Below are 57,671 nucleotides of genomic sequence, written 5' to 3'. Positions count from 1 at the left end.
TCTTGGCGCACTCGTGCCAGCCGATCAGATCCCGCAGCTCGCTGCGGTGCCGCTTGGCCGCGCGGGAGGTGAAGTCGTAGAAGGCCAGCTCGGACGCGGCGACGCCGACCTGCTTGGCGACGGGCTCGACCGCGTCGGGCGGCAGCTCCAGGCGCATCCGGGGAAACCGGCCGCGCCAGGTCAAGAACTTAAGCTGAACGGCGAAGCCCAGCCTCGTGGCGCCGGTTTTGTTCCGTAACCAGCCCGACTCGTCACCGTTCAGAGTGAAGTGGTCCACCACCCCGTCCAGACCCAGATCCCGCCCCACTGCACAGCCCCTTCCGTCACTCCCGTACCCGGTATCCGGGCTGGACAGTAGAGGCGACGCCATACGGGGGCGCGGGTATCGGTGAAGCGCCCTGGCACTTCGGACGGGCCTGGTAGAAGCGCGGTCGGCGGCGCTGGCCGGGGCGGCCGGGGACGCGACAGTCCCCCCCGCCCACCAGTGACCTTCCCCGACAATGAGCCAAGACCGGTCACTGCACCTCATCGTCGGCAGCGGGTTGCAGCCAGTCGCTGTCGGGGCGCGCAAGCAACCGGGCGTTGTTGTATGCCATCGCAGTGGTGAGGACGGTGTGGCCCCGGTAAAACTCCCCTTGCCGGGAGACCACCAGGGCAAGGTCCACCACGCCGGCGTCGAGGAGGGAGAGCGGGAGCAGGAGCTGGACCGTGTCCTGCGCCGGGTACCACGTGGGGACTGCCGCCTTGTAGTTGCGGAGGACCCGCCCCTCCGCTCCGTCGATGGCCCCCTTCAAGGCCATGCGCGCAAGGTGGGGACTGCTCTGGAGAGATGTGGGGAACCGGGCAAGGTTTCCCTGGTCGTCGAGGATGTGGTCCACACTCACGACGAGTTCCCGACGCCAGTCGTAGATGTAGTCCGCCGGGCTCTCGGTGTACGTCACGAAACCGGGGCGCAGGGAGGGCGGAAAGTGTTCCATGAAGTCACGCTTGCTCTCCAAGCGCCAGTCGACGAAGGCCCATGGCTGGCTGTCGGGACGGTCGTTGCGCCGGAAGAGCCCGTAGATCGTCTCCTGCCGATGAGTCGCCAGTCCCGTGTTGAAAGCGGAATAGGAGCCATCGGCGCTTGTCGAGATTTTGCCCTGCTGGTGTGCACGCTCGAAAGTCCACCGGATGTAGTTACGCAGGATGCGGTTGCCGCCCGGCGGCTCCCCCTCCCGCCCATCCCAGTTCTCGGGCTCTGCCATGTCGGCCAACCGGTCGAAGATGTCGGGGTCACCGATGCCGTCGCGGAGACTGGCTCCCGATCTCACGTACCCCATGTGCGCGTACTCGAAGAGCGCGTTGCCAGACAGGCCCGATACACGGGGAGGCCGTGCCCCGGACGATGGCGTCGATTGACGGGCGAGGTCTGCCGGTGAGGGGAAAGAGTGCGTCTCGCTGGTAGTCATAAAACCTCTCTAACGTGTATCGCATGGAGTTGCCCCGGTTCTCCCCATACCGTTGGAGCGGCTCGGGGCGGCCGGGGCTTCGGTTCTTCCTGCTGGATGGCGTTGGGCGAGCCGACGATCAGGATGATCGAGGCTCAGCCGCAGTCCGGGGCGTCCAGGCCCTGCGGGCGACGTCGCGGCGGCTGCACACATCGCGCCGCCGCACCAGGCATCAGAGCTGAATGGTCTCCGCGGGCGAAGGCAGACGGCTCTGGATGAGCAGGCTCAGCCGCCGCCTGCCGGCGTCCCCGCTGAATCCGGAAGCGACCGAGCCCACCCTCCAGAAGTCGGCGCCAGAGCGGGTCGACAGCTGGCCGTCGTTGTCAACGGACTCGCCCTCAAGGGTGGGCAGATCCTTCATGACCTTGGCGTACTCGGAGGGCTGGCCGAGCCCCCCTCCGTTGCTGCGGACCACTTCGATCACCTGCGGCAGCACTCGGTGGAGTGCGACGGCCCCGCTGCCCTTCTGGAGGACGAAGTCCTGAGCTTCGTCGAAGGGCTCGGGCATGACCTGCTTGATCCCAGACCAGTAGGCGTTGAGGACGGCTGCCACGATCGAGGCTTCGGCACGCTTGAACGACGGCATATCGAGCACCGGCTTCAGGGACCGGGCGAACTGTGGTTTGGGAATCGTTACACCGTCACCCCTGGTCTTGCGACGGTTGGCCTCCTGGAAGCGCCCCTGCCAGGGGCCGGTCAGCTTTTCCAGCTCGTCAACAACTGCGTAGGCGCGGGTGATCCAGTCCCGGTCCTCGGCCGCGAGCATCTCCCGAAGCTCCGGGTCTTCCTCTGCCATCTTGGTCAGAAGCTGCCAGGCAAGGTCGGTCTTGACGCTGGCCGCGTTGGTGTTCACCTCGTAGAACTCCCGCATCTCCTCTCCCGGGTCGAGCCCCAAGGTGAGACTGATCGGAACGGGGAAGTCCTCGAAGGCTTCCTGCTCACTGAGCAGCTGGTTCAGGCCGCCCGCCCGGTGCTGGCCGTCGTAGATCCACAGCGACACGTCGTTGGTGAACTCGATGCGGCCGGTGCCGATCCAGTTGCCGCCTTCGAGTACAGCGTTCTCGTATCCCTCCTGATCGTCGTCCACAACGACAACCACTCGCTCTTCGTCCATGTCGATCTTGCGGATGTTGACGAGCAGGGGGTTCGGCATTCGCCCCTTCTTCTCGTCGTAGTAGCGGGCGGCCTTGCGCACTCGGGCGGTGACAGGCGCCCGCTGGTAACCCTCGCTGGTGTCCGGGTCGAAGATGTCGACCTCTTGGTGCTCCGACACCGTGAAGGCGTCGGCGAACGCCTGAAGCATGCGGGTCCCCCGCTGCACACACAGCGCGCCTGCGATCTGGATCGTCGCCAAAGCCTGCTTGCTCATACCTCTCCCATCCCACATGGGCGCCCACGCCGAGTACCAATCAGATCTAAATATTGGATCTGACTGACAGGATCTGTCAAGTAGATCTGATTTTGCGAATCTGAACGTCAGATCTGGCGACGCCGACCTCTTCGCTCATCTCTCACAATCGATCCTTTGCCGGAGCAAGATCGGAAACGGGCCGCCGGAACCGCACTGAACCGGGATCGGCTCTCAGAACACGTTCTCACGCAGGGACGGGTCGGAACCCCTTTTGAGAACTGCATTGTGCGAAGATCCCGGGTATGACGGACCCTCACGACCTCCCGCCGGCGGACGCCGACGACATCGAGCGCCACCCCTGCCCGCGCTGTGGCGTCCAGCCCGGCTCGCCGTGCCGCTCCCGCGGCGGCGCAGTCGCCGGCGCCTACCACACCGGCCGCTTCACGAAGGTGGCCCGACTGGCGAAGCTGCTGCGCGTGCCCACCCCGGCCGACCGGGGACCGGGCCAGCCGTGGCGGCCCGGCACCCCTCCCCCGGCCCCGGCCGTCGAGGACACCCCGAGCGCCGACATCCGCATCGGCTACGCCCGCTGCTCCACCTTCGGTCAGGAACTCGACTCCCAACTGGATGCGCTCACCGCGCACGGCGTCCCCCGCGACAAGGTCTTCGCCGAGAAGATCAGCACCCGGGTGCGGGTCCGCCCCCAGTTCGAGGAAGCGCTGCGCACCGCCCGGGAGATCAAGGCCCACGCCCCGCACTGCCGGGTCATCATCACGGTCTACGAGATGAAGCGCCTCGGCCGGGACGCCGCCGAACTCACTGCGCTTGCCGACCATCTCACCGCGCACGGCCTGGTCCTGGAGATGCTCGCCGGTCCCCTGCCTGGCATCTACGACCCCACCGGCCCCGGCCGGCTGCTGTTCGCGTTCTTCGCCGCGATGGCGGAGACCGAGCGGGAGAACATCCGCGAGTCCACGCTGGAGGGACTCGACATCGCGGCCCGCAAGGGCAAGCACGGCGGCCGGCCACCCGTCATCGCCGACGACATGCTGCACACCGTGCTGCGGCGCCGCGCGGGCGGCGAGTCCGTCGAGCAGATCCAGCCCGATCTGATCATCCCCACTGGCAAGCGCAAGGGACAGAACCCTTCCGTCGCGAGCGTCTACCGGGCACTCGCCGAGCACGCCAAGCGTGAGGCGTACCCCGAAGCGGTCAAGGCGGCGCACGCCGACTTCGCCGCCCTCCAGGCCAGCGGTCTCCCCAGCCCGCGTAAAGTGCAGCCGGAGACCGGCGATCCGGTCTTCTGACCGTCAGCCGGAGCCATCTTGCCCCGAGATCGCCGCTGGGATTCCGAAGCTCTGAGCTCCTGTCAGAAGCGCGCCGTAGAGTGCCTTGGTGATCCGCTCTGGCAACACAATCGAACGCGACGGCGAACCGGGCACAGGGCCCTGTGAGGGATGCGGCAACCCGCTCCCCACAGGCAAACGCTCTGACGCCCGCTACTGCAACAAGGACTGCTACTGGCTCCGTCGGCGCGAGGAGCGCGCGTCGAGCAAGGAGTCGCGCGAGTGCGTCGCCGGCGACTGCCGCAACATGTTCTTCCCCCGCAGGACAGATCAGGTCTACTGCTCGAAGACCTGCGCGAACAGAGTAGGTTCCCGTCGCGCTCCATCAACGGCCCGACGTGTGGAACGAGAAAAGCAGGAACGCCGCCAGCGCCGCAAAGGACGCACCTGCGAGGGCTGCGGTGGGTCTCTCCCCGAATCCCTCAAGGCCGACGCTCGGTTCTGCGGCTACAGGTGCCGCACCGGGCACGGTCTCACCGAGCCTCTCGAAGACTGCGTGTGGTGCGGGGGTGCCATCGCTGCGGAGCGCGCAGCGAACGCGATCTTCTGCTCGGACGGCTGCAACGACGAGTCCCGCAGCGCCGCCCGTCTCCACCTTTCTCGTACTGACTACCACGCCCTGATCAAGAACCGACGTTGCCCGGAGTGCAACGAGCCAATACCCGAGAGCTCGTCCATCCGCGCCCGCTTCTGTCCAGGCCGTCACTGCCTACAGCGGTTCAACACACGTCGATGGGCGAGCGCCAACCGGGAGCGCGTGAGGGAACACGGCCGCGCTAGTTCCCAGCGTCGACGCGCACGCCTAGCGATGACCGTCGTCGAGAGGTTCAGCACCAAGGAGATATTCGAACGCGACGGCTGGACATGCCAGATCTGCCGCGACCCGGTTGAACCGGCCGCGCAGTGGCCCAACCCCTGGAGCGCCAGTCTGGACCACATCGTTCCCTTGTCGAAGCACGGCCATCACACCCGTGCCAACGTCCAGCTCACCCATCTGCTGTGCAACCTACGCAAGGCAGCCAGGATCGTCGGTGGCGATACCGCGATCCTTCGTACCAACGAACAGCTCGCTGCGCAGCACCGAGAAGGACCGCTTGAGCAAGCAGATCCCGTAACCAGCGGCCAGATCAATCTCACGGATAGCCGCTGCATCGATGTTCCTGCTGACGCTGACCGCATCCGATGCGAATACGTGCGTCCTTCGGTCCGAAGACTACTGGAGGGTTACTTGTTAGCTGGTTCGTCGCTCGTTAACCGCGATCTTGCATGACGGTTCGTCGGTTTCTTGGGCGGGCCGTTTCTCTGTTGTGGGCTGGTTGTGAGAATGGTGGTGGCCCGGCTGTCGGGTCGGGTAGGCGCCGGGTTCCACTGCTCCGGTGGGGTGATGCTGTCCGCGGGGACTCGAGGGCGCTGGTCAGCCGGGATTCGGCAGGGCGTGGAGCCGGTCGGCCGCTGCGGTGATCACGTGGGTCCAGGGCCAGTGCGCCGCGAGGCGGAGGTAGCGGCGGCGGCCGGTGGTGACGAGTTGTGCGGCGGCTGAGAACAGGCGGAAGCGAAGCTTCTTGGGTTCCCAGCGGCGGGTCTTGCCGGTCAGGGCGAGCATCGGCATCCAGGCCAGCAGGTCCAGAGCGAGTTGGACGATCTCCAGCCAGATCTGGTTCTGTGCGAAGCCGTGGGGCGGGAGGTTGCGCAGGCCGGTGGAGCGGGCGTCTCGGATGCGGTCCTCGCAGCGGGCGCGCTGGCGGTGGCGCAATTCGAGCCCGGCGATCGCCTCGCCGGGAGTGTTGGTGGCGAAGCAGGTCAAGCGCATGCCGTCGGCGTCGGTGAAGCGGAGCTGGGCGCCGGGGTGCGGGCGCTCCTTGCGGACGATCAGCCGCATCCCCTTCGGCCACCCCTTCAGGCAGTCCCCGCCGATCTCGGCCACCCAGGCGCCGTCGCGGACCTCGCCGCCGGGCTCGACGGCCGGGGTCCAGGCCGAGTCCGGGGCCTGGAGCACAGCAGCGTGGATGGCGTCGGTGATGGTCATGCCGACCGAGTACGACAGCCGCCGGCCCCGCGCCGTCAGCCAGTTGACGAAGTCGTGGGTGCCGCCGCCGGAATCGGTGCGGACCAGGGTGGCCCGCCCGCGCCGGAACCTCTTCGGGAGCTGAGCCAAGGCCATTTGGGTGGCGGTGATGTGGTCGGCGGCGGTGTTGCTGCCCGCGTTCCCCGCTCGCAGCAGGCCCGCCACCGGCTCACCGGCGCCGCCCGCCCCGTGGTCGACGAACCCCATGATCGGATGGTGGCCGAACGTCCGCTTCCAGGTCGCCGCGGCGTCCTGCTTGTCCGAGTGCGCGATCACCAGCACCCCGTCCAGGTCCACGATCACCTGTCCGCCCTGCTCGGGGGCGGTGTCCCCGGCCAACGCCCAGACATGTTCACGGACGTGGGCGCGAGCCTGGCGGATCGCGGCCAGCGCGCGCTTCCCACTGCCGGCAAGCGTGTCGACCAGGCGGGAGACGGTCGGGTCGGAGGCCACCGGCCCGAACACCGCCGGCTCGGCCCGCAGCATGGCGACATCGGACAGGCAGTCCCCGCCCAACGCCACCGCGAGCCCCACATCGAGCAGGATCTTGCCCGGACCGTGCACCGACCGCTGCTTTCGCCACGGCGCCAACGCCGCTGATATCGCACTGTCCAGCCCGGTCTTGCGGACCGTCTCCGCCAGCAGCACGGCCCCAGCCTGGGAAACCACTCCCCGGCCACCGCCCTCGACCCGGACACGCGGGTACGACCCGGTACTCTTCTTCACCTGAGGAGTGCAGCTTCCCTGACGACGACATGGACCCTGGACAAGTCCCATCGTCCCAGGTCAGATGCGCTCCTCGCTTATTTGATCAAGCATCGGACACCCGCAGTCGCGAAAGCGCGAGGTTAACGGCACCCCTTCGTGGGCGCCCCGTGGTGGGTGGTCGCCATCGCCGTGGTGCTCGCGATCGTGACGCCTGGCACGATCCTCTTCGTCCAGGCCGTGGTCCCCCAGGACTCCGAGCACAAGCGCGACCTCTGGCTGGCCATCATCCGGTTCCTGGAACGCCGCCGGAGGCGCAGGTGGACCAGCCGGAACCGCCAGTGCGCAGCCGCCGACGCCACCGGGGCGTCACAGCACCGACGAAGGGCCCTCCGGTCGCGACGACCTGGGGCTCCTTCGGCGGTCGCCGTGCTGGAGCCCGGCGGCGCCCTCCAGTGACCTCTCTCGCCACAACCCGGGGGTATGAGCTGACCTCAAAGCCGGCTCGACGTGACCTCCCGCGCCGCCGTGGCGGCCCGCCCGCGCTGGAGGCGTTACTGGCCTCCGATGCGGTCCGCGCAGTGGATCTTGCCCTGCGACCTCAGTCCCGGATGTCCGTCCCGGACCTTGCGGGCGAGGATGCTCATAAGTGATCATCTGCCTTTCAAGTACCAAGTATTGGGGGCGGGTTGTGAGGGGATCGGAGTATGGCTGGCTCACGGAGGCGGTGTCGGACTTCGGGAAGGCATGTAAGGACAGGCTGAGTGGTCCCGGCAGTCCGGAGGCAGTGATACGTCGCCCAATCGAAGACCTCCTGCAGACGGCTGGTCGCCGTTACGGGCTGAAGAAGGTCCTGTGGCATGACGAAACCCGGCTTGATGAGCTCGGCGTACGCCCGGACTACGCGGTGGAGGTTGACGGGGCGATCATCGGCTACATTGAGGTGAAGAAGCCCGGGCTGAACATCGACCCGGAGTCTTTCACGGGGCAGAACAAGCGCCAGTGGGAGCGGCTGCGTGATCTGCCGAACCTTCTCTACACCAACGGGACCAGTTGGCGGCTCTTCCGCGGGGGCAGGGAAGCCCGGGAGCCGGTTCACTTTGAGGGGTCCCTCAAGAGCGCGGGCAGCAAGTTGTCCCTGCCAGTGCCCGCCGACCTGGACGGTCTGCTGCGCACTTTCCTTGGTTGGGGGCCGGAGCCCATCCGGTCCGTGTCGGCTCTCGTTCAGCGGATCGCGCCGTTGTGTCGGCTGCTGCGCGCCGCGGTCCTGGAACAGCTTGCCGCCGAAAAGAAGGCTATGAAGGCGGGCGCCAGTCCGAGCAAGCTGCCGTTCACCGGTCTGGCTAGGGACTGGCGCAGACTGCTGTTCCCCACAGCGGACGACGCCACCTTCGCCGACGGGTACGCGCAGGCTGTCACGTTCGCGCTCCTGCTCGCCCGTACCGAAGACATCACCCTGACTGGCACCTCGCTCCACGAGGTCGGCAGGCAGCTGCATGCCGGGCACTCCCTGATGGGCAAGGCTCTCCAGCTGTTCACCGACAACGTCAACGATCGGTTCGAGGTGACGCTCGACCTCCTTGTCCGGGTCGTGGCCGCCGTCCAGTGGGACCCGATCCGCAAGGGCCGCAAAGACGCCTACATGTACTTGTACGAGTCGTTTCTGGAGGTATACGACGACCAGCTGCGGCAGAAGAGCGGCTCGTACTACACGCCGCGCGAAGTGGTGGAGGAGATGGTCCGCCTCACTGACGACGTGCTGCGTACCCGGCTGGGCAAGGAGGAGGGCTTCGCCGACCAGAGCGTCTTCACCGTCGACCCGGCCATGGGGACAGGGACGTACCTGCACGCGGTCATCGAGCGCGTGGCCCAGCGAGCTGCCGAGCGGTACGGCCCCGGCATACAGGCCGAAGCCATCGGCGACCTCGCGGCCCGCCTGGTCGGTTTCGAACTGCAGATGGGCCCTTCCGCAGTCGCCGAACTGCGGACATCGGACCTGCTGAAGAAGTACGGCGCGTCCCTGCCTGAGGACGGGGCGAATCTCTACGTGACCGACACTCTGGACAACCCCTACGTCAAGGAGGAGGCGATCGCCTCCACCTACGGGGCGATCTCGGAGTCCCGGGACCGTGCCAACAAGGTCAAAGCCCGTGTGCCCGTCAACGCCGTCATCGGGAACCCGCCCTACGGCGAGAAGGCCGAAGGCCGGGGTGGCTGGGTCGAGCGGGGCGCGGAGGGCAAGGGCAAGCCGCTGCTGGACGACTTCCGCCTCACGGGCAACGGCCGCTACGAGCACGTGCTGAAGAACCTGTACTACTACTTCTGGCGCTGGGCCACCTGGAAAGTCTTCGACGCGCATCCCGAGGACCAGCACGGAGTGGTCTGCTTCATCACCCCCAGCGGCTTCGTCAGCGGACCCGGAGGCCGGGGCATGCGCGCCTACCTGCGCGAAACCTGCGACGAGGGCTGGATCATCAACGTCTCTCCAGAGGGCCACCGCCCGGACGTTGCGACCCGCATCTTCCCCGGTGTCGCCCAGCCCCTGGCGATCTGCATCTTTTTACGCCGTGCGGGCACCGACCACACCCGGCCGGCGGTCATCCACTACCGGGAGGTGCACGGCCGGCGCACCGAGAAGTACCAGCAGCTCAAGGACATCCGTCTGGACGACGACACCTGGCAGGTGGCCCGCACCGACAGCAGTGCCCCTTTCACTCCGGCGCAGTTGGACTGGGACGCATATCCGCTGCTCAATGATCTCTTCCCCTGGGGGAGCCTCGGTGTCACAACGAACCGGGGCTGGGTACTGTCGCCCGGGCGGCAGATCCTCCAGCAGCGCTGGAGCACACTGATCGGCGAGGAGGATCCCGAGCGGAAGGCGGAACTGTTCAAGGAAACCCGCGACCGGACCCTGGGCAAGAAGGTCGACGCTCTGCCGGCCCGCAGCCCCCACGCCGTGCCGATCGGACTGGAGGCGGCTCGACGTCCTGAGCTGACGCGCGTCGGTCGGCGGAGTTTTGACCGGCAGTGGCTGATCGCGGACCGACGGGTGATCGACTTCCCACGTTCCGAGTTGTGGGAGGCGCTGCTTCCAGGGCAGGTCTTCCTCAACCAGCAGTCTTCTCATCCGATCGAGTCCGGTCCGGCCGTCGTCGCCACCGCCTTCCTGCCGGACACTGACCACTTCAACGGGCGCGGGGGCCGGGTACTGCCGATGCTCCACCCAGACGGCACCGGCAACGTACCTACCGGACTGCTTGCCGTCCTGGCCTCCCGGCTGGGGCTCGCCAGGGTGACCGTCCAGGATCTGGCCGCGTACGTCATAGCCGTGACCGGCCACCCAGGATTCACGAAGCGCTTCAAGGAGGAACTCCTCACCCCCGGAGTACGGGTGCCGCTGACCAGTGATCCCATTGCGTGGGAAGAAGCGGTGCGGCTCGGCGAAGAGGTCCTGTGGGCCTCCACGTACGGCGAAGCGTTCGCCGACCCGGAAGCCGGACGTACGCCTGGTTCCATCACCTATGTGCCCGGTGACCCTCGGCAGATCCGATACCTGACTCCCATCGGCAGCGCAGTCCCGCATGAGATGCGCTACGAGGCCGCTACGCAGACCCTCCACCTTGGCGCCGGATCCTTCGGACCCGTGCCCGAAGAAGTGTGGACCTACGACGTGGGCGGGATGGGCATCCTAAAGAAGTGGTTCGGCTACCGCAAGGCGCGTCCGGACAGCAAGAGGTCGAGCCCTCTTGACGACATCCCCGCGGGGCAGTGGCCGAGCGAGTGGAGCACCGAGCTCATCGAGCTGCTCACGGTGTTGCGCCGCCTGGTCGAGCTGGCTTCTGTGCAGAAGTCTCTGCTGGAACGGATCCTCGCCGCGCCTCTGATTACAGAGGAAGTCCTCAAAACCACGGGGGTCCTACCAGTCGCCGACAAGGCCCGCAAACCACGCCGCTCAGTCACCTTCGACAACTTCGAAACGACGGGCGACGTCGGCGGCCAAAGCGACACCGCCGGAGAGTGACGGTGCCGGCGGCCAGGGCCGCCGGCACGTCCCCGTCACACCCTCCCCTGCCTGTCCCGGGTCAGGTCGGGTCGAGGTGAGCGAGCGCCTGGTCCAAGGACCAGGCGCCTTGCGCGAGCTGGCGCAGGCTGTGCGGCACCGCACTGACCGGGTCTCGGCGTCGTAGCTCGTCGGCAAGCGCAGATACGTCGACCAAGGTCGCTGCGAGCTCGTCTCGCTCGGCGGCCAGGTACGCGACCACCCCGAGCTCAGTGATCGACAGGTGTCCCTCGGCTACCGTCACCTGCCTGGTGTTGCATAGTTCCTCGATATCCGCACGCAGTCGGCACTCATCCAGACCGCGCGCGGCAGCCGACGCGGGCTCGGCGTCCGGGTGCGGGAAGTCCGCGAGAGCAAGATGCCCAAGCAGCTGTTTCTGGGAGGACGTGAGCGGGGGGATGTATACGGGCATGGCGGCGGTCCTCGGCCTTGGGGAACATCGGTACCTCGTCGAGCACGCCGAGGTCTACCAGGAGGACCAGGACGACGGTGACGCCCTGGTCCGTCTGTCCGCAGCGCAACCGAACGGCCGCCCAGGGAGCCGCGACCCAGCCCGGAGAACGCCGCGTCATCTCATCACCCGCGAACCACCATTTCGGCGCCCTTCGAACTGGTGGGCGAGGGCGAAGGTCTGCTCCACTACGTAGCGGATCCGCTCAGGCCCGGAAATCGGACTGCCCCTTGCGGGAGATGACCGGCAGCATCCCACGCTGGCGCATCTCTTGGCGCTTGGAGTTGTGAGTGGGGAGCGCAGAGCAGGTCTTGATCACCTGCTCATCCCGCCGACTGGGCCCTCACAGACAGGCATTGATGGCGGCGGCGAGGTTGGCGAAGCGGGTGTCGGTTTGGACGCCGTGGCTCAGGCGGTTCATGACGTATCCGACGGTGATGCCGGTGGGCGGGTGGGCGCAGCCGATGGACCCCCCGCGACCGCCGTGGCCGAAGGAGCCGGGACCGAACAGGGGGAACGCCTGCGACGGCAGCGCGTAGCCGAGGGCGAAACGTGTGGGGAAGCCCAGGGTGAGGTCCGGCCCGTCGGAGTGGGGGCGAAGGGCTGCGGTGAGGGTGGCAGGGGTGAGGAGGCGGATGGTGTCGACTTCGCCGATGAGGGCGGCGTACAGCCGGGCGATGGCGCGAGCGGTGCCGATGCCGTTTGAGGAGGGGATCTGTGCGGCGTGGACGTTGGCGTCGTTGGGATCGATGGGAGGGATGGTGACGCCGCTGGCCCGGCGCAGTGTGGGGGCGTCGTCCGGGGTTGTGGTGGGCGGGGGAAGGATGAGCCGGCCGACGCGGGGCTCATGGCTGGCGGGTAGGCCGATATGGAAGTCGAGCCCCAGGGGCTCGGCGACCTCGGCGGCGAGGAAGGCGCCGACCGTGCGACCGGTGACGCGGCGGACTACTTCTCCGACAAGCCAGCCGAAGGTCTGAGCGTGGTAGCCATGAGCGGTGCCGGGCGTCCAGGCGGGCCGTTGGGCGGCCAGGGCAGTGATCATGGGATGCCAGTCCAGCGCCGCGGCCAGGGGGACGGGGGTATCCAGAGCTGCCAGCCCGGCGCGGTGGGAGAGCAGTGAGCGTACGGGGATCTCGGCTTTCGACTCGGCGGCGAATTCTGGCCAGTACTCCGCGACCGGGGCGTCCAGGTCAAGCAGACCACGCTGCACGAGCAGGTGCGCGCAGGTGGCCGTGATGCCTTTGGTGGTGGAGAAGACGTAACTCAGGGTGTCGCCTTGCCAGGCCGCGCCGGAGTCGACGTCTGCAATGCCGCCCCACAAGTCGAGCACTGGCCGGCCATGCTGATAGACACACAGGGCTGCACCGACTTCACGTTGATGGGTGAAATTGGCGGCGAAGGCATCGCGTACCGGTTCGAAACGTGGCTCTACCTGGCCATGGAGAGGGGTCACGCTGTCTCCTTGAGGTGGAATGCCGCTGGGAGCGGCGTACCGTGAAATCGGGCTACCCGCACCAGGAAGTCGATCTCCTCCCGGAAGCTGGACTCGCTAGGCCAGGGGGAGGCGCAGACTGTGTCGCAGGGGGCTGAACTGGAAAGCTTGGCGCGCCGTGCGAACTCCAGCCAGCAGGCGCTGGCCGCCGCCTCGTGGTTTCCTTCAGCTACACCCTGGATTGCGACGAACTGGCGGGCCGCGCTGATCACTGCGGGAGTGGTGTAGGCGCGAAGTGCCAGAACCGCGTCCTGGATCTCAATGATCAGCCGGTAGTGCTGCCACCGCACTGCGGTAGTGAACGTCCAACGAGAGGTCCGACCTGGCAACGCGACAGTGGGAACTGCCTCGGTGAGTGCCTGCCACAGCGGCCGCAGTCGCCAGAGAACCCAGCATCGTTGCAGGTGCTGTCCAGCGCTCACAAGGCCTGGTAGGAGCACGCTGCCGGCCTGCAGAAGCAGTTCCGCCCCGGTGAGGGGCGGGACGTAGGACAACAGGGCGGCGTCACGAGTGAAGAGATACGCCGCGAACAGGCACCACAGCACACAGCCGAGAGACTGGCTCATGCCGAAGACGCGTAAGCTCCAGCGCAGCATGCTCCGATCGGCCTCGTCGCTGTGCCGCCAGCACACCGCCGCCGAAATCCCACCCACAAGCAGGTAGAAGCCGAAGGGCAGAAGCCAGTACAGGAGCGGCAGTTCCGGAGTGGAGATCGTACTCCGGGCGTGCGGAGGCGCAGTGCCGTAGAACCACACGGTTGATGCCATCACCAGCGTGACAACGCAGATCAGCAGGGTGGTGTGACGCTGTCGGCCTGTAGCGACGAGCACGAAGTAGAGCATTACGCCTGCCGAGGCGGTGTGCGTGAGGCTCCGTGTCAGGTCGATCAGGTTGAGATCGCTGATCAGCGTTCCCAATAACGTCACAACTGGGTCCTGGTAGAGCGTGCTGGTGGCAGCGATGAGGCAGACACCGAGCCAAAGTGGGCGGTGCCGGGGATTGCGGACCGCACCCGGTGCGCGAGTGACCGCTACCACCCATAAACTGATCAGCCCAGTGGTTTCTGACCAGGAGTACATGAGCTATCGGAACCCCCATGCCGACTCCAGGCCGCCGAGTACGCCCGATGCGGCGGGTGTCGCGGAGGTATCGTTGATCAGGTTGGCCGCGAGCAGGCTACCGGTGATTTCAGCCTCCTCCTCTTGGGCGTCCGAATAGCCGGTGCGTTGCAGGAGTTCGCGGACGAGGTCCGGAGCGAGGTCCGGGAACAGCAAGCTCACGCTGCGATCGTCGGGTTGGACGACGCCGTGGTGACAGCAGATCATGTGGCCGAGTTCGTGGGCGATGATGTGCTCTTGATGATGACGGCTGGTACTGGCCTGGTATCCGATCAGGTCCACCTCGGCGGTGGCGATCCACAGGCCGGAGGGATCGCAGGTCCGTACGGTGATGGGCATCAGGACGATAGGCCGGCCACGTCGGTCGCTGATGCGTTCGACAAGTTTGGTGATATCGAGCTCGACTGGAAGGTCCAGTTCGTCGAGCCGCTTTTTGCAGGCACGCAGCAGGCCGGCCGACCGCTTTCGCTGGTGGCGCCGATCGCTTCGGTAGTTCCCTACCATGACTCAGTTCATTCCCCTGGGCGTACCCTGCTGTCGCTGCTCTGGGTCGGTTGGTTCACCAGACCGAGCGGTATACACCTGCATGACTTCCTGAACGATCCGGGCGACTGACTGCCGACTTGTGTCGTCCATGCGCATCATCCGCAGGGCCACATCGCGCACTTCGGAGTCACGGAGCGCGGTAGCCAGCGCCAGTTGGGAGTCGACCCGGGTCGCCACGCTGTCGTCGAAGAAGTACGCGGGCGGGACACCGAAGAAGGTGGCGAGCGCTTCCAGGTGCCGTTTGGTGGGGTTCTCTCGCTGCCCGGTGCGCAACTGCCAGACGTACGTCTTGGAGAAGGTGCCCTGGCCGGCTTCCGTGCAGCCGCGAGCGACCTCCTCGTACGTGAACTCGCGTCGGAGAGGCTGCACCGTTTTGAACAGGGTGTCCAGCTGCTGCGCCAGCGTCCGGCGTTTGCCTTGCTCGTCCATATCCCACCTGCTGTCCGCTGACGTTGGCTGGACCGTCACTGTCCGCACAGTATCAGTTGACACTGAGTCACGACGATGCAAAGCTTTGGGAACTGACGTGAACAAGTTTGTAGATCGAACATCCACCTCAGCGAATCAGTGTGGAGTACGCATGGCTGATGAGCCTTGCGGCCGGTCGCAGCGCGTTGCGGGAGTCCCGAGGGAAGTCGTTGCCTGGATTGACCATGAGCGGTATCCCAACCTCCTCCTTATCAATGCTGACTGCTTCACGGAGCAAGAAGAAGCGGCGATGACTACAGCCCTGGCAAGGCGGCAGTGCAGCGCCCAGCAGCTCATGAACGCCTTGGCCAAGACAAAACGGTGAGCGCACATGGCATACGCGGAGAAACGAACCGCCAGGGGGAAGACGTACTTCCGGGCGTGCTACCAGCGGCCGGATCGCACGGCACAGGACTACGTCAAGGACCAGGACGGCCGCGCCGTCCGCTACCCGACCAAGACGACCGCGCAGAAGGCAGCCGAGAAGGCCGAAGCCGACGCGTTCGAGGCGGCGAAGAAGGGCCGCTGGATTCCGCCCGAGCAGGCCGCTTCTACCCAAAAGATTACCTTCGGAGAATTCGCGACCCAAGCGACGACGAATCTGGGCCTCGCCGCCTCAACGGAGCAGAACTACGCCAGGTCGCTGGCACACCTGCTGCCCACGTTCGGCGACATGCCGATCCGTGACATCACCGCAGGCATGGTGGCCGCGTGGGAAAAAGAGCAACTGCGGCAGTTCGCAGACAACAGCGTGAAGGGGTACCGCAAGCTCCTGCACCGCATCCTCCTCGACGCGGTGGACGCCGGCCACGCCGACAGGAATGTGGCAGAGCGCCGCCGCGGGCGAGGGCGCAGGCATGGGAGGAGTCAGCATCGGGGCCCCGAGAAGCAGATCACCACCATGCTCGGCTCCCTGCTGATCGCCGAACGCGCGTCCCTGCTGTCCGGCCGCGACGACGAGTTCGTGGCGCACATCCACAAGACGTATACGGGCATGCGCTGGGGTGAAATCGTCGGCCTGGAGACGCAGTACGCCCGGCGTGAGGCGCGCGCCTTCCGGATCGAGTGGCAGCTGTACGAGCTGGACTCCGGCGAGCTGGAGCGGTGCCCGCCCAAGGACGACAGCTACCGCACCATCGACTCCCCGCAGTGGCTCGCGGACCTCGTCGGCGACCACATCGCCCGCACCAGGCCGAAGCCCTGCCCGTGTCACGGCCGGACGTACGTGTACAGCGGGCGCGGCATCGGCGGAACCCGGCAGATGGGGCCGACGCTGCGCCAGGTTGCCGAGCTGGCCGGCGTCTCCACCGGCACGGTCTCCAACGTCCTCAACCGACCCGACATGGTCGCCGAGAGGACCCGTGTCCGCGTCGAGAAGGCCATTGCGGAACTGGGCTTCGTCCGCCAGGCCGGACCGCCGCGTCAGGCCGCCCACTGGCGAAGGTCGGGCCACGCGGCGTGGATCTTCACCCCGGCCGCGACCGGCTGGTACCCGAAGAAGGCACGTGAGGCCCACCCGGTTCCCGTGACGGGCGGGCCGTTCCCCGGGGTGCCGGTGCGCGGCCGCGGGGCCTCCAACCGGGCAGAGGCGTGCTGGCTGCCGGTCAAGGAGCGGCTGACCCGGCACGGCCTGCGGCACGGTCACCGGACGCTGATGGAGGAGCTTGGGACACCGAAGGTCCTCATGGACGAGCGGATGGGGCACGAGGACGGTTCGGTCAGCGCTCGCTATGCCCATGTCACCGACTCGATGCGAGCCAGGCTCGTGGAGGGCCTGACCGAGGTCTGGTACGAGTCGCTGGACGCCCGCCAGCTGTTGCACCCGCGCTCTCCCGTGCCGGTGCTGGACCGGCTGTTGCAGGAGCGTGCCGGATCCCGCCAGGGCGCCGGTCAAGATCACACCCAGTTCACACCCAGAGCGTCCCAGAACGCACTGAAGGCCGGTCTTCCTGTATCGGAAAACCGGCCCTCACCTGCGACAACACCGTCGGGACGACAGGATTTGAACCTGCGACCCCTTGACCCCCAGTCAAGTGCGCTACCAAGCTGCGCCACGTCCCGGTGCTTGATCGTTTTGCGGGGGAGGACCCCCTTCCGACCGCGCACGAGAACAATACCGCACCTTGGGGGGTGGTTGCTCGCGTGTTCCGGTGGGGCGGCCGCCCGGTCGCTCTCAGGGCTTCCGGGTCCCCTCGGGGGGCCATACCGGCGGGCGGTTCCCCGGGGCCCCGGCTCCACCCGCCGCTGGCCGGTCCTGTGCCCTCGACCCCGTAGGGGCTCCGCCCCGCGACGTACCCTGCTTCTCATGGACACCAGTGCCCCGCCCGCCCAGTCGGGCAGTGTCAGTGCAAGCTCGTTGGACGGGACGGCCGTGGCGGACGCCGCGTCAAGTGGCCTTGCAGGTATGGGTGATGAGGCGGCCGGGGCGGGTGTGGAGGCCGTCGTCGGGATGCTGGAAGGGGGCGGAGTCGTCGTGCTCAGTGGGGCCGGGTTGTCCACTGAGTCGGGGATTCCGGACTACCGGGGGGTCACGGGGAGCCGGCGGCGGGGGACGCCGATGACGTACCAGGAGTTCGCCGGGAGTGAGGAGAGCCGGCAGCGGTACTGGGCGCGCAGTCATCTGGGGTGGCGCGCCGTGGGCGAGGCGCGGCCGAATGACGGGCATCGGGCGGTGACGCGGCTGGTCGGGGGCGGGTTCGTGGCCGGGGTGATCACGCAGAACGTGGACGGGCTGCACGCCGCCGCCGGGACGCCGCAGGCCATCGAGCTGCACGGGAGCCTGCACCACGTTGTATGTCTGACCTGCGGAAACCGCAGTACGCGCGAGCACCTGGATCAGCGGCTGGACGAGGCCAACCCGGGGTTCCGCGCCGTCGCCGCCCAGGTCAACCCCGACGGCGACGCCGAACTGGCCGACGAGCGCATCGCCGGCTTCCGCACCGTGAGCTGCCAGATCTGCCGTACGGGCACCCTCAAGCCCGACGTGATCTTCTTCGGGGAGAACGTGCCCAAGCCCCGCGTGGCGCAGTGCTACGACCTCGTCGACGCGGCCTCCGCCCTGCTCGTCCTCGGGTCCTCGCTCACCGTGATGTCCGGGCTGCGCTTCGTACGCCACGCCGCCAAGCAGGGCAAACCCGTCGCCATCGTCAACCAGGGCGTGACCCGCGGCGACCCGCTCGCCACCGCCCGCCTCGACCTGCCGCTCGGCGCCACCCTCACCCACCTGGCCGACCGCCTCGCCGCCTGAACCCCGAGCCTCCTGAGCCGTAACACGGCCCGCTCACCGGAATCGGGCCCATTGACAGGATCGGCCACTCGGCCCGCCATTCTGTCTTGAATACCGCTATTTCCCCGGCGGGAAATGAGGGATTCTCGGTCAACGTCGTTCGCGATGTGACGGCACCCGGGGGGCGGTACGCGCGCGCACGCATCCGGGCGCTTCTCCGCGGTTTTTCCGGACCGGCCCACCAGTACGTTTCGTCGCCCTGCTCCCTTGGTACGCAGCCGTCCCAGTGGCACCAGAGGCGCACGCCATTCGTGCGCCGAGCCCTCGCGCCACGACCGCCGGCACCCTGGCGTGCGGAAAAGAGCACAGAATCAGGAGGCTCGTCGTGCTGACCGGAAAGAATTCCGTGCCACCGGCAATTACGAGACCGAGCGGAGGAAAAGAGCTGGAAGTCATGGCAAAAAGCGAAGACGAAGCGGAACGCCTGCACTATCGTGTGCTCGGCCCTTTGGCGGTCCTCCGGGACGGCGTCCCCTGCACACCCGGTCCGCTCAAGCACCGCACGCTTCTCGCGCTCCTGCTGCTGTCCGCCAACGCCCCGTTCCCCGCGCACCGCCTGGTCGGCGCCCTGTGGGGAGCGCGCCCACCGCGATCGGCGACCGCCGCACTGCAGATCTACATCTCCAGCCTGCGCCGCCTGCTCGACCCGGCACACAGCGCCGCCCGCCGCGACGCGCGCGAGCACCCCGTGCTGGGGACCGAGGCCTCCGGATACGTGCTGCGGGTGCGGCCGGGACAGCTCGACCTCGACCGGTTCCGTACGGTCGTCGCGACCGGCCGGGCCCGCCTGGCGCGGGGGCACTGCCACGAGGCCGGGGAGATGTTCCACCGCGCGCTGGAGATGTGGCCGGGCCGGGCGCTCAGCGACGTCGAGCGGTCCGGCGTGCTCGACTCCCACCTTGCCCGCCTGGCCCAGGAACGGCTCGCGGTGGTACGCGACCACATCGACGTGGTGATCTGCCGCGGCCAGGGGCACGAGGTGATCGGCGGGCTCGAGCGGCTGTGCGCGGACCATCCGCGGTACGAGGAGTTCCACCGGCAGCTCATGCAGGCGCTGAGCCGGGCGGGGCGCCGTACGGAGGCCCTCGACGCCTACGCCCGGGCCCGCGAGGTCATGGCCCGCGACTTCGGCGTCGAGCCCGGTCCGGCGCTGCGGACGGCCCAGCACGCGCTGCTGGCCGGCCGCCACCCGTACAGCGACGAGCACGTGAGATGCCGGGCCGCCTGACCGCGTACGCCCGTCGATACGTCGGTACGTCGGTACGTCCGGTGGTCCGCCCGGCTTCCAACCTCCGGACAAGCCCCGCCCGCGCCGCCTGACCGCGTACGTCTGCCGGTACGTCGGTACGCCCGGTGGTCCGCCCAGCCGTCCTCCCGCCCCCCACCGCCCCTCCTGAGAAGCCTCACCCGCCCCCCTGCCCGATGAGGCACCGCCCCCCTACCCGATGGATTGGCCCGCTCTCACCTGCCGCGACGGTCCGGAACCCGCGACCGTGGCGCCCGGCGTACGTGTCCGTTCCGGGTTCGGGGGGTTCTGTGCGGAGGGTTCAGCGCTTCGGCGCACGCGAGGCCGCGGCGCGGGCGCCCCGGGCGGCCGGCCGCGCAGGGCGTGTCGTACGGCTCGGTACCGCCGCCGCGGCCCTGCTGCTCGCCGTCGGGATCGTCCCGGGCGTGGCCGCCGGCCCGCGCCCGGACGCGGCGGCGCAACCCGTCACGCCCGCCCTGGTGGACCAGGCGCTCGCGCCCGGCGGGTCGCTCCAGGTGACCAAGACCGTGGCGACGCCCGTGATCCCGCCCCGCCCGGACGTGGTGCTGCTGGTGGACGGCACCAACAGCATGGGCGAGGTCATCGGGAACGTGCAGACGTACCTGGGGGACATCACCACAAAGGTCCGCCAGGAACAGCCCGACTCCAGGTTCGCCGTGGCCACCTTCGGCGACATCACCGACGGCGACGCCCGGGTGTTCACGGTCCTCCAGGGGCTCACCTACGACCTGACCGCCGTGCAGAAGGGCGTGAATCAGCTCCGCACCGACCGCGGCCTGGGCAGCCCGGGCCCCTCCGAGGACTGGATCAACGCGCTCTGGCAGATCGCCAACGGCAGCGGCGGCGAGACCGCCTTCCGGCCCGGGGCCAGCCCGGTCGTCGTCCTGGTCAGCGACGCCTCCAGCCACGACCCCAGCAATGGGCACACCCTCGGCGACGCCACCGCGGCCCTGAACGCCGCGGGGGCCCGCGTCCTCGCCCTCGACGTCGCCACCTCCATCGGCGACGGCCTCAACGGCAGCGGCGGCCCCTACAAGAACACCGCCGACAAAACGGCCGCGGCCGACCCGCCCGTCGAGGACGAGAACCACGAGCCCAATGAGGCCACCACCGTCGTCAACGCCACCAACGGCAAGCTCTTCGAGCGGATCGACGCCGCCCAGGTGGCCGACACCATCGCCCAGGGCCTGGCCAACCTGCCGACCGCCGTCACCCACCAGACCCTCGGCTGCGACCCCGCCCTCGGGGTCACCCTCGACCCGGCGAGCCGCACCGTGACCAGCGGCACCGCCGCCACCTTCACCGAGACGATCGGCGTGGCCCCCGACGCGCCCCAGGGCGCGGAACTCACCTGCGTCGTCCAGTTCCTGCTCGACGGCAAGGTGCCGGACGCGGCCGCCCCGGACGTCGTCGCCCAGGACGCCGTGAGCCGCCGCACCCGGCCGGTACGAACCGGTACGTACGACCCCGCCGCGAGTACGGCAGCCGACCCCGGGAGTACGGTCGCCGATCCCGGGACCGGGGAAGCCGGAGGCACCGACCGCACCGGTGTACCGCCAAGCGCCCGCGCCGCCGGGTTCGGTGACCAATCCTGCGGCTGGGGAGCGATCGCGGGGCTGGCCGGCGGGCTCGTCGGCGGGTCCGGGGGCGGTCTCGTGGCGGGCGCGGTCGGCGGGCTGATCGGCGGCACCGACGACTGCGGCTCCGGTACGGGTACGGGGACGGGCCCAGGTACGGCGTCGGGTGACGCCTCGGGCGGCCCGGGCGGCGGCATCGGGCTCCTCGGCGGTACGGGTGCCGGCCCCGGGACCGCTGCGGGCGACTCCCAGGGCGGCAGCCCGGGTACGACGCAAGGCGGCGCCGCGCAGGGCACCACCGAAGGCCCCGGCGGCCCACCCGGCACCACAGCGGGCACCACCTCCGGCCCGACGCCCGGCCCCACCACCGGCACCACCGCGGGCGCCCCGGGAGGCACCCCCGGCGGCCCCGGCGCCCCGCCCGGCACCGACCTGCCCACCCCCGCCAACCCCTACCAGGAGATCATCGGCATCGCCGTCCGCGACGTCACCGCCCCCGTCGTGACCCTCGACAGCCGTGCCGTCCAGGCCGCCGGCCCGAGCGGCACCCGGATCACGTACACCGCCACCGCCCAGGACGCCGTCGACGGGCCGCTGCCGGTCACCTGCGCGCCGCCCTCCGGCACCCTCTTCCCGCTGGGCACCACCAAGGTCACCTGCACCGCCACGGACGCGGCCGGCAACACCGGCTCCGCGACCGCCGCCTTCACCGTGCTGCCCGCGCCCGTCCCCGACCAGGCCGACCTCGCCGTTCGCATCAGCGTGGCGCCCACCCCGGCGTACACCGGCGCGGGCACGTACGCCCGTATCACCGTCACCAACACCGGCCCCCGGACCGCGACCGGCGTCGTCGTGAGCACCGCGTGGCCGCGTCCCGCCGGGTCCGGCGCGAGCAGTGTGGGCAGCCTGCCGGCGTGCACCGCCGCCGCACCCTGCGACGTGCCCCCCGGCGGCCGGTTGACGCTGCTCCAGCAGGCCGTCTACCACGTGGCGCTGACCGGCACCGTACGGGTGTCCGTGCACGGCGCGCCGCGCGATCCGCGGACCGGCGACAATTCGGCGTCGGCCCGGATACGGGTGCTCCGGCCGGTGCTGACGGTCGCTCCGGACGTGGTCAAGCCGGGTGACGTGGTGCTGGCGCGGGGCCGGGACTTCCCGCCCGGCACGGTGGTCCCGCTGTCCTGGAGCCGCGGCATCACGGCGTCCAGCACGCCGGTTGTCGTGGCGCCCGACGGCACCTTCGAGGCGCAGGTGCTGGTCGTGGCCAAGGACGTGCTGGGCCCGCGCGACCTGCGGGCCCGCCCGGCCGGCCTCGATCCGCCGAGCCGGCCGGTGCTGGTGGTGCAACCCAGCGTGCAGCCACCGGACTTCGCCGGCCGCGGCTGATCCGGCGCCGGGCCCGGCGGCGCCCCGACCAGGGAAGGCGGAAGCAGATGATCCACGAGGTGGACGAGGCGCTGCGGGCGCTCTTCCGCGCGGATCCGCTGGCCGGCGGGCAGGTGAACGTCGTCTTCGAGGCGCCCACCCGCGACTGGGCGGCCAAGGTCAACGCGCCGACCGTCAACCTTTATCTCTACGACATCCGTGAGGACATGCGGCGGCGGGAGCGTGGCCTGCTCAACGAGTACGACGACCACGGCACGGTCACCGGCCGCCGCCGCCCGCCGCGCTATTTCAAGCTGTCCTACCTGATCACCGCCTGGACCAGGCGCCCGGAGGACGAGCACCGGCTGCTGTCCGCGCTGCTGCTGTGCCTGCTGCGGTACGAGTCCCTGCCCGCGGATCGGCTCGGCGGCACCCTCGCCGACCTCGGCGTCGCCGTGCCGATGAGCGTGGCGCTGCCGCCACCGGAGGACCGTTCCTTCGCGGACGTCTGGAGCGCGCTCGGCGGCGAACTCAAGCCGTCGCTGGACCTGGTGGTGAGCGTGCCGGTCACCGAGTCGCCGGTGTACGAGGCGGGGCCGCCGGTGGGGGACGAGGGAGTGCGGCTGGGCTTCTCGGAGGTGCCCGGGGCGTCGTCGGAGAGCGGCGGCCCGGGGGATTCCGGGGACGCCGGTCTGCCGGTCTACGGCAAGCGTCCTGACGTGCCCGGCGCGCCGCTCGGCCCGGGCGACGCGGGTGCCGCGGCCCGCCGGTCCGGCATCAGGTCGCGTGTGGCGGAGGAACGGTGAGCCCGGGGTACGGGGAGCCGGGTGCGACAAGCGGGGGCCGGGCAGCGGCGGCCGGAGCGCCGTACAGCGAATCGGACGATCGTACGGAAGTCGGCACGACCGGCTCCGGCACCGACCCCGGGCTGAGCCACCTGCTCGCGCGGGCCGTGCTCGTCGAGGAGCGCGTGCGACGGGCCGTGGCCGTACGGCAGGCCACCGATCCCCAGCCCGATGACGCCTTCCGCGGGCTCTACCTCAGCGACGAGACCGTGCGTCGGCTGCTGGACGAGGGGCGGTTCCTGGCCGGACCGGAGCCGGGGGACGCCGAACTGCTCGCCGAGGCCGAGGAGTTGGCCGACGCCGCCGACCGGGACGGCCGCCCGGCGCGGCTGCGGCACCTGGCGCGCACCTTCGGGTTGACCGAACTCGACGTGGAGATCCTGCTGATCACGCTCGTCCCGGACCTGGACGAGCGGTTCGAGCAGTTCTACGGCTACCTCAACGACAACGTCGGCCGCTGCCGTCCCACCACCGGCCTGGCGCTGGGCCTGTGCGGGCTGCCCGCCGCCGACGCGTCCGCCCGTGCCCGGCTGGCCCCGCAGGCGCCGTTGCGGGCCGGGGACCTGCTGCGGGTGGAGGACGACGACCGGCCGTTCCTGAGCCGGTCGCTGCGGGTTCCCGACCGCGTGACGGCGCACCTGCTGGGTGACGACACGCCGGATCCGGGGATCGCCGGGGTGCTGACCGTACGGCACGACGTCCCCGGGGTCGGCGATCCCGGTGCGCTCGCCCGGGCGCTGTCCGCCGGCGCGCGCCTGGTGTACGTACGCGAGGACCAGGGGGGCGCCGGTGCGGCGCTGGCCGGTGCCGCGCTGTCCGCGGCCGGCCGGGGGGTGCTCGGGGTCGACCTGCTGCGGCTGGCGCTGGAGCCGCACCCCGATCGGGCGGTACGGGTGCTCGTCCGCGAGGCGCGGCTGACCGGGTGCGGGCTGGTGTGCGAACCGCTGGACGCGCTCGCGGCGGATCGTACCGAGGTGCTGCGGCTGCTCACCGCAGCGAGCGTGCCGGTCGTCCTGGTGGGGCGTACGCCGTGGGACGCCGAGTGGTCGGCGGACCCGCCGCTGCTGCTGGCCGCCCCGCCGGTGACGGCCGCGGCGCGGGCCGGGCTGTGGGCGCGGACGTACGGGACGCCGGTGGAGGTGGACGTGGGCCGTGCGCTGGCACCCTTTCTGCTGACGCCGGACCAGATCGCGGGGGCCGCTCGGAGTACGGCGCAGGCCGCGCTGCTCGCCGGCGGGCCGCTGCTGCCCGATCACGTACGGGCCGGGGCGCGCGCCCAGAACGCGGCCGGGCTGGACCGGCTGGCCCGCCGGATCGAACCCGGGGTGACCTGGGACGACCTGGTGCTGCCGGCCGACCCGCTGGCTCAGTTGCGGGAACTGGCCGCCCGGGCCCGGCACCGCGACCGGGTGCTGGGGGAGTGGGGCATGCGGCCGGGCGGGGGGCGCGGGCGCGGGGTCACCGCGCTTTTCGCCGGCGACTCGGGCACGGGCAAGACCATGTCCGCCGAGGTGATCGCGGCGGATCTCGGCCTCGACCTCTACACGGTCGACCTGGCCACGGTCATCGACAAGTACATCGGGGAGACCGAGAAGAACCTCGAACGCATCTTCAGCGAGGCGGCCGGCATCAACGGGGTGCTGCTCTTCGACGAGGCCGACGCGATCTTCGGCAAGCGGTCCGAGGTCAAGGACGCGCACGACCGGTACGCGAACGTGGAGAGCGCCTACCTGCTCCAGCGGATGGAGACCTTCGACGGCCTGGCCCTGCTGGCCACGAACCTGCGGGCCAACCTCGACGACGCCTTCACCCGCCGCCTCGACCTGGTCGTCGACTTCCCGCTCCCGGACGCCCTTCAGCGCCGCCTGCTGTGGGACCGCTCGCTGGGCCGCACCCTGCCCCGCGCCGATGACCTCGACCTCGACTTCTGCGCCCACGCCTTCGAACTGGCCGGCGGCAACATCCGCTCGATCGCCGTCACCGCCGCCTACCTCGCCGCGGAGTCCGGGGCGCCGGTGACGATGCGCACGCTGATCCACGCGGTCCACCGCGAATACCAGAAGCTCGGCCGCCTGACCCTGGCCGCCGAATTCGGCCCGTACGCGGACCTGCTCACGGCATGACCGGCCCGCTGGGCTCCTTCCAGTTCGTGCGCTGACCCTGCGCGCGGCATCGTGCCACCACCGAGTCGATCACCGGTACGCCGTCGGGGAGGTCGAGCACACCGAGGTCGAGCGCGACCATGCCCTCGAAGATGCCGGTGTCAACGGACAGGACGCCCTCCGCGGAGCCCAAGGGTGCCGGATCGACCGGGGGGCCGTACGGCCTGCCGGCGATGACGAGCACCCGGTCCCGGGTCACCGCCCAGTCCTCGGCCTCGTCCTCGAAGGTGGCGTCGAAGGCGTGGCTGCCGTGCGGGCCGGGGGCATGCGTGCCGGCGTCCTCCGGGTCCGCGTCGCTGTCGGTCTCGATCTCGACGGCCCAGGTCGTCGCCAGCCGGTCCGTCCAGTCGCCGGCGTCGGGGAAGTCGGCGAGGAAAGGTGTCCGGTACCGCTCGCACGACCAGGTGAGGTTCTTCGCCTCGTGATGGCCGAGTTCGGCGAGGAGTCGGGTCATGCACTCCGTGGTTCCGTTCTTGAGCTGGGTCAGGCCGGCGGTGGTCGCCTGGAACCGGCAGCGCAGCCGGCCGTCTGCCGAGTCCCAACGGGGAAGCCACAGTTTGAAGTTCAGTGGCCCACGGTCGGGGACGCGGTCCGCAGGGTCGGTCACGGTGGATCTCCAGGTCCTCGGAAATCGGGTCCCACATCGGGATTGAAGGAGGGACCGCTTTTGCTGCCGTTACAACTGGTGCATATAGTTGCGTGATTGGAAATGTCGTTGTACCAGGTCTCCCGCGGCGGGTGCGGGGTGTTGTGGCCTTCTTCATTCCACTGGGTGGACACTTCCCGCACATGGTCAATGGCGGGCAGGCCGATGCGGGTCGACTTGTCGGCGAGGTGCGGGCCGCGGGTGCCGTTGCCGGGGCACACGTACCAGTTCGATCCCGTGTGCGTGCCGTTCGGGTCCCAGGTGGCTCTTTCCGTCACCAGGCGGTTTCTGTGGTCGCCGAGTTGCCTCTGCTTCTCGTCCAGAGCGGCTTTGTTCCAGCCGGGGTAGAACGTCGCGCGTATCGCGTCGCCGTTGCGGTAATCGGCCAGCAGTTGGCCGTTCGCGGTGTACTGGCTCTTGGTGAAGTCGGTGAGGCTCTTCATGCCGAACATGTGACCAAGGACGTTCAGGGCCCGGGTGATCTCGATCAGCTGCGCCTCTATCCGCTCCTTCTTGACCTGCGTCAGCCCACGGGCCTCCGCCCGCTCCATTTCCTTCACCTGGGCGTCCATCGCATTCAGGTACTCCAGCAGTTGCGAGCGCTTCCGCCCCGTTCCCTCCTGCCGCAGTGCCGAGGCGATGAGGGAACCGATCCACTGCCTCCGCTCGGAGGCCATCTCGACACGGACCCTGCTGTCCTGGACCCCCACGTACACCGTGTGGCCCTCGCCGGCCATGTCGGTGCTCCGGCTGAGTGACAGGTCGTCGGCGGCCGGATCGGCGGCGTCCTGCCCCTGGCCGGCTTCTTCCCTTCCTTTGCCGCCGAACTTCGCCTTGAGCTTCGCCCAGAGCTTTTTGCCCATCTTGACGATGAAGCCGACGATCTTGTCGATGACGCGGTTGACGGGGCGGGCCACCGCGTGGAAGACGGATTTGACTTTGGCGGCGAGGTTTTCGATGCCGAGGAGGGAGGCGAGGAGGCCGAGGAGGGTGGGGATGCCGGCGGCCAGGGCGGTTTCGACGAGTTTGGGGACGCCGGCGGTGCCGCCGTTTGCTATGGCGATGACGGCGTCGAGGACGGCGTTGACGAATTCGATGACCTGGGCGCCTTGGGTGACGACGAAGGTGACGATGTCGACGATGGCTTTGACGGCGCGGACGAAGGCGGAGGCGGGGTTGAGGAGGGAGAGGATCCAGGTGATGCCGGCGATGATGACGGTGGGGATCAGGTAGCTGGTCAGTTTGCCGAGGATGGTGGCTTTGAGGTCGCCTGCCTCGGCGACGATTTCTTTTTCGGCGCCGGCCGGGCCCTCGCGGGCGAGTTTTTGGGCGATGGGGATGGTTTTCTCGGCTTCGGTGACGGCTTGGTCGGGGACGCCGTGGCTGGTGATGCGGGCGCGGATGTTGGCCCAGGTCAGGCCGAGGAGGGAGGCCAGGAGCTGGATGATGCCGCGCAGGTCGAAGGAGGAGGGCAGGTCGAGGCCGGCTTTGACGGCGGTGCCCAGGAGCCAGGAGACCAGGCCCTGTTTGAGGTGGTCGGCGATGTTGGCCAGGAAGAGTTTGAGGCCGGCGCCGACGGCGGTGACCAGGTGGCCGAGGAAGCCGATCGGGTCCTGGATGATCTTGGCGATGGCGGAGGCCGCCTTGGCCAGGACGCCCATCAGGAGGTTCTTCAGCTCCAGGATGGTCTTGATCGCGCCGGCGACCGCCTCCTTGGCCTTGGCCCACAGGCCCTTGTTGGCGTCCTGGAGCTTCTTGATCTCCTCGTCGATGCCGTGCAGCGCTTGCGTGTATTTGGCGGCCAGGTCCTGGACGAGCTGCTTGGACTTGTCGTCGACGTCGGAGTCCAGGTCGTCGAACTTGCCCGCGAAGTCCTGGGCGGCCTGCTGCCCGTAGGCCCTCAGGTCGGCCGGGAGCCGGTTCACCTCGGCGGTGAGCCGGGAGCGGCCGGTGGCGATACGGGCCTTGGCCCGGCCCAGCTCGCGGCCGATGGTGTCCGCGACGGAGGAGATGACGCCTTGCATCCGGCTGACGTAGAGGGCTCGGGAGTCCTGGAAGAGCTGGTTCGCCTCCGCCGGCAGCCCGGCGAACTTGTCCTTGACCCAGCGCAGTTTGCCCCGCCAGCCGCCGTACCGCTTGTCCTTGTACTCCTTCATCCGCCGGGCCTGGTCGGCCATGAAGGCGTCCCGCGCGGCCTTCTCCCCGGCCGTGAACTGCTGGTCCACCAGCGTGTCCAGCCCCGACAGGATGCCCTCGACGTCCTTCTTCGTGGCGTCGAAGACCTGCTGGAGCTTCGCCGTCGCCTCGGCCCGCCGCTTCTCGTCACGCGACTTGGCCGTGCCCTTGCCGCTGTCGACGTGCCGGCCGGCCGCCGTACGGGCAGCGGTCATCGCGGCCAGCGCCCGCGCGCCCTCGCCGCGGGCGTGCGCGGTGGCGTCGGTCAGGTGCCGGCTCTCCGCGGCGCGGCCGGTGGCCGGGGCCTTGGCGGAGTCCTGCTCGCCCTGTTTCTTCGCGGCCAGGGCCTGGTTGAACTGGGGTTCGTTGCCCTTGGCGAGCTGCTGTTCGGTGACGTCGGCCGCGGCCATCTGCTGGTCGGTCTGCCGCGCGCCCTCGGAGAAGTCCAGGACCTGGGGCGGCTGGCGCGGCGGAACGGCTTCGGCGGCATTGGGCGCGCCGGGGTTGCCCGGCGGGTGGTCGGCCGTCATCGGGGTGACGGGCTTGTCCTTGGCGGCCGAGACATCCGGTGGAGCCGTGGTGGCGGTGGCGATGTCCTTGGCCGAGGCTTTCCGGCCGTCCGCGACCCGCCCGTCCACCGTGCCTTTGATCCGGTCGGCTTTTCCGGACTTCGCGAAGTGGTCGGCCTCGTCCAGATTCTTCGGGGCCTGCGCGGCGATCGCCTCGTTGACCGCCGCGATGAACGCGGCCTTGTCGAACCCGCCTGGCTTGGCCGCGTCCATCCGCGCGGAGTTGGCGACCTTGCCCTGCGCCTCCTTGTCGTCCGGCGGCGCCACGGCGGCGTCCTGCGCCGACTTCGACTCCACCTGCGCGGCACGGTGTTGCGACAGAGTCCGCCGCTTGGCCCCGACCTCGGCGTCCACCTGCCGCAAACCCGGCGCCTGCGCCGCGGGAGTCGCCACCGGCGGGGCGTACCGCTGCACTGCCGGCACCGAGGGGCGTACGTTCCCGGGTGAGTCCCGGCCGGCCCGTGCCCCCTGTCCTACGGCGGACCGTTGCGCCACCAGCCGCGCGACGGCCGCGTTCCCCGCCGCGCCCTGAAGCAGACGTACGGTGTCCCGGCCCAGCCGCTGGGCGGGAAGAGCGGGAATGGCGGGAACAGTGGGAACAGTGGGAACCGCCCCTTCCGGGCGGACGGCGGGAGGGCGCGGGGAGCGGTCCGTCCGTCCCGGCGCGTCGGTGGCAGGCGCGCGCCGCTGGGCTCCCACCGTGCTCACGTACTCACCGCCTTCACCGTTTCAGCACGTTCCCGCGTACGCCCGGGCCACGGCGGGGGTACGCGGTGCCGATACGTCATCGCGGGCGTGCCGGGTCACCCACATCCGCCGCAGTCGCATCGCTCATCACTATCGCCACACCCGTCACATCAACGCGCGACGGCACCGTCAGGTCACGCCCTCGGCCGCCACCGGTTGCCCGGCCGCCCGCACCGGGGAGACCTGCTGGTCAGTGGCCGTACGCGCGCCGTCCGTACCGGGCGTGGACAGCCCGGGCGGGCCTTGGGCCAGCCCTCAGCCGCCTGACACCTTTGCGGACCGCCGCGGCCGGCGGGGAGGGCCGAAAGGGCAGCACAGCGGGAAGCGTGCTCTGCTCCATCGGTTCGCACCCGCGGCCTTCCCCGTCGGTCAGCCGATCGAGTCGCCGGCCGTATCCAAAGGCGGTGCGTGCGCAGGTCTCGCGCGGTGAGAATCCCTTTCGTTTCCCCGGTCGAGGAGAGTGGTATGCCGTCGTACCTGTCCCCGGGCGTCTATGTCGAGGAGATGGAGTCCGGATCGCGGCCCATCGAAGGCGTGGGCACCTCGGTCGCCGCGTTCATCGGGTTCACCCGCAAGGGGCCGCTGAACGAGCCGACGGCGGTCACCAACTGGACCCAGTTCAAAGCGGTGTTCGGGGACTTCGCCGAGGGCGCCTACCTGCCCGGCGCGGTCTACGGCTACTTCGCCAACGGCGGTGGCATCTGCTACGTGGTGCGGATCGGCGGCCCGGGCGGGACCGGCGGCACCGACGACTCCGGGGACTTCGCGCAGGAGCGGCTGGAGCCGGCCGGCGGACCCGCGCGCCTGGGACCGTACGAGGTGGCCACCCTGCCCGAGGCCACCGGCGAGATCACCGTCGAGGTGGTCGACGCCGAGGGGGAGGATCCGCCGCAGGACACCTTCGGGCTGGTGGTGCGGCGCGACGGCGAGGTCGTGGAGACGTATCCGCGGCTGACCACCAAGCGCAGCAAGGACAACGCGGCCACCCAGGTCCGCAGCCGCTCCCGGTTCATCGCGCTGACCGAGAGTGGACGGGGAGCGGCGCCGGAGCCGCCGGCCGCGCAGACGGTCACCGTGCCCGCCCCGGCCGGCGCGGGCGGACCGCTGGAGCTGTCGGCGCGGTCGTACACCGGCGACGCCGACGAGCGCACCGGAGTGGCCGGCCTGGAGGCCGTCGAGGACATCACCATGGTCGCCGCGCCGGACCTGATGAGCGCCTACCGGAGCGGCCGGATCGACCTGGAGACGCTGATGGCGGTCCAGCACGCGATCGTCACGCACTGCGAGCTGATGGGCGACCGGATCGCGATCCTCGACCCGCCGCCGGAGTACGGCCCGCGGCAGGTCAAGGTGTGGCGCGAGGAGACCGCCGGCTTCGACTCGAGGTTCGCGGCGCTGTACTACCCGTGGATCAAGGTGTTCGATCCGTCGCTCGGCCGGGACGTCTTCATGCCGCCCAGCGGGCACATCGCCGGCGTGTGGGCCCGCAACGACGCGACCCGCGGCGTGCACAAGGCACCGGCCAACGAGGTGGTGCGCGGCGCGGTCGCCCTGCAGACCCAGCTCACCAAGGGCGAGCACGACATGCTCAACCCGGCGGGCGTCAACTGCGTACGGGCCTTCCCCGGCCGCGGCATCCGCGTGTGGGGGGCGCGCACGCTGTCCTCCGACGCCTCCTGGCGCTACCTGAACGTGCGGCGACTGTTCAACTACCTGGAGGAGTCGATCCTCAACGGCACCCAGTGGGCGGTGTTCGAGCCGAACGACGACGCCCTGTGGGCCCGCATCCGGCGCACGATCTCCGCCTTCCTGGTCAACGAGTGGCGCAAGGGCGCGCTGTTCGGCCTCACACCGGACGAGGCGTTCTACGTCAAGTGCGACCGGGAGACCAACCCGCCGGAGGTCATCGACGCCGGGCAGGTGGTCTGCGAGGTGGGCGTGGCACCGGTCAAGCCCGCGGAGTTCGTGGTCTTCCAGCTCAAGCAACTGTCCGCCGGCAGCGGCGCGGTGGACGAGTGAGGGCCGCACCGCATTCCCGCACCGATCCCCGCACCGATCCCTGCCGGAACCGCCGCCTTCGCCGATCCCGCCCCGCAGACCCCGCTCCGCCGGAACCGCCCGGCCGACCCTAGGAGGCCACCATGCCGCTGCCCGAACTCGACAGCTCCGTCGGGCACTCGTTCGGCCTGGAGTTCGACAGCGTCCTGATCAAACGGATCACCGAGGTCAGCGGGCTGAAGATGGAACAGGACGTCATCGAGCTCAAGCAGAACACCGCGGACGGCAAGTACGCCATCAAGAAGCTGCCCGGCCGCCCGAAGGCCGGTGAGGTCACCGTGACCCGCGGCCTCACCGAGGACAACAGCTTCGAACAGTGGATCAAGGACTCGCGGTTCGGGAACATGACCAACGCGCGCCGCAACGGCTCGATCATCGTCTACGACTACGAGGGCCTGCCGATCAAGCGCTACAAGCTGATCAACGCCTGGCCCAAGTCCCTGGAGATCAGCACCCTCAAGGCGGGCGACACCTCGGTGCTCACCGAGAAGCTGTCGATCACCTACGAGAGCGTGGAAGTCGACTGATGCGCAGGGTGACGGCCACGCCCGCCCGACCCGACGACGGCACCGCAACCGCCGGTGGCCGGCCGGAAGAGGGCACGCTGCGCACCGAGTTCGGCTTCGAACTGCCCCGGGGGTACGTGGACGCCTCCGGTACGGTGCACCGCTCCGGCGTCATGCGGCTGGCCACCGCCCGGGACGAGCTGGTCCCGCTGCGCGACGACCGGGTGCGGGAGAACGCGGCCTACCTGTCGGTGGTGCTGATCTCCCGGGTGGTGGTCCGGCTCGGCACGGTCGAGGACGTCCACCCCGGCGTCATCGAGGACCTGTTCGCCTCCGACCTGGCCTTCCTCCAGGACTTCTACCGCCGGATCAACTCCGAGGGCCACACCCGGGCGCAGGTCACCTGCCCCTCGTGCCGGACCGACTTCGCGGTGGACCTGTCCGGCGGCGGTGGTCGCCTGGGGGAATCGTGACGTACGCGGCCGACCGTATCCACGAGGAAGTCGCGTACCTCGCCTACCACTTGCACTGGCCGCTGGACCAGATCCTCGACCTGGAGCACGCCGACCGGCTGCGGTACGTGGGGCATGTCGGGCGGCTGACCGGCTGACCGATCGATCGAGGGACGCGGACACCGACGAAGGGGGGTGAGGGACATGGGGGGACTGCTGTCGTGGCTGAGCGGGGACCGGCGGCGTACGGGTGGGTCCGGGCCGGCGACCGACGACGCTGCCGCGTCCGGGCCGCACTCCGGCCGCGGATCCGCCGCGACCGGCGCTTGGCGCGAACTCCCGCCGCTCCAGCGGACCACCGGTGACGCCGGCCTGCTCGCCGACCCCGCCGGCTTCCGGTCCGGGCTCGACACCTGGCAGGACGTCTCCCTCACCGGCCGCCTCGGCCACCTGGTCGGCCCCGACGCACCGGCGGGCGTCCTGTACGGCGTCGCGGTCCCGGTCACGCCACCGGCGGAAACGGCGGCCGAGACCGGTGGGCCGTCGACAGCAGGCTCGCCACCGCTCGGCGGCACGGGTACGGTACGGCCGCCCGCGCCGGCCGGTGGCTCGGTCCCGCTGGCGGTAGGGCAGGAGCTCGGCGGCACCGGTAGCGTACGACCGGCGGTGCCACTGCAACGGGCCGCGGCCGACTGGCAGTTGACGGTCGCGGCGCCCCTGGCGAGCCCGCCGACCCGGCACCTGACCGGCTTCCCGGCGGACCCCGCGCCCGAACCGGCGGCCGCGCCGGACGCCGTGGATGTGCCGACCGTACGTGACCTGCCCGCGCCGCCGCTCACGCCGTCCGTGCCCTTGGCGCCGCCGACGAGTACGGTCCAGCGATCGGTGACGGCCCCCGACCCGGTGCCCCGCCCCCACCCGCAGGGCGTGGGCGAACCGCTGACCGGTCTGCCGCCGACCGCGCAGCGCGAGCCCGCCGCCAGATCGGTGCCCGCGCCCGTCCGCCCGGGGGACCCGGCGAGCACCGGCCGGCCGGAGCAGGGGACATCGGCGCCCGCCGAGCCCGTACCGGTGGCGCCGGAACCGCGGACCGGCCCGCTGCTGGCCGACGACCCGCTCGTACCGGCGTCGCAGGCCCCGGACTCGCAGGCGGAAGACTCTGACCCGGCGTCCGTGCCCGCGCCTCCGGCGAGTTCAACCGGCGCCCCTGGCTTGCCCGTTGTGGGCCTGCAACGCCTGCCGGTCACCGCAGCGGGCCCGGTCGCGGCCGACTCCGTATCCACGGCAGAGCCCACCTCGCCCGAATACACGATGCCGTTGACCGGCGAGCGGCCCCTGCCGCTGTACTCGGGGGTGGACGGCACCGCACCGGCCGATCCGGAGCCGGTCGTCGTCCCGGCCCGCTGGTCCGCGCCCGCCGCACCCACCAGCCCGGAAGCACCGAACCGCCCGGCCCCGACCGTATCGACCGGCGCACGTGTCCAGCGCACCGTCGAGCCATCCGCACCGAGCGCCTTCGAACCGGTCGCCGCCCGGCAGCCGTCGCAAGGCCCGTCGCCCGCAGTACGAGCCGGCCTCAACAGCTCACCGCCGGACGCCGGTTCGGCCGCCGTCGCCTTCGGGATCGCCCAGCGGATGGCCGACGGTTCCGTGGTGTTCCCGAACCGCTCCCGTACGGCGGCCGTTCCGCGGCTCCCCGTGCAACGTGCCGCGGACAGCGCCCCGGACCCGCCGCCGGCCGACCCCCTACCCGACGTGCCCGTACCCGTACCGCTCCCCGATCCACCACTGCCCGCATCGACCACGACCACCACCGGCCCACCGGCCACCGGCACTTCCGCCCCAGCCCCGCCCGGGTCGGCAGCCACGGCACCGGACGGCGGCCCGCCGCAGGTCACCGACGACCTGGTCCGCGCCCTCTTCCCGCGGCTCAGCCGGCTGCTGAAGGACGAGCTGCGGCGGGACCGCGAACGCGCCGGCCTCCTGATCAACACCAGGCACTGACCCCCTGAGCCCGGAAGCCCGCAAGCCCGCAAGCCCGCAAGCCCACGGAAACCCCGCAACCCCCGTACCCCACAAGGAGACGACATGTCGGTCACCGATGACCCGGCGGTCAGCGTCTGCTTCGTCGTGACCGTCGACGGCATCGAGCTCGGCTCGTTCAACACCTGCGAGGGCCTGGGCTGCGAAGTGGTCCTGGAGCAGCGCGAGGAGGGCGGCAACAACGGCCTGTCCTGGCAGCTCCCGACCCGGCTCAGGTACCCCAACATCAAGCTGTCCCGGCCGCTGACCCGCGACACCGAGAAGGTGGCGAAGTGGTTCGCGAGCATGACCACCGGCATCCGGCGCAGGACCGCGCACATAGAGGCGCGGACCGGGGACGGGCACAAGGTGGCGCAGTGGGGGCTGCTCGAAGTGGTGCCGGTGCGGTGGACCGGCCCCACGTTCAGCCCGGAGTCGCCGAAGGTCGCCGTGGAGACCATCGAGATCGCGCACCACGGCTATGTGATGGGGAGCTGAACCGATGGGCACGCCGGTGGCGTTCAGCGCGGCGGGCGCGGGCCCGGCCGCCACCCCGGGCGGGGGCGGCGGGGCCCGGCCCAAGCTGGAGCACGCGTATCTGGAGCTGCGCACCCCGCCGCCCGGCGGCAGCCTGACCCCGGGCGCGGTGAGCGGGCGCATCGACTTCCAGTTCAACCCCAAGGAGCTGAGCCTGACCAAGGCGGCGACCTGGAACCGTACCCCCGCCAAGGGCGCCAAGAGCGCGGGACCGCCGGAGTACCAGGGGCCGCAGCCCAGCAAGCTGACCGTCGAGATGTTCTTCGACGCCAGCGACACCCACGACACCAGCGTGGTGACGGCGGTGGAGCGGCTGTTCGCGTGCTGCGTGCCCACGAGTGAGACCCGCCAGCAGCGGCGCGCCTCGCCGCCGTGGGTGATCTTCCACTGGGGCGGGCTGACCGGATTTCCCGGCTACGTCAGCCAAGTGCAGGCGAACTACACCCTGTTCACCACCTCCGGCGTACCGATCCGCGCGGTGTGCCAGGTGACGATGGAGGAGATCAGCGGCGACACCCCGGGGCAGAACCCGACCTCCGGGGCGCTGCACCCGCGCCGGGTGCACCGGGTGAGCAGCGGCGACACGCTGGCCGTGCTGGCCTGGCGGGAGTACGGCGACCCGGCCGCGTGGCGGGTGATCGCCGAGGTGAACGGCATCGACGACCCGGTCCGGCTGGCCCACGGCCAGGAGTTGCTGCTGCCCGCGCTGGACGAGGTGGAGCGGCTGCGCGGCCCGCGCCGGACCCCGGGTGGCGCCTGATGGCGGTCAACCAGAGCGTCGCCAAGGCGCTGGTCGTGGAGTGCGGGGGCCGTCCGCTGGCGGCCGCGCTGGCCAACACGCTGGTCGAGGCGTACGTGGAGGACAGCCGCACCCTTCCCGGCGTGTTCGTGCTGCGGTTCCGCGACCCGGCCCGGGTGCTGCTGGACAGCGCGGGCATCGCGGTCGGCACTCCCGTACGGCTGCTGGCGGCGGCCGGCGGCCCGCCCTCCCCCCGGCCGCTGCTGACCGGCGCGGTCACCGCCCTGGAGCTGGAGATCGACGACGGCGGCACCTTCACGGTGGTGCGCGGCATGGACGAGTCGTACAGGCTGTTCCGCGGCCGCCGGGTGGCCGGCTACCAGAACATGACGCTGACCGACATCTGCACCCAGGTGGCGCGGCGGGCCGGGCTGCGGCCGGGCCCGATGGAGGTGGCCGGGCCGGTGCTGGAGCACGTGGTGCAGCCCAACGTCAGCGACTGGGTGTTCCTGAAGTCGCTGGCCGACCCGGCCGGCGCGCAGGTGTACGTCGAGGACGGCGCCCTGCACGTGGTCGGGCCGGCCGACGCGGCCGGGGCGCCGGAGGTGACCGCGCGCGCGGCCCGTGACCCGCTGGTGCTGGAGATGGGCGACAACCTGCTGCGCTGCCGGGCCGCGGTGTCGGCCGCCGAACAGGTCACGGAGGTCGAGGTGCGCGGCTGGGACGTGCAGACCAAGCGGCCACTGGTCGGCCACGCGGACGCGGGCACCTCCAGCACGCTGCGCCTCGCTGTGACCGCGGCCGACCTCGCTCGCCCCTTCGGCCCGGCGAACCTGCTGGTCGGCGACACCGCTTACGGCGACCAGGCCCGGGTCGACCAGGCCGCGCGGACCCTGGCGGCGCGCGTGGCCGGATCCTTCGCCGAACTGGACGCGGTGATCCGCGGCAATCCGGAGGTCCGCGCGGGCACCGCGGTGACCCTGGCCGGGGTCGGCCGGCCCTTCGAGGGCCGCTGGACCGTGACCTCGGCCCGGCACGTGTTCGACCCGGACCGCGGTTACGAGACCTGGATCGGGGTCAGCGGCGACCAGGACCGCTCGCTGCACGGCCTGGCCGCCGACCCGGCCGGGCCGGACGGCCGGTGCTTCGGGCTGGTCAACGCCACCGTCACCGACACCAAGGACCCGCAGGGCCTGGGCCGCGTCAAGGTCCGCTTCCCGTGGCTGTCCGACGACTACACCAGCGACTGGGCCCGGTGCGCCCAGGCCGGCGGGACCGGCGGCGGAGAGGCGTTCATCCCCGAGGTCGGCGAGGAGGTCCTGGTCGGCTTCGAACAGGGCCGCCTCGATCACCCGTACGTGCTCTGCGCGCTCTACAACGGCAAGGACCGGCCGGCCGGCCAGGGGAGCGGGTCCGGGCACGCGGTGGACCCGACGAGCGGCGCGGTCAACCGGCGGGCGCTGGCCTCCCGGGAGGGCAACAAGCTGGAACTCCTGGACGCCGCGGCCGGCCCGCAGGGGGTGCGGGTGGTCACCGGCGACGGGAAGCTGCACATCACCCTCGACCGCCGGCAGACCGCGATCACCGTGCACAGCGACGGCAGCGTACGGATCGAGGCGGGCACGCAGGTCTCGGTGACCGCGGGCTCCGGTGTGGTGCTCGACGCGGGAAAGGGGCGGCTGCGCCTGACCGGTGACGTGGTCGAGGTCGCCGCCCGCTCCGGCCTGCAGATGGACGCCGGAAGCGGGCCCGTCACGGTCTCCGGCGGCGGCGCGGTGGCCGTACGCGGCAAGCAGGTCACCGTCGACGGCACCGACCGCACCGACCTGCGCGGCGGCTCCTCGCTTACGGTCGCGGCACCCATGGTCCGGATCAACTGAGCACCGCCTGTACAGGGTTCGGCACGGCTCGGCACGACGAAGGGGGACGGCGCACATGGCAGCAGCAGCGGCCCGGACCGGGGACCCGACCGGCCACGGCGGAGTGATCGCCGGCCCCGGCGTGTCCTCCGTCCTGATCGGCGGGGCGTTCGCGGCGACCGTCGGCACCCCCCACGCCTGCCCGGTGCCGCCCCACGGCACCTCCGCGATCGCCGGGCCCGGCAGCGCCACCGTACTGATCGGCGGACGGCGGGCCGCGCGGGTGGGCGACACCGCGGCGTGCGGCGCGCCGGTGACCGCCGGCTGCCCGACCGTCCTGATCGGAGGCTGACCGGTGGGCCAGGAATTCATCGGCGCGGGCTGGGCGTTCCCGCCGCACACCGACGCGACCGGCGGCATCGCCCTGGTCCGCGACGACCGGGAGATCGCCGAGTCGATCCGGCTGATCCTGTCCACCGCGCCGGGCGAGCGGCCCATGCGGCCGGAGTTCGGCTGCGCGCTCGGCGACTACGTGTTCGCGCCCGCCGACGCCGCCACCGCCGGGCAACTCGCGTACGAGGTGCGGCTCGCCCTCGACCGGTGGGAACCGCGCATCGAGGTCGCCGAGGTCGCGGTCCGCTTCGACGAGGCCGACCAGGGCGTGCTGTACCTGGAGATCGGCTACGCGGTGCGCGGCACCAACGACCCGCGCAACCTCGTCTTCCCGTTCTACGTGATCCCGCAGCACCAGGAGGACGCATGACGCTGCCGGTGCCCAACCTGGACGACCGCACCTTCCAGGAACTGGTCGACGAGGCCAAGCGGCTGGTGCAGAAACGCTGCCCGGAGTGGACCGACCACAACGTCTCCGACCCGGGCGTCACCCTGATCGAGGCGTTCGCCACCATGGTCGACCAGCTCGTCTACCGGCTCAACCGGGTGCCGGAGAAGAACTACCTGGCCTTCCTCGACCTCATCGGAGTGCGGCTGTACCCGCCGACCGCGGCCCGCGCCGACGTCACCTTCTGGCTCTCGGCGCCGCAGCCGGAGCCGGTCCGGATCGCCGCCGGCACGCAGGTCGCCACCGTACGCACCGAGACCGAGGAGGCGGTGGTCTTCAGCACCGCCGCCGACCTGGCCGTCGTACCGTGCGAGCTGGGCCGCCTGGCCACCGGACCGGCCACCGGCACCGTCACCGACCGGACCTCCGAACTCGCCCTCGGCCGCGACGTGCCGTGCTTCGGCCCGCGCCCCGAGCCCGGCGACTGCCTCTACGCCGGACTGTCCGCTGCCGTGCCCGGCTGCGCGGTCGTGCTGCGGCTGGACTGCCGGGTGGACGGCGTCGGCGTCGACCCCACCGACCCGCCGCTGCGCTGGGAGGCGCTGTGCGGGGACGAGTGGCTGCCCTGCGAGGTGGACCAGGACGAGACCGGCGGATTCAACAAGGCCGGGGACGTGATCCTGCACGTGCCCGCCGGGCACGCGACGGCGGTACGGGCCGGCGCCCCGGCCGGCTGGCTGCGCTGCCGACTGCTGCCCGCCGCACCGGGCCAGCCGGCGTACGTGGCCTCGCCGACCGTGCGCGCGGCGAGCGCCTTCACCATCGGCGGGAGCGTGCAGGCGCTGCACGCCGAGAACGTCGCCGCCGAGGTCCTGGGCGTCTCGGAGGGCGTTGCCGGGCAGAGCTTCCAGGTCGCGCGGGCGCCGGTGGAGCCGACCGGTGACCCCTTCGTGGTGGAGGTGGCCGAAGGCGACGGCTGGACCCCCTGGCACCGGGTCGACGACTTCGCCTCCTCCACCCCGGCCGACCGGCACTTCACCGTGGACCTCGGCTCCGGCCGGGTGGACTTCGGCCCCGCCGTGCGCCAACCCGACGGTTCGGTACGGGAGTTCGGCGCGGTGCCGGCCAAGGACAGTACGGTGCGGGCGCGTGCCTATCGCACCGGGGGCGGCCGGCGCGGCAATGTGTCGGCCGGCGCGCTGCGGATCCTGCGCAGCTCGGTGCCGTTCGTCGCCCGGGTGGAGAACCGGCGCCCGGCGGTCGGCGGGGTGGACGGCGAGTCGGTGGACAACGCCCGCGTGCGCGGCCCGATGACCCTGCGCACCCTGCACCGGGCCGTGGTGCCCGCCGACTACGAACGCCTGGCCCAGCAGGCCGCGCCCGGCGCCGCCCGGGTCAGGTGCGTGCCCGCGGCCGAGCCCGGCGAGGACCCGGACGGCGCGTCCGCCGGCGGCGTACGGCTGCTGGTCGTACCGGCCGGGCGCGGCGACGCACAGGGCCGGATCGACTTCCGCGACCTGGAGCCGCCCGCCGACATGCTCCGGGCCATCGCCTCCTGGCTGCACGAACGCTGCCCGGTCGGCACCCGCCTGGTGGTCGAACCGCCGTTGTACCAGGGGGTGACGGTCGCCGCGCGGATCCAGGCCGGGTACGGGGCCGCCGCCGGGCCGCTGAAGGAGGCGGCGCTGTCGGCGCTCTACCGGCACTTCAGCCCGCTCACCGGGGGACCGGACGGGCAGGGCTGGCCGTTCGGGCGGCCGGTGCACGCGGGCGAGGTGTTCGCGGTCCTGCAACGGGTGCCCGGGGTGGAACTGGTCGAGGACGTCAAGCTGTTCCCCGCCGACCCGTACACCGGGGAACGCACCGACCCGGTCGGCAGGATCGTCCTCGCCCCGCACTCCCTCGTGTTCAGCTACCGCCACGACGTCCAGGTCCGCTGAGGTGTGATGTGCGCGCGACGATTCCCGGCCTGCCCACCCCGCACCCGCTGATCGACCGGCTGCCGGCTGTTTACCAGGAACAGGACTTCCTGCACCGGTTCCTCGGCGCCCTCGACGAGGTGCTGGCGCCGGTCCTGCTCACCCTCGACAACCTCCCCGCCCACCTGAGCGCCGGCACCGCGCCCGACGACTTCCTCGCCTGGCTCGGCCAATGGGCCGCCGTCGAGACCGACCCCGGCCGGCCCGAGGCCAGGCGCCGCGAACTGGTCGCCCGAGCCGTCGGCCAGCACCGCGACCGCGGCACCCGGCGCGGCCTGGCCGCCGCGATCCGCACGGCGACCGGCATCGAGCCGGAGATCGCGGAGAACGGCGCCACCGCCGTCTCCGCGACGCCCGGCAGCCCGCTGCCCGGCTCGCCAGGACCTCGGGTGACGGTACGACTGCGCGTCCCCGACCCGGAACGCTTCGACCGGCCCGCCCTGGAAGCGCTGATCGCCGCGGAGGTCCCGGCGCACGTCGCCCACCGGATCGAGATCCTCCCGGCCGCCGACGCGGGGGGCACGGGGAGCACGGGGGGCACGCCATGATCTGCCCGGCCTGCGGACACGACAACGCCCCGGGCAGCCGCTTCTGCTCGGCCTGCGAGGCGTTCCTGGAATGGGAGGAGCCGACGGCTGCGCCGGCTCCGGCACCGCGGGCGGAGCCGCAGGAGCCGGTGGCCGGGCCTTCAGCAGGGGATTGGGTCGGGGACTCGTCCGGGTCCACGTCCGGGCCTTCTGCGCAGGCGTCGGAGGACGGCTCCGGGAGCCGGGGTGTGGGTGCGGCGGCGGGAGGGGCGGCGTCAGGGGAAGGGGCGTCAGGGCGGCCCACGAGCACGGCGGTGGAACGTACGGCAGGGCAGGTGGCGAGCGGGTCAGCGGACGGCGCCTCGGGCCGGACGGCGAGCGTGGCACGGGAAGAGGCGGCAGGGACGGCGAGCCGGGCGGGGAGTGCGGCACAGGAAGGGACAGCGGGGACAGCAGGGCGTACGACGAGCACGGTGGTCGGAGGGTCGGCAGGAGCGTCGGGGCGGGCAGCGAGCACGTCGGCGACAGGGACAGCAGGCGCGGCGGGCGGGCCGACGAGCGCGCAGGCGGGAGGGCCGGAAGGGACGTCAGGGCAACCCACGAGCGGGGCGGGAGAACGGACAGCAGGGACGCCCAGACGACCCACAAGCACCGCGGCGGAACGGGCGGCAGGGACAGCACGGGCGAGCGGGCGAGCGGAGGCGGCCTCCGGCCCCGCGGCGAACGCGGGGGCACCGCATGTCACGGCTGGCGCGCGGCGGCCGGACGAGCGGGGGGAGGTCATGCGGGCCGCGGCCGATTCCGGCGGCGTGGCGAACGCGGGGGCACCGTATGTCACGGCTGGCGCGCGGCGGCCCGATGAGCGGGGGGAGGTCATGCGGGCCGAGCCGGAAGGCGGCGAACTCGGGCCGGTCGCGGCGCCGTCCGAGGCGGAGGCACCCGACCCGCCTGACCGGCCCTGCCCGCGGTGCGGGACGGCGAATCCGGCCGGGCGGCGGCTGTGCGGGAGGTGCGGGGCGGTGCTCGATCCGGAGCGGGCGCCCGCCGAGTTGACGACGCGGCTGAGCTGGTGGCGACGGCTGTGGCAGCGGCTGCCGCGGGGGCGCCGGATCCGGGTCACCGAAGCGGGCTACCGCCCCGCGGCGCGGATCCGGCGCCGGCCACGGGTGGTGTGGCCGGTCGTCCTCGTGCTGCTGGCCGTGGGCGGCTTCTTCGCCCGCCAGCAACTGGGCTCGCTGGCGGGGCTGGTGCACGATCGTGCCGCCGCACCGGCGCCGCTGCACCCGGACTCGTGGCGCGCCTCCAGCCAGGCACCGGGCCACCCGCCGCACATGGCCTTCGACGGTTTCAGCAACCGCTACTGGGCCCCCGCGCCCAGCAGCCGCGGTGGAATCGGCCAGTACGTCGAAGGCGGATTCCATAATTCCGTTCTCTTGGAGAAGATATTGATCACGCCCGGGTGTTCGACGGACGACGGAACATTCCTTACCCAGGCCCGCCCGGCCGTGATCACCGTGACCCTATTCCGTTCCGACGGAAGTACCACGCAGCGGAAGATCTCCGTCGAGGACAAGGCCGGAGGCCAGACGTTCACTGTCCGTGCGTCGGACACCGTTCGCATACGCCTCACCGCGGACTCCGCTTACGGAACCGGCCGCGGCCACCTTCTCGCCCTGGCGGAAGTGGAATTCTTCGGACGGCGCTGAGCGCGGCGCCGCGCGGAATACCGGGCAGGCGTGCGAACGCGGGTCCCGGCCCACTCATGGGCCGGGACCCGTACTTGTCCGTGCGCCTGGCGCGCTGTGCGCAGCGTCAGATGAGCCCCTGGCGCATGGCGTAGGCGACCGCCTGGGACCGATTCCGCAGATTGAGCCGCATCATGACGGAGTGGAGGATGTTCTTGATCGTGCGGTCGGAATATGTCAGCTTCAGCGCGATGTCGGCCGTGCTGTAGCCCTCCGCCACCAGGCGCAGCACCTCGATCTCGCGGGAGCTCAGCCTGGTCAGGTTCAGGCCGCGCGAATTGAGCGGCTCGTTCTGCAGCCGTCCGACCCGCTCCAGCAGGCTTCCCAACAGGTCAGGGGGTACGTGTCCGTCACCCCGCGCCACCGCGCCGATGACCTGCACCAGCTTCTCGGGTGATGCCTCGGAGCGGCGGATCACGCCGATGAATCCGCATTCGGCCGCTTTTACCAGTTGTTGTTCATCGATCACGGTGGTGACCAGCACGCCCCGGGTGTTTCCCGACCGGTGGATCTGCCGCAGCACACTCAGTACTTCGTCGTCCACCGTGTCGACGACCACCACGACGACGGACGCGCTCTCGCACGCGTCCCGGTCGGCGAGCCGGACCTCCGGACGCATGCGTAAGTGACTCGCCACTCCCGCATGGGAGATCGGGTCCCTGGCACGCAGATCGACCACGATCCGGTCGACTCCTGTTTCCTTCACTTTCCCTCCCCAATTCGCACACCTTTTCTCTCGCTCCCCGGTGTGCCCTTCGGCCCCTGGAGTTCCCCATCTGTCATCCTCGCATTCTCCGGGGAAGTCAAGGATGACTGAGAGCGAACCCATATCTGCCCGAAAGTATTCCTGTGCGGTCACTGCGGCCGGAATCACGCGGCCATACGGTGGCCCGTATGAGTATTTCGGCGAGCTTTGCCGCGCACAGCGTGGCCGTTGTGCCCGGTGACGAGGCGGCCGTGCCGGTCCAGGTGGTCAACTCCGGTACCACGGTGGAGGAACTGCGATTCGAACCGGTCGGACCCTGCGCCGGCTGGGCCACCGTGGAGCCCGAGCGGCTGTCCCTCTTCCCGGGCGCCGCGGGCACCGCCGAAGTACGCCTGCGGCCGCCGCGGGAGTCCGGGACCGCCCCGGGCGAGTTCGTCCTCGGCCTGCGCGCGGTGCCCACCAGCGACGCGAACGAGCCGGTGGTCGCCGAACGCCCGGTCACCGTACTGCCGTTCACCGAGGTCACCGCCGAACTCCTGCCGCGTGCCTCGCACGGCGCGTGGCGCGGCCGCCACAAGGCGGCGGTCGACAACCGCGGCAACATCCCGCTCGCCGTCGCGCTGACCGCCCAAGGTGCCGGCGACCGCGTCCGGTTCGCGCTCGAGCCCGCCGAACTCACCGTGCCGCCCGGGCAGACCGTACTCGCCCGCCTCGGCGCCCGGCCGGCCCGCCGCATGTGGCGCGGCACCCCGGTCACCCACCCCTTCCAGGTACTGGTCGCCCCGCGCCCGGCCGCCCCGGACGACCCCGCCGATCAACCCGCCGAGCAACCGGCCGTCCTGGATGGCGCGTACGAGCAGCAGGCCATCCTGCCGCGCTGGCTGCCCAGAGCCGTGGCCGCCGCGGTGGTGGCGGCCGGTGTGCTGGTGGGCCTGTGGTTCGGGGTGCTGCGGCCGACCGTACGGTCCGCCGCGCGCGACGCGATCACCCCGGACGCCCTGCGGAGCGCGGCAAGTGCCGCCACCGTGGCGCCCTCCGCCGGCGGGGCGTCCAGTGGCACGGCCGGCGGCCCGTCCGCCGACCCGTCCGGCGGCACCGGCCAGGGCACGACCGCCGGGACCGGCGGTTCCGCCACGTCGGGCACGTCGTCGGGCGCGTCGGGGGCGGCCACCGCGGGCGGCTCCGCCACTCCCGCCGTCTCCGCCGGCACCGGTGCCGGCGGCCCCGCGGTGCCGACCAGTGCCCGTACGAGTGTCGACGACCCGGTGGGCGGCGGGCCCAGGACCGGGACCGCCTACACCGTCGCCAAGGGCAAGACCTTCGGGCTGACCGACATCGTGGTGCAGAACCCGCAGGGCGACGCCGGCACCCTCGTCGTCGCCACCCAGGACGGCCAGGTGCTCAGCCTGGCCCTGGAGGACTTCCGCTCCTCCGACTACCACTTCGTCACCCCGATCGAGGTTGCGGCCGGCGGCCGGATCACCATGTCCGTCGACTGCCGTGAGGTCGGCCGGCCGGTGAAGGCCCCGGTGCCCGCGCAGTGCGCCGAGTCGCTGTTCCTCGGCGGCACCCTGCAGAGCGCCGGGACCGGGAATCCCGGCACCTGACGACGCGTCCGGCCCGTCGCACACGTTCGTTCCGGGGGAGGGGGATGCCACCCGTGTCCACACACACCTACGTCCGCACCCACGTCCGGGGCCCGGCGGCGGTCGCCGTGTCGGCCGGCGCCCTGGCCGCGCTCGCCTGCACGCTCGCCCCGCCGGCCCGCGCCGCCGGACCGTCCACCACAGAGCGCTGCGCGGTGCTGTCACCGGGCGCCGCGCCCGCCGCCCGGCAGGCCGTATGGGAGGCGTGCGCCGCGCAGGGCACGCCCTACAGCTACGGCGGCGGCCACGGCGCCCGCCCCGGCCCCTCCACCGGGCACCCCAACGCCAACCCGCTCAGCAGGAGCGCCACGTACACCGTCGGCTTCGACTGCTCCGGCCTGGTCCGCTGGGCCTGGGCACAGGCCCTCGGGCGGGACGTCATCGGCCCCGCGGACACCGACACGTACTTCGACCAGGCGCTCGCCGAAGGGCTGCCGCACATCGCCGCCTCGGCCGGCCTCGCCGGCCTCCTCCCGGGCGACCTGCTCTTCTACCGCGACCGCGGCGGAATGGTGCACCACGTCACGATGTACATCGGCGCAGGTCGGGTGGTGCAGGCACAGCGGTCCGGGACCGAGGTGGGGGTGAGCCGGGCCGACCTCGGGGCGGAGTACGCGGGGGCGATACGGGTGGTGGCCGCGGGCACGCCGGGGTCCGCCGACGACTGGGGAGCGGGCCTGCCCCCGGGCTGGACGCCGACCGTGCCCGGGCTCGGGCCCGCGATGGTCCGCGAGCCGGTGGCGACCGGCGCCGGGCAGGCGCCGCGGCGCCGGGCCGGGACGGGCTCGGCCGGGAAGCCGACGGCTCCCGGCGACTCCGCCGGCGCGCGGAAGACGAAGCCCCGTCCGGCGCCGGGTACGGGCGCCGGACCGGCGCACGGCACGAAGCCCGCGCCCGCTCACGGGAGCAAGCCGGGGCCCGGTTCGAGTACGCCCCCGGCCCCCGCGCCCACCCCCACGCCGCCTCCCGCGACCGAGCCGACCCCGACGCCCGCACCGGCGACCCCGTCACCGGCCCCTTCCGGCCCGCTGGGGCTGCTCAACGGCCTCGGGTCCACGCTGACCGGACTCGGCCGGATCGTGGGCGGCGGCGGGTCGTAGGGGCCGGGGCGCGCCACCGTACAGAGCCCTCGGAGGGAGACCAAGGATGCGAGGACACGAGGAAGGGCCGGACCACGACCACGAGCACGACGGGTCGCCGCGGCCGGCCGAGGACGCCGACGCCCGGACCGCACCGGAACTGCCCCACCTGCTGAAGGCGGCGGCCACGGGCCGGACGGACGTGGTGGGCGCCGCGGGCATGGGCGTCCTCCAACGGCTCGCCGGCAACAGCGCGGTCGGCTCGATGCTCCGGCGCGAGGAGGAGGACGAGGCCCGGGCCCGCTCGTCCGTCCACGACGTGGTCGGCTCGGGCGGCGGTGAACCCCTGGACGGGGGCACCCGTACCGACATGGAGGCCCGGCTCGGCGCCGACTTCGGCGACGTACGGGTGCACACCGGCGGCGCGGCCCACGATTCCGCCGCCGAAGTCGGCGCCTGCGCGTACACCGTCGGCAACGACGTGGTCTTCCAGCGCGACGTCTACGACCCCGCCTCCCACGAGGGCCGCGTCACCCTGGCCCACGAACTCACCCACGTCGTCCAGCAGCGCCAGGGCGAAGTGGCCGGCACGGAGACCGCCGGCGGCATCCGCGTCAGCGACCCCGGTGACCCCTTCGAACGCGAGGCGAGCGCCACCGCCGAACGCGCGATGTCCGCTCCCGACCCCGCTCCTGCGCCTGCCCCTTCGCCCGAACCCGCGCCCTCCGCCGCGCCGCCCGCGCCCGCGGTCCAGCGCGACGCCCTCACCGCCCCCGACTCCGCCGACGCCCCGCCCGTCCAGCGCGACTCCGCCGAGGAGGAGGACAAGGACGAGGAGACGCCTCCGGCGGGGTGACCGTTTTCGGCGCCGCACCAACGCCTCCGCGGTTCAAGTCCTGTTGGGGGAGGGGCGACGCAGCGAGGGTTCGCGCACGACCGGTGCGTACGCCGGTGAGTGCGGTCGGTGTTGCCCCGTACGGCTCGCTAAGGGCTGTACGAGACGTCCGTGTTGGTGTGTCGGTCGTGATTGGTGAGCGGGAGGCCCGAGCGGTCGCGCCGCGCGCGGTGACGGTCCGGGGGACGGCGGACGAGCCGTTCGTCAGGCACCGCCTGGTGGAGGTGCGGTTCGCCGACGCGTACGGGTGGCGGTGGTCCCTGGTCGGCCCAAGGCCTCGGCGCGAGGGCGCCGCGGCCCGGACACGCCTGTCCGCTGGAGGTCCAGGTCGGCTGCGTGGTCCAGTGGACGGCGAACTCGGCGTCTCCGCCGCGCTCCCCGGCGCCGAAACCGCCGACGGCCGGGGCGAGCTCACGGTCCGGCGCGACCGGCTCAACGGCTGAGCGCGCGCCCAAGGGGTTTCCTCGGCGCTGAGCGGCACGACCGGCTCACCGTGAACTGAAACTCGCACCCAATCCCGCGCGCCAACCCAAGTCACGCACCGTACGACGCCCCATGCGAACCGCCCGAGCAGGCCCGCGATCAGCGTTCTGGCGGCACGTCAGCGCAACAAGCGGCCGCCCGAACCGGCCGTTCGCCCCGGGGGATATCCGGTGGTTTGTCGCCGCGCAAGGTCTTGACTTGGCGCGGCAGAACCTTACTGTACTCCGTGAGACAACGTTATCTCAGCGTCTGGCCAAGGATTTCGCAGGGCGGCGTTCGGGGCACAGCTGTCTCTTCCTCCCGCACACCCTTGGAAGGGGCGGCCATGCCCACCGTGCTCGAACCACGCGCTGCCGCGGTCTTACCGGGACCGCGTTCGGCGCCCTGAGGGCCGATTCCGGCACCCCCGACACGCGGGTTCGCCGGTCCGGCGCATGACGCCACCACCCGGTCGGGACGGGCCCGAGCCCGCCCCCGCCGGTAGCACCCGCCGCCGCGGGCCCCGGCCGTACCGAGCCGCGTTCCCCGCCGGGACCCGCACAGCGGCGGCGGGCCGGTGACCGTACGGCCGACAGGCCGGCCTCCACCGACCACCCCCGACGTACCGCCGTCGTACCCCTCACCCCACGCTGCCGCGGCGTGGCCCGTATCCCCCCGTCCCCCCACGGCTTCACGGACGGCGCTTCGCCCTGCCCGCATTCCGGCACGGGAAGAGCCGATCCCGCTCACAACCCACCCTCTGTGCAACTCCCGTAGGAGAGACGCATGACGTACCTGGACGAGGGCGCACGCCGTCCCGCGCGACGGACGATTCTGGGCGGCGCGCTCGCCGTACCCGTGGCGCTGACGATCGGCGAGACCTCCGCGCGGGCCGCCGAGCCGGCCGCCGGCACACCCGCGGGCGGTCCGGCCGCGCCGCCGGCGGCGGACGAGCGCTGGGCGGCGCTGCGCGACAAGCTGTCCGGGATCACCGGCGAATGGACCGATCAGGCGTACAGCGGCTCGATCTCGACGAGCATGCCGAACACCGCGCTGCTCGGGAACGGCGACGTCGGCGTGACCTCCGGCGGCACGGTCGGGGTGAAGACCTTCTACGTCTCCAAGGGCGACTTCTGGGCCGGCAACCCGGGCCCGCGCCCGCTGCCGATCGGCGGCATCACCCTGAAGTCCACCGTCCAGCCGGCCAGTACGGACCTCGCGCTGGGTTCGACCGCGACCGCGAGCAGCGTGGACGGCGGGCTCACGCCGGACCGGGCCGTCAACGGCCAGTGGGCGTCCGGCTACGAGGGCTGGGTGTCGGACCTCGGCAAGCCGCAGTGGATCGCCCTGGACCTCGGCTCCGTGAAGACCATCGCGCGCTACGTGATCCGCAACGATGTCGCCGCGCGGCCCGGTAACGAGGACCACACCACCAAGGACCTGCAGTTCCAGGTGAGTTCGGACGGCTCGGCGTGGACCGACGTCGAGGCGGTCACCGGCAACACCGACGCGATCATCGACCGGGACCTGGCGGCTCCGCTCACCACCCGGTACGTGCGCCTCTACATCACCGAGCCGACGCAGAACACCACCCCGGACTCGATCCAGAACCCGCGGGCCCGGATCGGGCAGTTCGAGCTCTACGCGACGCCCAAGAGCGCGGGGGGCGGGGGCAATCCGGCGCCCGACCCCTTCCACGAGACCGAGCACATCCTGGACGCTCGGATCACCACGTCGGTGGTGATGAACGGCACCCCGCTGACCCTGGAGACCTGGCTCGCGGCGGACGAGAACACCCTGGTCACGACCGTGACGTCGAACGGCATCGGGCCGGTCGAGCTGGTCGTGCAGACCTGGGGCGGCGCGACGACCGCCGGCTCCACCCACCCCGCGACCGCGGGAGTGAGCGCGGGCACCGCCTGGGCGCAGCGCACCACGGCCGCGGGCAAGAACTGGGTCTCGACGGCCGCCCTGGCCACCCGGGTGCTCGGCGCCACCTCCGCCCAGACCCCGACGGCGAGCGGCGCGACCGCGAGCACCGTCTTCACCCTCGCGCCCGGCGCCACCGCCACCCTCGTGACCTGCGTCGCGGGCGGCGGCCAGAACCCGGCCGGCGTGCAGCAGGCGGCAGTTGCCGCGGTCGGCACCCAGACCGCGGCGGGCCTGACGCCGCTGCGGACCCGGACCGTCGCCTGGTGGAAGAACTACTGGCTGGCCTCCAACGTCGAGCTCGGCCGTCCCGTGCTGGAGAAGTACTACTACGCGGCGCAGTACTTCATCGGCTCCGCCAGCCGCCCCGGCAAGGTCGCCCCCGCGCTCTACGGCATCTGGACCACCACGGACCAGGCGCAGTTCAGCGGCGACTTCCACATGAACTACAACGCGATGGGCCCCTTCTACGGGGTCTACTCCAGCAACCGGCCGGAGCTCGCGCTGCCGCTCTACGACGTCATCCTCGACTACGTGCCAGAGGCCCGGCGCCGCGCCCGCGAGGACCTGAACCGGGTCAAGCCCGACTACGTGTCGCAGCGGTTCCCCTCCGGCGGCATGCCCGACGGCGTCCTCTTCCCGGTCGGCATCGGCCCCTACGGCTCGACGACCGACGACAACTACTGGCAGCAGGTCGCCGACTCGCTCTTCGCCGCGTCCCAGTTCTGCGCGTACTGGGAGTACACCCGGGACGTGACCTTCCTGCGCGAGAAGGCGTACCCGTACCTGAAGCTGGTCGCGGTCTTCTTCGACAACTGGCTGGAGTGGGACGCCCCGGCGCAGCAGTACGCGATGTGGAGCGGCCCGCACGAGGGGACCTGGGGGAAGAACTCCACGCCCGACCTCGGCATGCTGAAACAGACGCTGAGCACGCTGATCGAGGCGAGCCACGTGCTGCACACCGACGCGACCGAGCGGCGCGCGTGGCAGGACATGCTCGACCGCCTGCCGGCCCAGCCGACCACCGTCTACCAGGGCGCCACCGTCTACTCCCTGGTCGAGCCCGGCAGCATGCAGGGCAGCGACACCCGCGACATCCACCCCGGCGACAACACGGTGAACCTGGAGTTCATCCACCCGGCCGAGGTGCTGGGCATCAACTCCCCGGCGGCGGACCGGGCGATCGCCGTGCACACGGTGGACGTCATGAACTCCTGGGGGCAGATCAACAGCTTCCCGAAGGTCTTCACCCAGGCCGCCCGGGTGGGATACCCGGCCGCGTCGCTCATCCAGCACTTCGAGAGCACCATTACGCAGATGATCGCCGCCAACCTGCGCATCGCCGACGGCTACCACGGCATCGAGAAGTCCGGCGCCTGCGAGGCGGTGCACAGCATGCTGGTGCAGAGCTTCGACGGGGTGATGGTGCTCTTCCCGGTCTGGCCGGCCGATCAGGACGCGAGCTTCGACCGCCTGCTGCTGCCCGGCGCCTTCGAGACCTCCGCGGCGCTGAGCGCGGGCACGGTGGACTACGTCCAGGTCACCGCCAAGGCGGGCGGGACGCTGCGGGTACGGAACCCGTGGCCGGACGGTCAGCGGCTGGAGGTCACCGACGGCGACGGCCACGCGTTCGGCTACGTGGTCAAGGACGGCGTCATCACCGTCCGCACCCAGCCGGGCCGGACCTACCGGTTCCGGCCGGCCGCGGCCCGGTAACCCATGCTCCGTGCGGGTCCTCGCGCGGGGGACCCGCACGGTCCGGGGCGGTTCGCCCGGCTGCCCGGCCCCGGCCGGGGTTCCGGCCTGGACTCCGGCTCTGGTCCAGGTCCCGGCCCGGGCCGGGCGCAAAGGTCAGGCGAACCGCCCGCCGTCGTCCGCCCGCACCCGCCCCGATCCCCTGACCGCGGCCTTCGTGGACCTGCTCGCCGGCCTGCTCGTCGACCCGCTCGCCCACAGCCTCGCCGCACACGCCGAAGCAAGCCGGCCGGGGCCCGGTGGGCCGCCGGCCGGCGAAGGGGAACCGACCCGCGGGACGTCAGCGGGGGGTGCGGACCGTGCGGAGGAATTCGGGGAGCAGCCAGGGGCGGGGGCCGCTGATGCGGACGCGGCGGGAGAGGACCGCGCGGACCCGGCTGATCCGGCCGAAGAGCATGAGGTTCATGGTGACCGGGTCGAAGAAGATGCGCACGTCGTCGTCGGGCCGGGGGTCCTCGATGGTGACCAGGCCGCGGTGCAGGACGAAGGTGACCGGGGTGGTGTAGTCCGAGGAGAACTCGACCGCGATGCGGCGCTCGCGCGGGGGGCCGCCCGGCGGGACGAACTGGCCGTAGCCGTTCTGGATCATCCCGACCATGAATGCCTCGATGAAGTAGGAGGCGTCCTGCGGACGGGGGTTCCAGGGCCGGCCGGTGGCCTGGGCGATGTCCCGGCCGTGGATCTGCAGTTCGTTGATGAAGTGGCCGAACAGACCGGCGATGGGCACCTGCGCCTGGCCGAGCCAGTCCACGGTCCGGGCGGGGTCGGCCTGCGTGGTCACCTTCAGGATGCCGTCGATGTCCGTGGACAGCCGCTCGCGGATCTCCGGGATCCGGCGCTCGGTGTAGATGTCCAGCGTCAGCGCGTTGAAGTCGTGGATCGAGTCGACGTCGGTGCTCTTCACCGGCCCCTGCAACTGCGGGAACGCCATGATCGGCTCACCGCGCACCAGGGACGAATACATCGCCGCGATCGCCGTGACATGCGCCGCGGTGTCGGCCACGGTCCAGTCCTTGGTCGCCATCCGGCCCGGCTCGACGCCGTCCACCAGCTCGAGGAATTCCTTGTTCACCTGCTCGAATCCCGCTCGGATCGCGGGCCACCGGTCCAGGTAGGACATGCGTGGAATCTCCTCTTCCGTTCTCCCGAAGTCCGTCGAGGGCGTCGCGCTGCACCGGTGCGGCCACGGGGCGGCGCCGCGATGGCGGTACGGCCGACCGGCTTCATCGTGGGGGGCGGGGGAGTGCGGTCGCTACTTCGATGTTGCGCGGGGGCCGCTCACCGGCCACCACCGGGCGACGCGGCGCCGTACCCGCCGGGCGACGCGGCACCGTAACCGCCGGCCGGGCGCCACGCCGTACCCGGTCCGGCGGGCGGCACACCGTAGGCTCGGACGTGTACCACAGCACCCTCACGGAAGGTGTCCCATGTCCAAGCCGCCGCTTCCCGACCAAGCCGTCGCGATGCTGTCGAAGCCCAACCCCGCCGTCATCACCACCCTGCGCCCCGACGGACAGCCGGTCTCCACGGCCACCTGGTACTTGTGGGACGACGGCAGGGTGCTGGTCAACATGGACATGGGGCGCAAGCGGCTGGAGTACCTGCGCGCCGACCCGCGTGTCTCGCTCACCGTCCTCGACGAAGCCGGCTGGTACACCCACCTGAGCATCGTCGGCCACGTCGTCGAACTCCGCGAGGACACCGCTCTCGCCGACATCGACCGGCTCTCGCAGCAGTACACCGGCAAGACCTACCCGCGTCGCGAGCGCCAGCGGTTCAGCGCCTGGATCGAGATCGACCAGTGGCACGGCTGGGGCACCCTGAAGGACAGCGACCAGCCGGGCTGACCCCCTCACGCCGCCGGGGCGGCCCGCTCGTCACGAGCGGACCGCCCCGGACAGCAGGACTCGATCAGCGGGACTCGACCGTCCGCGTCATCAGTCGTAGATCAGGTCGAACTCCTCCCAGGGCCCCACCGACGTGCGGTTGGCGATCAGCGGCGAGGCACCCGCGTTGTCGGCCGTGACGATCTCGTTGTTGGCGTGCGCGCGGAAGCTGACGCTGCCGTCGGAGTTGTGCAGCAGGTCGAAGGACTCCCACGGCCCGACGGCCGTACGGTTCGCGATCAGCGGCGCCGCGCCCGCGTTGTCGGCGGTCACGATCTCGTTGTTCGCGTGGGAGCGCAGGCTCACGCTCCCGTCGGAATTGGTGAGCAGGTCGAAGGACTCCCACTGGCCGACCGAGGTGCGGTTGGCGATCAGGGGCGAGGCGCCGGCGTTGTCGGCCGTGACGATCTGGTTGTTGGCGTGCGCGCGCAGGCTCACCACCGTGGTCGCCGCGGGCGAGGACACCGTCATGGCGAAGATGTGCATCGCGACCGTGTTCGACGCGGCGCTCGAACTCACGTTGGGCAGCACCACGGCCTGCACGGTCTTGCCCGCCGTGATCGGCACCGACGCGTAGTAGAGGTTGACCGGCTGGGTGGCCTTGCCGCCGCCGTTGTTGATGTACGGCAGCGCCGCCGCGATGTCCGTGCCGCCCAGCGGGGTCTTGGACCACCAGTCCCCGAAGGCGAGCGAGTACGGCTGGGTGGTGCCGTCGGTGTAGACGACCGTGCCGCTGCCGGACGCGGTGCCGTAGGCCGCCGAGCCGATGAACGACAGGGTGCTGCCGGACCCGGACAGTGGCACGGTCTGGCCGCCGGCCACGATGTTGTCGGGCGTGCCCGCGGCCACGTTCGGCCAGGTGAAGGTCACCCCGTCGTGGTGGAAGGCGCCGCCCGGGGTCAGGCCGGCCGCGGCCAGCGCCTGCGCGGAGTAACTCGCCCCGCCGCCGTCGAAGTTGCCCGCCGTGGTGTTGGCGTCGTCGCTGATCCCGGTGTTGCCGAAGGCCGCCGTGACCGAGGGGTACGCGATGTTGACCGCGCCGGAGTCTGCGAAGGGCCCGGTGCCGGTGGCCGTCGCCCCCGCCGACAGCGCGTACGAGCCGGGGCCGGCCCCGGCGGGCGCGGTGAGCCGCCAGGTGGTCTGCACGCTCTGGCCGCCCGCGACGCTCGCGAACGAGGTGGCGCCGGTGGCCTGGGCGGTCCAGCCGCTGGGCGCGGTCAGGGAGAGCGCGACATTGCTGACCGCGGCGGTGCCGCCGTTGACGTACGAGGTGGTCGCGGTGACCGTGCCGCCCGCGGTGGTGAGGGCGGGCGCGTTCAGCGTGACCGAGTGGCGGACGACGATCGGCACCGAGCCGCTGACGCCGTTCACGGTGACGGTGATGGTGGCCACGCCGTCACCCACCGCCCGGACCAGGCCGGCACTGCTGACCGTGGCCACACTCGTGTCGCTGCTGCTGTAACTCACCTGCGCGGTGGACAGGTTGACGAAGGACTGGTCGTTGTTGACGGCCTCGACCACGTCGTCTGCGGTCACGCTCATGTCGCGGCCCTGTGCCACCGAGCCGACGCCGGTGGTGTCGTCCTTGATCCAGCGGTTCTTGCCGGTCAGATCCAGCGTGCTGCCCGCGTTGTAGACCAGGTTCTCCGGCTGCACCGTCACGTACTGCACCTTGGGCGTGATCGCGCCGGTCACGGCGACGTTCACGGACGAGGCGATGGCCGCGGAGCTGCCGCCGACCTGGAACTGGTACGTGCCGTCGTACACGGTCGACTTCATGGTGGTGGCGTTCCAGAACGCCAGGTCGGCGACCTTCACCGGGATGGTGATCTGCTGCGAGGCGCCGGGGGCCAGCACGTTCGTCTTCCTGAAGCCCTCCAGCCGCTTGGTGGGCAGCTGCACACCGGAGACGGTGAAGGGCGTGGCCGCGTACAGCTCGGCCACCGTCGCGCCCGCCGTGGAGCCGGTGTTGGTGACCGTGAAGGACACATTCACGCTGCCGTCCGCCGTGACGCTCGAACGGTCCGCGGTCGCCGCCGAATAGGAGAAGCTGCTGTAGCTCAGGCCGTAGCCGAAGGGGTAGGTCGGGGTGCCGGTGAAGTACTGGTAGGTGCGGCCCAGGCCGCCGGTCTCGCCCGGGGTGAGGCCATAGGCGGACATCGGCGGGAGCTGCGAGTCGTCCTTGTACCAGGTGAAGTTGAGGTGCCCGCTAGGGTTCTGCCTGCCCAGCAGCACGTCGGCGAGCGCGGTGCCCTGGCTCTCCCCGTTGTAGCCGCTGAAGACCACGGCCGGGACCTTGTCCTGCACGTCGTCGATCTTCACCGGGCCGTTGGACTGGATCACCAGCGCCGTCCTGGGGTTGCCCAGCGCGGTGGTCTGGTTGATCAGCGAGTCGTAGTTGCCCGGCATGGCGATCGTCGAACGGTCGGTGCCCTCGGAGGCGTTGTTCAGGTTCGTGCCCACGAAGAGCAGCACCAGGTCCGCGTTCTTGATCGCGGTCTGGGTGGCGCTGCTGAGCACCGCCGCCGAGGTCGAGGTGCTGGAGGTGCCGGCCGCGTCGAAGGTGATGGTCGCGTTGGGGTTCACGGCCTTGATCGCGCTGGTCAGGCCCTGCACGGCGTTGACCTGGAGGCCGGGCTCGCCGCTGTAGTCGCCCAGCGTCACGGAGTTGGCCATGTCGCCCAGGATCACCACGTGGTTCAGCTTGGCCGGATCGGCCGGCAGCAGCGGGGTGCTGGTCGAGGCCACGTTCGCGTTCTTCAGCAGCACCAGCGAGTTGTCGGCGACCGTGGTGGCCAGCGCCTGGTGCGCCGGGCTCTGGATCTGCGCCTTGGTGATCGAGGTGTACGGCACGCTGCCCGCCGGGTCGAACTCACCGGTCTGCATGCGGACGGTGAACACCCGGGTCAGGTCGGCGTCGATCACCCCCTCGCTGAGGATGCCGGCGTTGATGGCCGCCTGGATGTTCGTGGTCGTCGCCTCGAACCCGGTGCAGTTCAGGTCGGTGCCGGCGCGCAGCGCGTACGCCTGCCCGCCCGCCTGGCCCGAGACCTTCGCGCCGGTCGCGGTGTTGGTCCAGGTGGCGCTCCCGCCCTGCCCGTCGGTGGTCCACCCGGGCGGCGCCCAGGCGTGCCCGCTCGGCGGGTTGTCGTACGTCGTGCCGACCGCGCCGCAGTCGGAGGTGACGTAGCCGTTGAACCCGTAGGTGCGCTGGGCGAGTTGGTTCGCGGTGTAGGTGTCCGCGACCGCCGGGGTGCCGTTGATCGCGTTGTAGGACGTCATCAGGCCCGAGACGTGCGCGTTCTCGATCAGGCTGCGGAACTGGGCGGTGTAGTAGTCGCGGATCGCCGTGTCGGAGGCGTTCGAGGTGATGCCGGTACGGTTCTGCTCCGTGTCGTTGAGGGCGTAGTGCTTGGCCGTCGCGGCGACCTTCAAGTAGCCGTTCTTGCTGGTGCCGTCCGGGTTGTTGCCCTCGTAGCCGTCCACGAACTGCCCGGCCATCTGCCCGACCAGGTACGGGTCCTCGCCGAACGCCTCGTCGGTACGGCCCCAGCGCGGGTCGCGGTCCATGTTGACGGTCGGCGCCCAGTACGTCAGCGAGCCGTAATCGCTCGCGGAGGGGCCCAGGTTGTTCTGCCCGGTACCGAACAGCGACTTGTCCAGGAACCCGCGGGCCTCGTCCGAGATCGCGGTCGTCTCCTGGTACATCAGCGCCGGGTCCCACGACATCGAGGCCGCGAAGTTGGTCGGGAAGCTCGTGGCGTGCACGCCGCCCTGGACCCCGCCGTTGTTCTGATCGGCGCCCAGGGTGTTGATGCCGTGCTGGCCCTCGCTCCAGTACGTGTACTGCTGCACGCCCAGCCGCGGAATGGCCGGCCCGCTGTTCGTACTGAGCTGGGCCACCTTCTCGGCGAGCGTCATCCGCGACACCAGGTCGGCGGCCCGCGCCTGGTCCGAATACTGGGTGTTGAGGTAGATCGGCTGACTGCTCGCCTGGGGCGCGGCCTTGGCGGCCGGGGCGGAAGCGGCCTGCGCGACCGGCGCGAAGGCGCTCGCCATGACCAGGGCGCAGCCCGCGGCCATGAGGGCATGGCGGCGCGGCATTCGTCTCATCGGCTCGACTCCGGTGGTGGGGGGCGGGGGAGTACTGAGGTCGAGGTGCGCGCGCCCGGCCGGTGCCGTACGCGCCCACCGTCACGAACGCGGCGGCGAGACGTTCATGGGTCGTCCGGGAATTGCGTGATCGACTGTCGTGAATTGCGACGGCCGTGCCTGATGTTGTGTCGGAGTTGCGCACAAGTCAAGGTGGCCGACCGGGAATTCGCCCGGCAATCGTCCGGGGTTGGGCTGATTCTCGGGGGGTTGGGGGGTTGGGGTGCC

The 57,671-nt window shown here is 71.1% G+C and carries 42 protein-coding genes, 1 tRNA gene and 2 pseudogenes (1 of these 45 running past the window's edge); 29 read left to right on the top strand and 16 right to left on the bottom strand.

Annotated features, from left to right (window positions below; translation table 11 throughout):
* From ITX44_RS41195 to ITX44_RS19585, 3 genes and pseudogenes are all read right to left on the bottom strand, one after another.
* A pseudogene (locus ITX44_RS41195) lies at positions 1-370 on the bottom strand (DUF4158 domain-containing protein) (its annotated part extends 140 nt beyond the left edge of the window); the annotation flags it as partial.
* A 145-nt stretch (positions 371-515) separates the two neighbouring features.
* Positions 516-1,448, bottom strand: coding sequence for a DUF3825 domain-containing protein (locus ITX44_RS19590; RefSeq protein ID WP_205358593.1), 933 nt, complete (start codon positions 1,446-1,448; stop codon positions 516-518).
* Positions 1,449-1,659: 211 nt separating this feature from the next.
* Positions 1,660-2,856 carry a DGQHR domain-containing protein gene (locus ITX44_RS19585; protein ID WP_205358592.1) on the bottom strand — a complete coding sequence of 399 codons (1,197 nt, stop codon included), beginning with the start codon at positions 2,854-2,856 and terminating at the stop codon, positions 1,660-1,662.
* Positions 2,857-3,140: 284 nt separating this feature from the next.
* Here ITX44_RS19585 and ITX44_RS19580 point away from each other — a divergent pair, with 284 nt between their 5' ends.
* Together ITX44_RS19580 and ITX44_RS19575 are read left to right on the top strand one after the other, a co-directional pair.
* On the top strand, positions 3,141-4,145 hold the full coding sequence (locus ITX44_RS19580; protein ID WP_205358591.1) for a recombinase family protein: 1,005 nt from the start codon (positions 3,141-3,143) through the stop codon (positions 4,143-4,145).
* 847 nt (positions 4,146-4,992) lie between these two features.
* A complete protein-coding gene (locus ITX44_RS19575) occupies positions 4,993-5,454 on the top strand; it encodes an HNH endonuclease (RefSeq protein WP_205358590.1) in 462 nt (153 codons plus the stop codon).
* Positions 5,455-5,598: 144 nt separating this feature from the next.
* On the opposite strand, the gene ITX44_RS19570 is transcribed toward ITX44_RS19575, so the two are convergent.
* Positions 5,599-6,975 carry an IS1380 family transposase gene (locus ITX44_RS19570; protein ID WP_205358589.1) on the bottom strand — a complete coding sequence of 459 codons (1,377 nt, stop codon included), beginning with the start codon at positions 6,973-6,975 and terminating at the stop codon, positions 5,599-5,601.
* A 138-nt stretch (positions 6,976-7,113) separates the two neighbouring features.
* Between ITX44_RS19570 and ITX44_RS41190 the strand changes: the two genes are divergently transcribed.
* Together ITX44_RS41190 and ITX44_RS19560 are read left to right on the top strand one after the other, a co-directional pair.
* On the top strand, positions 7,114-7,413 hold the full coding sequence (locus tag ITX44_RS41190) for a hypothetical protein (protein WP_236061105.1): 300 nt from the start codon (positions 7,114-7,116) through the stop codon (positions 7,411-7,413).
* A gap of 190 nt (positions 7,414-7,603) precedes the next feature.
* On the top strand, positions 7,604-10,975 hold the full coding sequence (locus ITX44_RS19560; protein ID WP_307795374.1) for a type ISP restriction/modification enzyme: 3,372 nt from the start codon (positions 7,604-7,606) through the stop codon (positions 10,973-10,975).
* Positions 10,976-11,036: 61 nt separating this feature from the next.
* Here ITX44_RS19560 and ITX44_RS19555 read toward each other — a convergent pair whose 3' ends face one another.
* From ITX44_RS19555 to ITX44_RS41185, 6 genes are all read right to left on the bottom strand, one after another.
* Complete coding sequence (locus ITX44_RS19555) at positions 11,037-11,426, bottom strand: hypothetical protein (protein ID WP_205358588.1); 390 nt, start codon at positions 11,424-11,426, stop codon at positions 11,037-11,039.
* 382 nt (positions 11,427-11,808) lie between these two features.
* On the bottom strand, positions 11,809-12,918 hold the full coding sequence (locus ITX44_RS19550; protein ID WP_205358587.1) for a serine hydrolase domain-containing protein: 1,110 nt from the start codon (positions 12,916-12,918) through the stop codon (positions 11,809-11,811).
* On the bottom strand, positions 12,915-14,036 hold the full coding sequence (locus ITX44_RS19545; protein ID WP_307795373.1) for an MAB_1171c family putative transporter: 1,122 nt from the start codon (positions 14,034-14,036) through the stop codon (positions 12,915-12,917). Before ITX44_RS19545 ends, ITX44_RS19550 begins: the two co-directional genes overlap by 4 nt.
* A 3-nt stretch (positions 14,037-14,039) precedes the next feature.
* On the bottom strand, positions 14,040-14,579 hold the full coding sequence (locus ITX44_RS19540; protein ID WP_205358585.1) for a toxin: 540 nt from the start codon (positions 14,577-14,579) through the stop codon (positions 14,040-14,042).
* Between the two features lie 3 nt (positions 14,580-14,582).
* Positions 14,583-15,050 (bottom strand): helix-turn-helix domain-containing protein, encoded by a 468-nt coding sequence (locus ITX44_RS19535; RefSeq protein WP_205358584.1) that lies wholly within the window; start codon positions 15,048-15,050, stop codon positions 14,583-14,585.
* A gap of 655 nt (positions 15,051-15,705) precedes the next feature.
* Entirely contained in the window at positions 15,706-16,266 is a 561-nt protein-coding gene (locus ITX44_RS41185) for a hypothetical protein (RefSeq protein WP_236061104.1), read from the bottom strand.
* Positions 16,267-16,350: 84 nt separating this feature from the next.
* On the opposite strand from ITX44_RS41185, the pseudogene ITX44_RS43050 reads away from it, so the two are divergent.
* Positions 16,351-16,482, top strand: a pseudogene (locus tag ITX44_RS43050) (LacI family DNA-binding transcriptional regulator); the annotation flags it as partial.
* 594 nt (positions 16,483-17,076) lie between these two features.
* On the opposite strand, the gene ITX44_RS19525 reads toward ITX44_RS43050, so the two are convergent.
* Positions 17,077-17,150, bottom strand: a tRNA-Pro gene (locus ITX44_RS19525).
* A 244-nt stretch (positions 17,151-17,394) separates the two neighbouring features.
* On the opposite strand from ITX44_RS19525, the gene ITX44_RS19520 reads away from it, so the two are divergent.
* The 5 genes from ITX44_RS19520 (at position 17,395) to ITX44_RS19500 (ending at position 25,552) form a co-directional block, all read left to right on the top strand.
* Positions 17,395-18,336, top strand: a complete 942-nt coding sequence (locus tag ITX44_RS19520; protein WP_307795372.1) for an NAD-dependent protein deacetylase — start codon at positions 17,395-17,397, stop codon at positions 18,334-18,336.
* 433 nt (positions 18,337-18,769) lie between these two features.
* Positions 18,770-19,603, top strand: a complete 834-nt coding sequence (locus ITX44_RS19515; protein WP_205358582.1) for an AfsR/SARP family transcriptional regulator — start codon at positions 18,770-18,772, stop codon at positions 19,601-19,603.
* A 308-nt stretch (positions 19,604-19,911) separates the two neighbouring features.
* Positions 19,912-22,605: an HYR domain-containing protein gene (locus tag ITX44_RS42250; RefSeq protein WP_205358581.1), complete on the top strand. Its 2,694-nt coding sequence runs from the start codon at positions 19,912-19,914 to the stop codon at positions 22,603-22,605.
* A 47-nt stretch (positions 22,606-22,652) separates the two neighbouring features.
* Positions 22,653-23,390 carry a Pvc16 family protein gene (locus ITX44_RS19505; RefSeq protein ID WP_205358580.1) on the top strand — a complete coding sequence of 246 codons (738 nt, stop codon included), beginning with the start codon at positions 22,653-22,655 and terminating at the stop codon, positions 23,388-23,390.
* 122 nt (positions 23,391-23,512) lie between these two features.
* Positions 23,513-25,552 carry an ATP-binding protein gene (locus tag ITX44_RS19500; protein ID WP_205358762.1) on the top strand — a complete coding sequence of 680 codons (2,040 nt, stop codon included), beginning with the start codon at positions 23,513-23,515 and terminating at the stop codon, positions 25,550-25,552.
* Here the strand turns inward: ITX44_RS19500 and ITX44_RS19495 are convergent.
* Entirely contained in the window at positions 25,542-26,198 is a 657-nt protein-coding gene (locus tag ITX44_RS19495; RefSeq protein WP_205358579.1) for a hypothetical protein, read from the bottom strand. The two genes, ITX44_RS19500 and ITX44_RS19495, sit on opposite strands and share 11 nt — an antisense overlap.
* Positions 26,195-29,374 (bottom strand): phage tail family protein, encoded by a 3,180-nt coding sequence (locus tag ITX44_RS19490; protein ID WP_307795371.1) that lies wholly within the window; start codon positions 29,372-29,374, stop codon positions 26,195-26,197. The genes ITX44_RS19495 and ITX44_RS19490 overlap by 4 nt, the downstream gene beginning before the upstream one ends.
* An 819-nt stretch (positions 29,375-30,193) precedes the next feature.
* On the opposite strand from ITX44_RS19490, the gene ITX44_RS19485 reads away from it, so the two are divergent.
* The 13 genes from ITX44_RS19485 (at position 30,194) to ITX44_RS19425 (ending at position 42,894) form a co-directional block, all read left to right on the top strand.
* Positions 30,194-31,747 carry a phage tail sheath family protein gene (locus ITX44_RS19485; protein WP_205358578.1) on the top strand — a complete coding sequence of 518 codons (1,554 nt, stop codon included), beginning with the start codon at positions 30,194-30,196 and terminating at the stop codon, positions 31,745-31,747.
* Between the two features lie 122 nt (positions 31,748-31,869).
* Complete coding sequence (locus ITX44_RS19480) at positions 31,870-32,313, top strand: phage tail protein (RefSeq protein ID WP_205358577.1); 444 nt, start codon at positions 31,870-31,872, stop codon at positions 32,311-32,313.
* Positions 32,313-32,765, top strand: a complete 453-nt coding sequence (locus tag ITX44_RS19475) for a hypothetical protein (RefSeq protein WP_205358576.1) — start codon at positions 32,313-32,315, stop codon at positions 32,763-32,765. Before ITX44_RS19480 ends, ITX44_RS19475 begins: the two co-directional genes overlap by 1 nt.
* The gene (locus ITX44_RS19470) at positions 32,762-32,902 is read left to right on the top strand and encodes a DUF6760 family protein (RefSeq protein WP_205358575.1); all 141 of its coding nucleotides are present in this window, start codon (positions 32,762-32,764) and stop codon (positions 32,900-32,902) included. The genes ITX44_RS19475 and ITX44_RS19470 overlap by 4 nt, the downstream gene beginning before the upstream one ends.
* A gap of 46 nt (positions 32,903-32,948) precedes the next feature.
* Positions 32,949-34,748, top strand: coding sequence for a hypothetical protein (locus ITX44_RS19465; protein WP_236061103.1), 1,800 nt, complete (start codon positions 32,949-32,951; stop codon positions 34,746-34,748).
* Between the two features lie 84 nt (positions 34,749-34,832).
* On the top strand, positions 34,833-35,264 hold the full coding sequence (locus ITX44_RS19460) for a phage tail protein (RefSeq protein ID WP_205358574.1): 432 nt from the start codon (positions 34,833-34,835) through the stop codon (positions 35,262-35,264).
* 4 nt (positions 35,265-35,268) lie between these two features.
* The gene (locus ITX44_RS19455) at positions 35,269-36,063 is read left to right on the top strand and encodes a CIS tube protein (protein ID WP_205358573.1); all 795 of its coding nucleotides are present in this window, start codon (positions 35,269-35,271) and stop codon (positions 36,061-36,063) included.
* Positions 36,063-37,922: a VgrG-related protein gene (locus ITX44_RS19450; protein WP_205358572.1), complete on the top strand. Its 1,860-nt coding sequence runs from the start codon at positions 36,063-36,065 to the stop codon at positions 37,920-37,922. The genes ITX44_RS19455 and ITX44_RS19450 overlap by 1 nt, the downstream gene beginning before the upstream one ends.
* A gap of 55 nt (positions 37,923-37,977) precedes the next feature.
* The gene (locus ITX44_RS19445; RefSeq protein WP_205358571.1) at positions 37,978-38,253 is read left to right on the top strand and encodes a PAAR domain-containing protein; all 276 of its coding nucleotides are present in this window, start codon (positions 37,978-37,980) and stop codon (positions 38,251-38,253) included.
* Positions 38,254-38,256: 3 nt separating this feature from the next.
* Positions 38,257-38,664 carry a GPW/gp25 family protein gene (locus ITX44_RS19440; protein ID WP_205358570.1) on the top strand — a complete coding sequence of 136 codons (408 nt, stop codon included), beginning with the start codon at positions 38,257-38,259 and terminating at the stop codon, positions 38,662-38,664.
* Entirely contained in the window at positions 38,661-40,622 is a 1,962-nt protein-coding gene (locus ITX44_RS19435; RefSeq protein ID WP_205358569.1) for a putative baseplate assembly protein, read from the top strand. The genes ITX44_RS19440 and ITX44_RS19435 overlap by 4 nt, the downstream gene beginning before the upstream one ends.
* Before the next feature lie 8 nt (positions 40,623-40,630).
* Positions 40,631-41,209, top strand: coding sequence for a phage tail protein (locus tag ITX44_RS19430; protein WP_205358568.1), 579 nt, complete (start codon positions 40,631-40,633; stop codon positions 41,207-41,209).
* Positions 41,210-42,207: 998 nt separating this feature from the next.
* On the top strand, positions 42,208-42,894 hold the full coding sequence (locus ITX44_RS19425) for an NADase-type glycan-binding domain-containing protein (protein ID WP_307795370.1): 687 nt from the start codon (positions 42,208-42,210) through the stop codon (positions 42,892-42,894).
* 106 nt (positions 42,895-43,000) lie between these two features.
* On the opposite strand, the gene ITX44_RS19420 is transcribed toward ITX44_RS19425, so the two are convergent.
* Positions 43,001-43,570: a helix-turn-helix transcriptional regulator gene (locus ITX44_RS19420; RefSeq protein WP_372440950.1), complete on the bottom strand. Its 570-nt coding sequence runs from the start codon at positions 43,568-43,570 to the stop codon at positions 43,001-43,003.
* Positions 43,571-43,827: 257 nt separating this feature from the next.
* Between ITX44_RS19420 and ITX44_RS19415 the strand changes: the two genes are divergently transcribed.
* The 5 genes from ITX44_RS19415 to ITX44_RS19395 all read left to right on the top strand — a co-directional run bounded on the left by ITX44_RS19415 (position 43,828) and on the right by ITX44_RS19395 (position 51,366).
* Positions 43,828-45,246 (top strand): COG1470 family protein, encoded by a 1,419-nt coding sequence (locus tag ITX44_RS19415; protein WP_205358567.1) that lies wholly within the window; start codon positions 43,828-43,830, stop codon positions 45,244-45,246.
* Positions 45,247-45,299: 53 nt separating this feature from the next.
* Positions 45,300-46,385 carry a C40 family peptidase gene (locus tag ITX44_RS19410; RefSeq protein WP_205358566.1) on the top strand — a complete coding sequence of 362 codons (1,086 nt, stop codon included), beginning with the start codon at positions 45,300-45,302 and terminating at the stop codon, positions 46,383-46,385.
* A gap of 46 nt (positions 46,386-46,431) precedes the next feature.
* The gene (locus ITX44_RS19405) at positions 46,432-47,220 is read left to right on the top strand and encodes an eCIS core domain-containing protein (protein WP_205358565.1); all 789 of its coding nucleotides are present in this window, start codon (positions 46,432-46,434) and stop codon (positions 47,218-47,220) included.
* A 158-nt stretch (positions 47,221-47,378) separates the two neighbouring features.
* Entirely contained in the window at positions 47,379-47,702 is a 324-nt protein-coding gene (locus tag ITX44_RS19400; RefSeq protein WP_205358564.1) for a hypothetical protein, read from the top strand.
* Between the two features lie 805 nt (positions 47,703-48,507).
* The gene (locus ITX44_RS19395; RefSeq protein WP_205358563.1) at positions 48,508-51,366 is read left to right on the top strand and encodes a discoidin domain-containing protein; all 2,859 of its coding nucleotides are present in this window, start codon (positions 48,508-48,510) and stop codon (positions 51,364-51,366) included.
* A gap of 319 nt (positions 51,367-51,685) precedes the next feature.
* Here the strand turns inward: ITX44_RS19395 and ITX44_RS19390 are convergent, their stop codons facing one another.
* Positions 51,686-52,525, bottom strand: a complete 840-nt coding sequence (locus ITX44_RS19390; protein WP_205358562.1) for a maleylpyruvate isomerase N-terminal domain-containing protein — start codon at positions 52,523-52,525, stop codon at positions 51,686-51,688.
* A 307-nt stretch (positions 52,526-52,832) separates the two neighbouring features.
* Here ITX44_RS19390 and ITX44_RS19385 point away from each other — a divergent pair, with 307 nt between their 5' ends.
* A complete protein-coding gene (locus tag ITX44_RS19385) occupies positions 52,833-53,252 on the top strand; it encodes a PPOX class F420-dependent oxidoreductase (RefSeq protein WP_205358561.1) in 420 nt (139 codons plus the stop codon).
* A 90-nt stretch (positions 53,253-53,342) separates the two neighbouring features.
* Here ITX44_RS19385 and ITX44_RS19380 read toward each other — a convergent pair whose 3' ends face one another.
* The gene (locus ITX44_RS19380) at positions 53,343-57,404 is read right to left on the bottom strand and encodes a glycoside hydrolase family 3 C-terminal domain-containing protein (protein ID WP_205358560.1); all 4,062 of its coding nucleotides are present in this window, start codon (positions 57,402-57,404) and stop codon (positions 53,343-53,345) included.
* Positions 57,405-57,671: the final 267 nt, after the last annotated feature.

The organism is Actinacidiphila acididurans (assembly GCF_016918855.1).
Taxonomy (GTDB): Bacteria; Actinomycetota; Actinomycetes; order Streptomycetales; family Streptomycetaceae; genus Actinacidiphila; species Actinacidiphila acididurans.
The sequence above is the reverse complement of the archived record's forward strand: the minus strand, read 5'-3'. Positions and strand labels throughout refer to the sequence as shown.

Coding starts and splice junctions, on each gene's coding strand:
- ITX44_RS19390 (WP_205358562.1), bottom strand. CDS start 52,525: ATGTCCTACCTGGACCGGTGGCCCGCGATCCGAGCGGGATTCGAGCAG.
- ITX44_RS19385 (WP_205358561.1), top strand. CDS start 52,833: ATGTCCAAGCCGCCGCTTCCCGACCAAGCCGTCGCGATGCTGTCGAAG.
- ITX44_RS19515 (WP_205358582.1), top strand. CDS start 18,770: ATGGCAAAAAGCGAAGACGAAGCGGAACGCCTGCACTATCGTGTGCTC.
- ITX44_RS19555 (WP_205358588.1), bottom strand. CDS start 11,426: ATGCCCGTATACATCCCCCCGCTCACGTCCTCCCAGAAACAGCTGCTT.
- ITX44_RS19455 (WP_205358573.1), top strand. CDS start 35,269: ATGGGCACGCCGGTGGCGTTCAGCGCGGCGGGCGCGGGCCCGGCCGCC.
- ITX44_RS19485 (WP_205358578.1), top strand. CDS start 30,194: ATGCCGTCGTACCTGTCCCCGGGCGTCTATGTCGAGGAGATGGAGTCC.
- ITX44_RS19395 (WP_205358563.1), top strand. CDS start 48,508: ATGACGTACCTGGACGAGGGCGCACGCCGTCCCGCGCGACGGACGATT.
- ITX44_RS19445 (WP_205358571.1), top strand. CDS start 37,978: ATGGCAGCAGCAGCGGCCCGGACCGGGGACCCGACCGGCCACGGCGGA.
- ITX44_RS19535 (WP_205358584.1), bottom strand. CDS start 15,050: ATGGACGAGCAAGGCAAACGCCGGACGCTGGCGCAGCAGCTGGACACC.
- ITX44_RS19435 (WP_205358569.1), top strand. CDS start 38,661: ATGACGCTGCCGGTGCCCAACCTGGACGACCGCACCTTCCAGGAACTG.
- ITX44_RS19590 (WP_205358593.1), bottom strand. CDS start 1,448: ATGACTACCAGCGAGACGCACTCTTTCCCCTCACCGGCAGACCTCGCC.
- ITX44_RS19585 (WP_205358592.1), bottom strand. CDS start 2,856: ATGAGCAAGCAGGCTTTGGCGACGATCCAGATCGCAGGCGCGCTGTGT.
- ITX44_RS19540 (WP_205358585.1), bottom strand. CDS start 14,579: ATGGTAGGGAACTACCGAAGCGATCGGCGCCACCAGCGAAAGCGGTCG.
- ITX44_RS19520 (WP_307795372.1), top strand. CDS start 17,395: ATGGACACCAGTGCCCCGCCCGCCCAGTCGGGCAGTGTCAGTGCAAGC.
- ITX44_RS19505 (WP_205358580.1), top strand. CDS start 22,653: ATGATCCACGAGGTGGACGAGGCGCTGCGGGCGCTCTTCCGCGCGGAT.
- ITX44_RS19415 (WP_205358567.1), top strand. CDS start 43,828: ATGAGTATTTCGGCGAGCTTTGCCGCGCACAGCGTGGCCGTTGTGCCC.
- ITX44_RS19575 (WP_205358590.1), top strand. CDS start 4,993: ATGACCGTCGTCGAGAGGTTCAGCACCAAGGAGATATTCGAACGCGAC.
- ITX44_RS19480 (WP_205358577.1), top strand. CDS start 31,870: ATGCCGCTGCCCGAACTCGACAGCTCCGTCGGGCACTCGTTCGGCCTG.
- ITX44_RS19450 (WP_205358572.1), top strand. CDS start 36,063: ATGGCGGTCAACCAGAGCGTCGCCAAGGCGCTGGTCGTGGAGTGCGGG.
- ITX44_RS19380 (WP_205358560.1), bottom strand. CDS start 57,404: ATGAGACGAATGCCGCGCCGCCATGCCCTCATGGCCGCGGGCTGCGCC.
- ITX44_RS19465 (WP_236061103.1), top strand. CDS start 32,949: ATGGGGGGACTGCTGTCGTGGCTGAGCGGGGACCGGCGGCGTACGGGT.
- ITX44_RS19580 (WP_205358591.1), top strand. CDS start 3,141: ATGACGGACCCTCACGACCTCCCGCCGGCGGACGCCGACGACATCGAG.
- ITX44_RS19545 (WP_307795373.1), bottom strand. CDS start 14,036: ATGTACTCCTGGTCAGAAACCACTGGGCTGATCAGTTTATGGGTGGTA.
- ITX44_RS19475 (WP_205358576.1), top strand. CDS start 32,313: ATGCGCAGGGTGACGGCCACGCCCGCCCGACCCGACGACGGCACCGCA.
- ITX44_RS19460 (WP_205358574.1), top strand. CDS start 34,833: ATGTCGGTCACCGATGACCCGGCGGTCAGCGTCTGCTTCGTCGTGACC.
- ITX44_RS19405 (WP_205358565.1), top strand. CDS start 46,432: ATGCGAGGACACGAGGAAGGGCCGGACCACGACCACGAGCACGACGGG.